Source organism: Mycobacterium sp. SMC-19, assembly GCF_045310815.1.
Taxonomy (GTDB): Bacteria; Actinomycetota; Actinomycetes; order Mycobacteriales; family Mycobacteriaceae; genus Mycobacterium.
Map to the genome: position 1 here is coordinate 393,919 of NZ_JBJIAM010000003.1, position 57,200 is coordinate 451,118.

General features: G+C 68.7%; 50 protein-coding genes and 2 pseudogenes (2 of these 52 only partly in view). 28 read left to right on the forward strand and 24 right to left on the reverse strand.

The window, feature by feature from the left end; genetic code table 11:
- A protein-coding gene (gene sppA / locus ACJH5R_RS09455) for a signal peptide peptidase SppA (protein WP_406781800.1) crosses the window boundary here: on the forward strand, positions 1 to 1,631 show its 3' portion. The gene continues 142 nt to the left of window position 1, outside the view; only the last 1,631 of its 1,773 coding nucleotides appear in the window; its start codon lies off the left edge, out of view; it ends in the stop codon at positions 1,629 to 1,631.
- Positions 1,632 to 1,718: 87 nt separating this feature from the next.
- On the forward strand, positions 1,719 to 2,024 hold the full coding sequence (locus ACJH5R_RS09460) for a DUF732 domain-containing protein (protein WP_308484241.1): 306 nt from the start codon (positions 1,719 to 1,721) through the stop codon (positions 2,022 to 2,024).
- 10 nt (positions 2,025 to 2,034) lie between these two features.
- Here ACJH5R_RS09460 and ACJH5R_RS09465 read toward each other — a convergent pair whose 3' ends face one another.
- Positions 2,035 to 3,267: a serine hydrolase domain-containing protein gene (locus tag ACJH5R_RS09465; RefSeq protein WP_406757747.1), complete on the reverse strand. Its 1,233-nt coding sequence runs from the start codon at positions 3,265 to 3,267 to the stop codon at positions 2,035 to 2,037.
- Between the two features lie 598 nt (positions 3,268 to 3,865).
- On the opposite strand from ACJH5R_RS09465, the gene ACJH5R_RS09470 reads away from it, so the two are divergent.
- A complete protein-coding gene (locus ACJH5R_RS09470; protein WP_406781801.1) occupies positions 3,866 to 8,740 on the forward strand; it encodes a PE family protein in 4,875 nt (1,624 codons plus the stop codon).
- A gap of 83 nt (positions 8,741 to 8,823) precedes the next feature.
- Here ACJH5R_RS09470 and ACJH5R_RS09475 read toward each other — a convergent pair whose 3' ends face one another.
- Entirely contained in the window at positions 8,824 to 9,744 is a 921-nt protein-coding gene (locus ACJH5R_RS09475; RefSeq protein WP_406781802.1) for a class I SAM-dependent methyltransferase, read from the reverse strand.
- 5 nt (positions 9,745 to 9,749) lie between these two features.
- The gene (locus ACJH5R_RS09480; RefSeq protein ID WP_406757744.1) at positions 9,750 to 10,682 is read right to left on the reverse strand and encodes a class I SAM-dependent methyltransferase; all 933 of its coding nucleotides are present in this window, start codon (positions 10,680 to 10,682) and stop codon (positions 9,750 to 9,752) included.
- A gap of 316 nt (positions 10,683 to 10,998) precedes the next feature.
- Here ACJH5R_RS09480 and secY point away from each other — a divergent pair, with 316 nt between their 5' ends.
- The 7 genes from secY to ACJH5R_RS09515 all read left to right on the forward strand — a co-directional run bounded on the left by secY (position 10,999) and on the right by ACJH5R_RS09515 (position 16,805).
- Positions 10,999 to 12,327, forward strand: a complete 1,329-nt coding sequence (gene secY, locus ACJH5R_RS09485; RefSeq protein ID WP_406757743.1) for a preprotein translocase subunit SecY — start codon at positions 10,999 to 11,001, stop codon at positions 12,325 to 12,327.
- Positions 12,324 to 12,875: an adenylate kinase gene (locus ACJH5R_RS09490; protein WP_406757742.1), complete on the forward strand. Its 552-nt coding sequence runs from the start codon at positions 12,324 to 12,326 to the stop codon at positions 12,873 to 12,875. The genes secY and ACJH5R_RS09490 overlap by 4 nt, the downstream gene beginning before the upstream one ends.
- Positions 12,875 to 13,678 (forward strand): type I methionyl aminopeptidase, encoded by an 804-nt coding sequence (map, locus tag ACJH5R_RS09495; protein WP_406757741.1) that lies wholly within the window; start codon positions 12,875 to 12,877, stop codon positions 13,676 to 13,678. The genes ACJH5R_RS09490 and map overlap by 1 nt, the downstream gene beginning before the upstream one ends.
- 61 nt (positions 13,679 to 13,739) lie before the next feature.
- A complete protein-coding gene (locus ACJH5R_RS09500; protein WP_406781803.1) occupies positions 13,740 to 14,972 on the forward strand; it encodes an FAD-dependent oxidoreductase in 1,233 nt (410 codons plus the stop codon).
- An 82-nt stretch (positions 14,973 to 15,054) separates the two neighbouring features.
- Positions 15,055 to 15,645: a DUF4389 domain-containing protein gene (locus ACJH5R_RS09505; RefSeq protein WP_406781852.1), complete on the forward strand. Its 591-nt coding sequence runs from the start codon at positions 15,055 to 15,057 to the stop codon at positions 15,643 to 15,645.
- Positions 15,632 to 16,318: a class I SAM-dependent methyltransferase gene (locus tag ACJH5R_RS09510; RefSeq protein WP_406781804.1), complete on the forward strand. Its 687-nt coding sequence runs from the start codon at positions 15,632 to 15,634 to the stop codon at positions 16,316 to 16,318. The genes ACJH5R_RS09505 and ACJH5R_RS09510 overlap by 14 nt, the downstream gene beginning before the upstream one ends.
- Positions 16,311 to 16,805 carry a hypothetical protein gene (locus ACJH5R_RS09515; protein ID WP_406757738.1) on the forward strand — a complete coding sequence of 165 codons (495 nt, stop codon included), beginning with the start codon at positions 16,311 to 16,313 and terminating at the stop codon, positions 16,803 to 16,805. The genes ACJH5R_RS09510 and ACJH5R_RS09515 overlap by 8 nt, the downstream gene beginning before the upstream one ends.
- A gap of 9 nt (positions 16,806 to 16,814) precedes the next feature.
- On the opposite strand, the gene ACJH5R_RS09520 is transcribed toward ACJH5R_RS09515, so the two are convergent.
- The 3 genes and pseudogenes from ACJH5R_RS09520 to ACJH5R_RS09530 all read right to left on the reverse strand — a co-directional run bounded on the left by ACJH5R_RS09520 (position 16,815) and on the right by ACJH5R_RS09530 (position 20,875).
- On the reverse strand, positions 16,815 to 19,313 hold the full coding sequence (locus ACJH5R_RS09520; protein WP_406781805.1) for an ABC transporter permease: 2,499 nt from the start codon (positions 19,311 to 19,313) through the stop codon (positions 16,815 to 16,817).
- A gap of 125 nt (positions 19,314 to 19,438) precedes the next feature.
- Positions 19,439 to 20,113 (reverse strand): annotated as a pseudogene (locus tag ACJH5R_RS09525) (ABC transporter ATP-binding protein); the annotation flags it as partial.
- A 153-nt stretch (positions 20,114 to 20,266) separates the two neighbouring features.
- Complete coding sequence (locus tag ACJH5R_RS09530) at positions 20,267 to 20,875, reverse strand: TetR family transcriptional regulator (RefSeq protein WP_406757736.1); 609 nt, start codon at positions 20,873 to 20,875, stop codon at positions 20,267 to 20,269.
- 146 nt (positions 20,876 to 21,021) lie between these two features.
- Between ACJH5R_RS09530 and ACJH5R_RS09535 the strand changes: the two are divergent.
- Positions 21,022 to 21,222: pseudogene (locus ACJH5R_RS09535) on the forward strand (sigma factor-like helix-turn-helix DNA-binding protein); the annotation flags it as partial.
- A gap of 16 nt (positions 21,223 to 21,238) precedes the next feature.
- Here ACJH5R_RS09535 and ACJH5R_RS09540 read toward each other — a convergent pair.
- Together ACJH5R_RS09540 and ACJH5R_RS09545 are read right to left on the reverse strand one after the other, a co-directional pair.
- The gene (locus tag ACJH5R_RS09540; protein ID WP_406757735.1) at positions 21,239 to 21,739 is read right to left on the reverse strand and encodes an isoprenylcysteine carboxyl methyltransferase family protein; all 501 of its coding nucleotides are present in this window, start codon (positions 21,737 to 21,739) and stop codon (positions 21,239 to 21,241) included.
- Between the two features lie 3 nt (positions 21,740 to 21,742).
- Entirely contained in the window at positions 21,743 to 22,795 is a 1,053-nt protein-coding gene (locus ACJH5R_RS09545) for a type III polyketide synthase (protein WP_406757734.1), read from the reverse strand.
- A 160-nt stretch (positions 22,796 to 22,955) separates the two neighbouring features.
- Between ACJH5R_RS09545 and ACJH5R_RS09550 the strand changes: the two genes are divergently transcribed.
- On the forward strand, positions 22,956 to 23,465 hold the full coding sequence (locus ACJH5R_RS09550) for a MarR family winged helix-turn-helix transcriptional regulator (protein WP_406757733.1): 510 nt from the start codon (positions 22,956 to 22,958) through the stop codon (positions 23,463 to 23,465).
- A 4-nt stretch (positions 23,466 to 23,469) separates the two neighbouring features.
- On the opposite strand, the gene ACJH5R_RS09555 is transcribed toward ACJH5R_RS09550, so the two are convergent.
- Together ACJH5R_RS09555 and ACJH5R_RS09560 are read right to left on the reverse strand one after the other, a co-directional pair.
- Entirely contained in the window at positions 23,470 to 24,720 is a 1,251-nt protein-coding gene (locus ACJH5R_RS09555; RefSeq protein WP_406781806.1) for a GAF domain-containing protein, read from the reverse strand.
- On the reverse strand, positions 24,717 to 25,367 hold the full coding sequence (locus ACJH5R_RS09560) for a response regulator (protein ID WP_406757731.1): 651 nt from the start codon (positions 25,365 to 25,367) through the stop codon (positions 24,717 to 24,719). The genes ACJH5R_RS09555 and ACJH5R_RS09560 overlap by 4 nt, the downstream gene beginning before the upstream one ends.
- 118 nt (positions 25,368 to 25,485) lie before the next feature.
- Between ACJH5R_RS09560 and ACJH5R_RS09565 the strand changes: the two genes are divergently transcribed.
- From ACJH5R_RS09565 to ACJH5R_RS09575, 3 genes are all read left to right on the forward strand, one after another.
- Complete coding sequence (locus ACJH5R_RS09565) at positions 25,486 to 26,019, forward strand: HAD family hydrolase (RefSeq protein WP_406757730.1); 534 nt, start codon at positions 25,486 to 25,488, stop codon at positions 26,017 to 26,019.
- 72 nt (positions 26,020 to 26,091) lie between these two features.
- Positions 26,092 to 26,748 (forward strand): L,D-transpeptidase, encoded by a 657-nt coding sequence (locus ACJH5R_RS09570; protein WP_406757729.1) that lies wholly within the window; start codon positions 26,092 to 26,094, stop codon positions 26,746 to 26,748.
- Positions 26,749 to 27,070: 322 nt separating this feature from the next.
- Positions 27,071 to 29,797 (forward strand): DUF4236 domain-containing protein, encoded by a 2,727-nt coding sequence (locus ACJH5R_RS09575; RefSeq protein ID WP_406757728.1) that lies wholly within the window; start codon positions 27,071 to 27,073, stop codon positions 29,795 to 29,797.
- A gap of 95 nt (positions 29,798 to 29,892) precedes the next feature.
- Here the strand turns inward: ACJH5R_RS09575 and ACJH5R_RS09580 are convergent, their stop codons facing one another.
- The 9 genes from ACJH5R_RS09580 to ACJH5R_RS09620 all read right to left on the reverse strand — a co-directional run bounded on the left by ACJH5R_RS09580 (position 29,893) and on the right by ACJH5R_RS09620 (position 39,512).
- Positions 29,893 to 31,143: an HNH endonuclease signature motif containing protein gene (locus ACJH5R_RS09580; RefSeq protein ID WP_406757727.1), complete on the reverse strand. Its 1,251-nt coding sequence runs from the start codon at positions 31,141 to 31,143 to the stop codon at positions 29,893 to 29,895.
- A 71-nt stretch (positions 31,144 to 31,214) separates the two neighbouring features.
- A complete protein-coding gene (gene mmsB, locus ACJH5R_RS09585; protein ID WP_406781807.1) occupies positions 31,215 to 32,090 on the reverse strand; it encodes a 3-hydroxyisobutyrate dehydrogenase in 876 nt (291 codons plus the stop codon).
- Positions 32,091 to 32,128: 38 nt separating this feature from the next.
- Positions 32,129 to 33,292: an isobutyryl-CoA dehydrogenase gene (locus ACJH5R_RS09590; protein ID WP_406781808.1), complete on the reverse strand. Its 1,164-nt coding sequence runs from the start codon at positions 33,290 to 33,292 to the stop codon at positions 32,129 to 32,131.
- Between the two features lie 9 nt (positions 33,293 to 33,301).
- Complete coding sequence (locus tag ACJH5R_RS09595) at positions 33,302 to 34,822, reverse strand: CoA-acylating methylmalonate-semialdehyde dehydrogenase (protein WP_406781809.1); 1,521 nt, start codon at positions 34,820 to 34,822, stop codon at positions 33,302 to 33,304.
- A 122-nt stretch (positions 34,823 to 34,944) separates the two neighbouring features.
- On the reverse strand, positions 34,945 to 35,517 hold the full coding sequence (gene rfbC / locus ACJH5R_RS09600) for a dTDP-4-dehydrorhamnose 3,5-epimerase (protein ID WP_406781810.1): 573 nt from the start codon (positions 35,515 to 35,517) through the stop codon (positions 34,945 to 34,947).
- A 1-nt stretch (position 35,518) separates the two neighbouring features.
- Positions 35,519 to 36,526, reverse strand: coding sequence for a dTDP-glucose 4,6-dehydratase (gene rfbB, locus ACJH5R_RS09605; RefSeq protein WP_406757722.1), 1,008 nt, complete (start codon positions 36,524 to 36,526; stop codon positions 35,519 to 35,521).
- Positions 36,527 to 36,624: 98 nt separating this feature from the next.
- Positions 36,625 to 37,482, reverse strand: a complete 858-nt coding sequence (locus ACJH5R_RS09610; protein WP_406757721.1) for an LLM class F420-dependent oxidoreductase — start codon at positions 37,480 to 37,482, stop codon at positions 36,625 to 36,627.
- 22 nt (positions 37,483 to 37,504) lie between these two features.
- Positions 37,505 to 38,995, reverse strand: coding sequence for a flotillin family protein (locus ACJH5R_RS09615; RefSeq protein WP_406757720.1), 1,491 nt, complete (start codon positions 38,993 to 38,995; stop codon positions 37,505 to 37,507).
- A 22-nt stretch (positions 38,996 to 39,017) separates the two neighbouring features.
- The gene (locus ACJH5R_RS09620) at positions 39,018 to 39,512 is read right to left on the reverse strand and encodes a hypothetical protein (RefSeq protein WP_406757719.1); all 495 of its coding nucleotides are present in this window, start codon (positions 39,510 to 39,512) and stop codon (positions 39,018 to 39,020) included.
- Between the two features lie 404 nt (positions 39,513 to 39,916).
- On the opposite strand from ACJH5R_RS09620, the gene infA reads away from it, so the two are divergent.
- From infA to truA, 8 genes are all read left to right on the forward strand, one after another.
- Entirely contained in the window at positions 39,917 to 40,138 is a 222-nt protein-coding gene (gene infA / locus ACJH5R_RS09625; protein WP_003418601.1) for a translation initiation factor IF-1, read from the forward strand.
- 54 nt (positions 40,139 to 40,192) lie between these two features.
- Entirely contained in the window at positions 40,193 to 40,306 is a 114-nt protein-coding gene (gene rpmJ, locus ACJH5R_RS09630) for a 50S ribosomal protein L36 (RefSeq protein WP_003879483.1), read from the forward strand.
- 171 nt (positions 40,307 to 40,477) lie between these two features.
- The gene (gene rpsM / locus ACJH5R_RS09635; RefSeq protein ID WP_024443769.1) at positions 40,478 to 40,852 is read left to right on the forward strand and encodes a 30S ribosomal protein S13; all 375 of its coding nucleotides are present in this window, start codon (positions 40,478 to 40,480) and stop codon (positions 40,850 to 40,852) included.
- A gap of 5 nt (positions 40,853 to 40,857) precedes the next feature.
- A complete protein-coding gene (gene rpsK, locus ACJH5R_RS09640; RefSeq protein WP_046189661.1) occupies positions 40,858 to 41,268 on the forward strand; it encodes a 30S ribosomal protein S11 in 411 nt (136 codons plus the stop codon).
- Between the two features lie 15 nt (positions 41,269 to 41,283).
- Complete coding sequence (gene rpsD, locus ACJH5R_RS09645; RefSeq protein ID WP_406757718.1) at positions 41,284 to 41,889, forward strand: 30S ribosomal protein S4; 606 nt, start codon at positions 41,284 to 41,286, stop codon at positions 41,887 to 41,889.
- Positions 41,890 to 42,017: 128 nt separating this feature from the next.
- The gene (locus tag ACJH5R_RS09650; RefSeq protein ID WP_019738182.1) at positions 42,018 to 43,061 is read left to right on the forward strand and encodes a DNA-directed RNA polymerase subunit alpha; all 1,044 of its coding nucleotides are present in this window, start codon (positions 42,018 to 42,020) and stop codon (positions 43,059 to 43,061) included.
- A gap of 75 nt (positions 43,062 to 43,136) precedes the next feature.
- Positions 43,137 to 43,667, forward strand: a complete 531-nt coding sequence (gene rplQ, locus ACJH5R_RS09655; RefSeq protein ID WP_406757717.1) for a 50S ribosomal protein L17 — start codon at positions 43,137 to 43,139, stop codon at positions 43,665 to 43,667.
- Positions 43,627 to 44,514: a tRNA pseudouridine(38-40) synthase TruA gene (gene truA, locus ACJH5R_RS09660; RefSeq protein ID WP_406757923.1), complete on the forward strand. Its 888-nt coding sequence runs from the start codon at positions 43,627 to 43,629 to the stop codon at positions 44,512 to 44,514. The genes rplQ and truA overlap by 41 nt, the downstream gene beginning before the upstream one ends.
- A gap of 82 nt (positions 44,515 to 44,596) precedes the next feature.
- Here the strand turns inward: truA and ACJH5R_RS09665 are convergent, their stop codons facing one another.
- Together ACJH5R_RS09665 and ACJH5R_RS09670 are read right to left on the reverse strand one after the other, a co-directional pair.
- On the reverse strand, positions 44,597 to 45,232 hold the full coding sequence (locus ACJH5R_RS09665; RefSeq protein ID WP_406757716.1) for a cutinase family protein: 636 nt from the start codon (positions 45,230 to 45,232) through the stop codon (positions 44,597 to 44,599).
- Between the two features lie 59 nt (positions 45,233 to 45,291).
- Entirely contained in the window at positions 45,292 to 45,987 is a 696-nt protein-coding gene (locus ACJH5R_RS09670) for a cutinase family protein (protein ID WP_406757715.1), read from the reverse strand.
- Between the two features lie 120 nt (positions 45,988 to 46,107).
- Here ACJH5R_RS09670 and eccB point away from each other — a divergent pair, with 120 nt between their 5' ends.
- Complete coding sequence (eccB, locus tag ACJH5R_RS09675) at positions 46,108 to 47,199, forward strand: type VII secretion protein EccB (protein ID WP_406757714.1); 1,092 nt, start codon at positions 46,108 to 46,110, stop codon at positions 47,197 to 47,199.
- On the opposite strand, the gene mycP is transcribed toward eccB, so the two are convergent.
- Together mycP and ACJH5R_RS09685 are read right to left on the reverse strand one after the other, a co-directional pair.
- Positions 47,150 to 48,457 (reverse strand): type VII secretion-associated serine protease mycosin, encoded by a 1,308-nt coding sequence (mycP, locus tag ACJH5R_RS09680; protein WP_406757713.1) that lies wholly within the window; start codon positions 48,455 to 48,457, stop codon positions 47,150 to 47,152. The genes eccB and mycP overlap by 50 nt on opposite strands.
- Before the next feature lie 3 nt (positions 48,458 to 48,460).
- Complete coding sequence (locus tag ACJH5R_RS09685; protein WP_406781811.1) at positions 48,461 to 49,612, reverse strand: EsaB/YukD family protein; 1,152 nt, start codon at positions 49,610 to 49,612, stop codon at positions 48,461 to 48,463.
- 114 nt (positions 49,613 to 49,726) lie between these two features.
- Here ACJH5R_RS09685 and eccCb point away from each other — a divergent pair, with 114 nt between their 5' ends.
- Entirely contained in the window at positions 49,727 to 53,299 is a 3,573-nt protein-coding gene (eccCb, locus tag ACJH5R_RS09690) for a type VII secretion protein EccCb (RefSeq protein WP_406757711.1), read from the forward strand.
- On the forward strand, positions 53,296 to 54,456 hold the full coding sequence (locus tag ACJH5R_RS09695) for a type VII secretion-associated protein (protein WP_406757710.1): 1,161 nt from the start codon (positions 53,296 to 53,298) through the stop codon (positions 54,454 to 54,456). Before eccCb ends, ACJH5R_RS09695 begins: the two co-directional genes overlap by 4 nt.
- A gap of 16 nt (positions 54,457 to 54,472) precedes the next feature.
- On the opposite strand, the gene ACJH5R_RS09700 is transcribed toward ACJH5R_RS09695, so the two are convergent.
- Positions 54,473 to 55,333 (reverse strand): helix-turn-helix transcriptional regulator, encoded by an 861-nt coding sequence (locus tag ACJH5R_RS09700; RefSeq protein WP_406757709.1) that lies wholly within the window; start codon positions 55,331 to 55,333, stop codon positions 54,473 to 54,475.
- Between the two features lie 246 nt (positions 55,334 to 55,579).
- Here ACJH5R_RS09700 and gjpA point away from each other — a divergent pair, with 246 nt between their 5' ends.
- Positions 55,580 to 56,692 carry an outer membrane porin GjpA gene (gene gjpA / locus ACJH5R_RS09705; RefSeq protein ID WP_406757708.1) on the forward strand — a complete coding sequence of 371 codons (1,113 nt, stop codon included), beginning with the start codon at positions 55,580 to 55,582 and terminating at the stop codon, positions 56,690 to 56,692.
- A gap of 68 nt (positions 56,693 to 56,760) precedes the next feature.
- Positions 56,761 to 57,200, forward strand: partial view of a PGRS repeat-containing protein gene (locus ACJH5R_RS09710; protein WP_406757707.1) — the beginning only. The gene runs 2,128 nt beyond the window's last position; 440 of the gene's 2,568 nt are visible here — the first part of the coding sequence; the start codon lies at positions 56,761 to 56,763; its stop codon lies off the right edge, out of view.

The following is a 57,200-nucleotide window of genomic DNA, read 5'->3' on the forward strand; positions in this document are numbered from 1 at the left end:
CTTTCGACCCGCTGGCCCTGATCCGTTCCGGTGGTCGCCCCCCGGTGTTGCGTGATGTGGTGGCCGCCATCCACCGGGCCGCCGAAGACCCGCGGGTCGCGGGACTGATTGCGCGCGTGCAGCTGTCGTCGGCGGCCGCCGGGCCGGTGCAGGAGCTGCGGGCTGCCATCGCCGAGTTCGCCGCCGTCAAGCCGTCGCTGGCGTGGGCCGAAACCTACCCAGGCACGCTGTCCTACTACCTGGCCTCGGCATTCGGTGAGGTCTGGATGCAGCCGTCGGGGACGGTCGGGCTGATCGGATTCGCCACCAATGCGACCTTCCTGCGCAGTGCGCTGGGCAAGGCCGGCATCGAGGCGCAGTTCGTGGCCCGGGGCGAGTACAAGTCGGCGGCCAACCTGTTCACCCAGGACTCCTACACCGATGCGCACCGCGAGGCCGACACCGCCCTGGTGGAGAGCCTGCACGCTCAGGTGCGCGCGGCCGTGGCCGAGTCCCGCAAGCTCGACGCCGGCGTCATCGACACCCTGGCCGACAAGGCGCCGCTGCTGCGCGATGACGCTCTGCAGTCGGGTCTGATCGACCGGATCGGATTCCGTGACGAGGCCTACAACCGGATCGCCGAATTGGCCGGCGCCGAGGGCACCGCCGGCGCCGACGACGACGGCGCGCCACCGCGCCTGTACCTGGGGCGCTATGCCCACGCCACGGCCGGCGGATCGGGACCCACCCTGCCGGGGCGCAAGCCCAAGCCGGCGATCGCGGTGGTGACGGTGTCCGGGGCGATCGTCAGTGGCTCGGGCGGGCCGCAGCTGTCGCCGCTGGGCAACCGCAATGTCGGTGGCGACACGATCGCCGCGGCGCTGCGCGAGGCCGCCGCCGATGACGAGGTCGCCGCGATCGTGCTGCGGGTGGACAGCCCCGGTGGCTCGGTCACCGGGTCGGAAACCATCTGGCGGGCGGTGCAGCAGGCCCGCGATGCGGGCAAGCCGGTGGTGGCCTCGATGGGCGCTGTCGCGGCCTCCGGTGGCTACTACATCTCCGCGGGCACCGACACCATCGTGGCCAACCCCGGCACCATCACCGGATCCATCGGGGTGGTGACCGGCAAACTGGTCGCCCGTCAGCTCAAGGACCGCCTGGGCGTCGGCACCGACTCGGTGCGCACCGGGGCCAACGCCGACGCCTGGTCGATCAACGCCCCGTTCACCGCCGAGCAGCAAGGACAGGTCGAGACCGAAGCCGATCTGTTCTACAACGACTTCGTGGCGCGGGTGGCCCAAGGCCGCAACCTGTCCACCGACGCGGTCGACGCGGTGGCGCGCGGGCGGGTGTGGACCGGCGCAGACGCGGCCGAACGCGGGCTGGTCGACGAGCTGGGCGGGCTGCGCGCGGCGGTGCGCCGCGCCAAGGAGCTGGCCGGACTCGACGCGGACGCGCAGGTCCGCACCGTGTCCTACCCCGGCTCGTCGTTGTGGGAGTTCGTCCGGCCGCGCCAGTCGTCACAGCCGGCAGCCGCGCTGTCCGATGCGGTCGGCAACCTGCTGGTGCGGTCCCTGACCGGGGTCGTCGACCAGGTCGAACGCTCGGTCAACGGGGCGCACGTGCTGTGGATGGGGGAGCCGCGCTGGTAAAGCGCGTAACCCAGAATCAACAATTCTCTTCGCGACAGTAAAAGCTCGGTAACACGTTTTTAACGGGTCCCGGCCATCCTTAGAGCCATGAAACGGTTACTGCTGCTGGCAGGTCTGAGCGCGATGGTCGGCCTGGCCGCTCCCGCCAACGCCGCGCCGACCGGTATCGATGGGCAGTTCCTGGCCACCTTGAACGGTGCCGGACTCAGTCACCGGGCCAACGACGATGCCACCGTCTCGGCCGGCCACGCCGTCTGCCAGCTGATGGACGCGGGACTGTCGCCGATGGACACCGTCGTGGCAGTGCAGACCACCAACCCGGGCTTCACCATTCAGACGGCCGGCCAGTTCGCCGCGATCTCCACGGCGCACTACTGCCCGCAGTACATGTAGTCCCGTTTCGCTAGGACTGCAGCCGGGCACCCAGCACGTCGCGGAACAACGCCTGGCGCAGTGCGAGTTCGCGAGGATCGCTGTAGAGGTGAAAACCCAGGCGGTTCATCACATACGAGTAGCCGATGCCGGTGTCGGGGTCGGCAAACCCGAAAGAGCCGCCGAAACCCGGTGTGCCATAAGCCTTGTCCGAGGAACCGAAGGCGGAGGCGAACGCCGGCTTGGACAGCCCCAGCGAGAACACCACGTCAACACCCAATACCTTGTCGCGTTCCCCGCGAGACGGCGGTGCCGGCATCGCGGTGAGTTCATCGTGTACGCCTGGGCTCAGGGGCAAGGTGGGATCCGCGGTGGCGGCGGCGCCATAGAGCCGGGCGATGGCGGAGGCGGTGCCGATTCCGTTGGACGAGGGCATCTCCACGGCTCGCACGTCATCGCGGTTGTAGTCGCCGTCCCACGGTTTGATATCCCTGGGCAGGTCGCTTGCCCGTGCCAGCAGCCCGAACGGGTTGAAGGACGCGGCCACCAGGGCCGCCGGCATCACGTTGAGGTGCAGTAGGGACTCGGCGCGCTTCCACTGGTGCAGCAACGCGACCTGATCGCGGGTCACCGAGGTCGGCAGGCCGATGTGCATGTTCAGCCCGAGAGGCCGGGCGATTTCCTCGGCGAGGAACCGTCCCAGGGTGCGGCCAGCCGGATCGGTTCGCCGGATGAGCTCGGATTCGTACCAGCCCAACGTGATCGCGTGATACCCGTGCCGGGTGCCCGGCGCCCAGAGCGGCTTCTGCGCGGCAAGCATGGGCGCCAGCCGGTTCGGGTCGGCGACATCGGCCAGGGCGGGTGCGGGTTTGAGTGCGCACAGGCCGGCCTGGTGGCCCAGCAGTTGGCGGACCGTGACCTCACCCTTGCCTGCCTGGGCGAACTCCGGCCAATGGGTTGCCACCTTGTCGTCGTAGCCGAACAGGCCCCGCGAGACCGCCAGCGCCACCGCCAGGGCCGCCACGCCCTTGGTGCTGGAGAAGACGTTGACCATGGTGTCCTGCTGCCATGGCTCGCGCGTAACCCCGTCGCGGTAGCCGCCCCACAGGTCCACGACTTTGACACCGTCGCGGTACACCGAGACCGCGGCGCCGACCTCACGGCCCGCAGCGAAGTTGGCCCGGAACGCATCGGCGACCTTGCCGTAGCCCACATCAACGTCGCCGCTGATCAGGTCGTGCGGAACCTTGACTTTGAGCACCATGGGGTGGTTATACCGCCGCCGGTCGCCTGGTTATCGCTGAATGGCGAAGTCAGGGCGCCGCGCCCGCACCGTCGCCACACCCCGGTAACCATCCCTGCACCACCGTGTCCGGGCGGTGCTCCGGGATCGGTATTTCGGTCGGTCAGTGCACGAGATTGTCCGATAGGGCCGTTAGTCATTTTTTTGGAGGGTCTTGCTATTTCAAATAGTGGAGTCCATACCTAAGCAATATTACCTAATCTGTGGTGGCAGTCACAAATGTACGCAATCCATGATGTCGCCCATATGACCCGCCTCTCAATTTCGGCTAATTCTCAGGTCAGTCATGGTTTATCGCGACACGAGCCTATGTGGAACCCTAAATTTCAATTCGTCGGGCCCGTCAAATTCAGCTAACTTGCAGCACGAGTGGTCGCGTTACGGTTCGCGTTTTTCATGCTGAACCGGCGATTAATTAGGCAATGAATTCAGAAATTGAGAGGTCGGCATGAAACAGAGTCGTGACCGTCGGCAAAGTGGCCGTCCGGGTGGTGTAGGTCGGCGGGTAGCCGGCGCGGGTAGCGCAGTCGGTGCATTCCTGGCCTTCGGGGTGGGCCCGGTGGCAGGTGCTCCGTCAGCCAGTGCTGACTTCGACGACCTGTTCTCGCAGCCGATCCTGGAGATGTTCGACTCGTGGTCCGCGGGCTCAGACCTGTGGCTCGCCGGGTCGTCGGCCGACTTCCTGGACGGCCTCGAAGCGGGTGCCGCGTTCGACTCGAGCATCTTCGCCTTCGACCCGACCCAACCGTTGGGGCCATGGCTGGCGGAGATGGATCACCTGCTGTACACGGGATTCCAGAACTACGTCTACCTGCCGTTGTACGCCGTCAGCCAAGACCTGATGGGCTACGCCGAGCCGTTGCTCAACATCGTCAACCAGCCCTTCGTCGACCTGTTCGGTCGGGTGCTGATCGGTAACGGCATCGACGGCTTCGACGGCGTCAACGACTCGCTGCTGGGCAGCTCGGGACTCTTCGGCAACCTCGGCGACGGTGGGTTCTTGTTCGGCGACGGCGGCGCCGGGGTGGCCGGTGACGCCATCAATGCCGACGGTGGGTTCGGTGGAGCGGCCGGCCTGATCGGTAACGGTGGCGCCGGTGGCGCGGGACTCGACGGCATTGCCGGTGGCGACGCCGGTAACGGCGGCGACGGCGGTGCGGGCGGCTGGCTGCTGGGCAACGGCGGCTTCGGTGGCGCCGGCGGCGTCGGTGGAATCGGCGGCGGCGCAGGTGGTTTGGGTGGCGCCGGCGGTGCAGCCATCTTCATCGGCAACGGTGGTGCCGGTGGCGCTGGTGGTGCCGGAGGTTTCGGGGGCGACGGAGCCGACGGGGCCACTTTCGGCGCGAGCGGTGACAACGGCGGCTTCGGCGGTATCGGCGGCAGTGGCGGTACCGGCGGCCGGGCGGGCTTGCTGTTCGGTGCCGCGGGCAATGGCGGCAATGGTGGGATCGGCGGCGACGGCGGTGCCGGCGGTGACGGTCAGAACGGTCTGCACGGCACCAATGCCGGCGGTGCCGGCGTCAGCAGTGGCCTGCCCGGTCAAGACGGCATGAACGCCGGCAACGGCGGCAACGGTGGCAACGGCGGCGCCGGTGGTAACGCCGGTAAGGGCGGCGCGGGCGGATTCCTCGGCATTCACCCGGCTGGTGCGTCCGGTGTGGCCGGGGCCGGCGGCAGCGCCGGTGACGCCGGCAATGCCGGTAACGGCGGCAATGGTGGCAACGGCGGCAACGACGGGACCGGCCTGTCCGCCGGCGACGGCGGTAACGGCGGTGCGGGCGGTGACCGTGGCATCGTCGGTGTCGCGGGCCTGGGCGGTCTGAACAGCGACGGCACCCGGGCCGCGTCCGGCGCGGACGGGGCGGTCGCCATCAGTGGTGGCAACGGTGGTCACGGCGGCAATGGCGGCCACGGCGGCGTGCTGGCCGACGGCCAGGGCCAAAACGGTGGTGCCGCCGGAAACGGTGGCGCCGCGGGCCGGATCGGCGACGGCGGTAACGGCGGTAACGGCGGCCATGGCGGCGACAGCGCCGCCGGGGCCGACGGGGCCAATTCCGGCGACGCCGGGGTGGACGGCAAGGTCGGCGGTTACGGCGGCAACGGTGGACACGGCGGTGCCGGCGGTCGCGATGCCGGGAACTCCGGCAACGGCGGCAACGGCGGCAACGGCGCGGATGGCGGCGACGGCGGCGCCGGTGCCAACGGTGCGGACGGGATCCTCCCCGGCCAAGACGGTCAGGACGGCGGCCGAGGCGGCAGCGGCGGTGACGGTGGCGCCGGCGGTAACGGTGGCAACGCGGGCGTCGTCTACAACGGCGTGGTCGGACTCAACGGCAACGGCGGCGACGCCGGTAACGGCGGCAACGCCAACACCCCCGGCAACGGCGGCAACGGCGCGGCCGGCAATGCCGAGAACCCCAACGGCGGCAAGGGCGGCAACGGTGGCGACCCCGGCACGGCGGGCAACGCCGGCGTCGCCGGCGTGCACGGCACCGGCGGCAACCCGGCCAGCGGCGTCGACGGGCTTGGTGGTGTGGCCGGGACCGGAGTGACCGGCATTCACGGCAACGGCGGTAACGGCGGCGCCGGCTATGACGCCTCGAGTGACCCGGACGCGGTTCCCGGTGCCGACGGCGGCGCCGGCGGGGCCGGCGGCCACGGTGGCCTGATCGGCAACGGCGGCAACGGCGCGGCCGGTGGTAGCGGTGCACTGGGCGCAATCGGTGCCGACGGTGACGTGCCCGGCGCATCCGGTGGTACCGGCGGTGCCGGTGGCGCTGGCGGCGCTGGCGGCGCCGGTGGTAACGGCGGCGCGAACGCCGGTAACGCCGGTAACGGCGGCAACGGCGGCGATGGCGCAACGGGTGGCAGCGGCGGTACCGGCCAGGACGGAGCAACCGGGGTGGCCGGCGTCGACGACGGCGCGGGCGGCGACGCCGGCGACGGCGGTAACGGCGGCGTGGGCGGAAATGGCGGTGTGGGCGGCAATGCCGGTACCGCGGCCAACGGCAACGGCGGCAGCAACGGTGACGGCGGGAACGCCGGTGACGGCGGGAACGCCGGGAACGCCGGCAACGGCGGAACCGGTGCCGCCGGTGACGCCGACAACCCCGACGGCGGCAAGGGCGGCGACGGCGGCAATCGCGGTGAGGCCGGTCTGGGCGGCACCGGTGCCGGACCCGGCACCGGTGGCGACGGCGGTACCGCCGGAAGCGACGGCGTTGCCGGCGCGGACGCCACCGCAGGCGGCAATGGCGGTACCGGCGGTCGCGGCTTCGACGCCACCGCCCCGGGAACCAACGGCGGCAACGGCGGTGCCGGCGGTAACGCCGGGGCCATCGGCACCGGTGGCGACGGCGGCGCGGGTGGTACCGGCGCCAACGGCCTGGCCGGTGTGACCGACGGCAACGGCAACGGCACCCTCGGCGGCGATGGCGGTCAGGGCGGCAATGGTGGCGCCGGCGGCGCGGGCGGCACCACCTCCGGTGACGCCGGAAACGGCGGTGTCGGCGGGGCCGGTGGCGTCGGCGGCATCGGCGGAAGCGGCGCCAACGGCACCGCTGGTATCGACGCCACCCTGCCCGGCGGCAACGGTACGGACGGCGGCGACGCCGGCAACGGCGGTGTCGGCGGCACGGGTGGCAGCGGCGGCAACGGTGGCGTCGGCGGCACTGCCACCGACGGTAAAGACGGGCATGCCGGCGATGGCGGTGTCGGTGGTGCGGGCGGTAACGCCGGTAACGCCGGCAACGGCGGTGTCGGTGGCGCCGGCCTAGGCGGCGGTGCCGGTGCGGAAGCCGGCAACGGTGGCGACGGTGGGGACGGCGGCGTGCGCGGCACGGCCGGGGCCGGCGGCCAGGGCGGCACCAGCGGCGACGGAACCACCCAGGCGGCCAACGGCTCCACGGGTGCCAATGCCACCGGCGGCGACGGCGGCGCCGGCGGCAAGGGTGGTGCGGCAACCAACGCGAACCAGACCGGCGGCGACGGCGGCAAGGGCGGCAACGCCGGCCCCGATGGCCGCGGCGGCAACGGCGGCGCTGGCGGCACTGGCTTCAACGGCGCCAACGGCACCAACTCCACGGACCCGAGCGTCGACGGCACCAACGGTGGCAACGGCACCGCCGGCGGCAACGGTGGCGCGGGCGGTCTCGGCGGCACCAACTCCGGCGTCGGCGGCAACGGTGGCGCCGGCGGTGCCGGCGGTAACGGCGGCCACGGCGGCCACGGCAGCAATGGCACCACCGGCGGCAACGGCACCAGCGCGAACCCGGACGGCGCGGCCGGCGGCGACGCCAGCAGCGGCGGTAACGGTGGCAACGGTGCTGCCGGCGGCAACGGCGGCGTGGCCGGTACCGGGGCCAATGGCAGCGGCACCGCTGGTGCCGGGGGCAAGGGCGGCAATGCCGGTAACGCCGGCAATGCCGGCAACGGTGGTAACGGCGGCGACGGGATCGCCACCAACACCACCGGGTCCGGTGCGCATGGCGGTCACGGCGGCAACGGCGGCGACGGTGGTGACCGTGGCACCGCAGGTACCGCGGGCACGGGCGGCACCGGCGGTAACGGGAGCCAAGCCGCGGACGGCAAAGCCGGGTCGACCGGCACCGGCGGTAACGGTGGGAACGGCGGCAAGGGCGCCGACGCGACCAGCACCGGCCAGTACGGCGGCAACGGCGGCAAGGGCGGCAACGCCGGCGCTGACGGAAACGGCGGTAACGGTGGAGACGCCGGTAAGGGCGCCAATGCCCCCACCGGCCCCGGCACGACCGGAGGAACCGGGGAGACCGGCACCGACGGCGATCAGTCCGGCAACCCCAACGGCGGCACCGGCGGTACCGGTGGCAACGGCACCGGGATCGGCGGCAAGGGCGGAAACGGTGGCACCGGTGGTACCGGCGCCGACGCCGGCAGTGCACCTGGCGAGTCGGCAGGTGCCGGTGGCACCGGTGGTACCGGCGGCAACGGCTCCAACGGCGCCGATGGTGGCTACGGCGGTAAGGGCGGCGACGGCGGCCTCGGCGGTAGCAACTCCGGCAACGGTGGTGACGGCGGCAAGGGTGGCGCCGGCGGCAACGGCAGCAGGGGCGGCGACGGTGGCGCCGGTGGTGCCGGTGCCAGCGGTGGTGACGGCAGTGAGTCGAACCCCAACGGTGGCGCCGGCGGTAACGGCGGCAGCGGCGGTAACGGCGGCAGCGGCGGAAACGCGGCCGGCGGCAACCTCGGTGGCAAGGGCGGTGCGGCGAACAACCCCAACGGCACCGGCGGCCAAGACGGTGGCAACGGCGCCGACGGCACTCCCGGCGGACCTGGAGCCGCCGGGCCGGGTGGCCCGGCCGGTGGCGGCGGCGCGGCTGCCGGCGGCGGCACCGCCGGTCCGCCTGGACTGCCCGGCGAGGGTGGCAAGGGCGGCGGGGTCATCCCCCCGAGCTGATAGCGGGGCCACCGCGCAACACGACTATGGCCGCCGGTCCTTCGGGCCCGGCGGCCATAGTCGTTGTGGTGGCGAAGAGCTGTTTAGAGCCGAATCGCCTCGACCGCAACCGAATTGCGCAGCCGCGCCACGATGTCACCGTCGGGGAAGGTGCGACCGTAGTCGGCGAACACGGTCTCTCGGCCACGCTCGCGTACCTGCCACCCACGCTCGCTCAGGTACGCACCCACCGGGTTCCGCTCGCCGGAGTACACCAGGCTGGTGATGTCGAGATCCAGCCCCTGGTCGGCGAAGCGCTGACCCAGCGACTGGTTCGAGCCGCTCAGCGCGGCCGCGCCGTCGGGGTGGTACTCGGTGGCCAACCGGCTGCCCGGAGCGCTGAGCGCGGTGATGTGGTCGAACAGCCGGTCCTGAGCCTCCGGAGGCAGGTAGATGAGCAGGCCCTCTGCGCTCCACGCGGTGGGCTTCGTTGCGTCAAAACCGCTGTCGCGCAACGCGGCCGGCCAGTCGTCACGCAGATCGACTGCGACGGCGCGGCGATCGGCGGTCGGCTGGGCTCCCAGGTCGCCCAGCGTGCGGGATTTGAACTCGATCACGTCCGGCTGGTCGATCTCGTAGACGATGCTGCCTTGCGGCCAATCCAGCCGGTAGGCCCTCGAATCCAGTCCGGCGGCCAGGATGACCGACTGCCGGACTCCGGCGTCAGCGGCCTGGCCGAAGAAGTCGTCGAAGAACCGGGTGCGTACCGCCATCACGGCGGTCATCGGTTCGGCGGCGGACTTGGCCTCCGCGGCCACCGCGGGGTCCAGCGTGCCGTCGACCATCTTGGTGAAGAAGTCGATACCCACCGCACGCACCAGCGGCGCCGCGAACGGGTCGGAGATGATCGGCTGGGCTTCCGTGGTGGCCAGCGCGCGAGCGGCGGCGACCATGGTGGCGGTGGTACCCACGCTGGAGGCCAGGTACCAGCGGTCCCCGGAAAAACGTGCGCCGGTGCGTTCCATATCCACTACCCCCGGACCGCGCTGATGTAGGCCAGCTTGCCGAAGCCGGGCTCTTGGTCGACATCCAGCGGTGGTAGCCCGTACTCGGCGAACAATGCGCCGACGTCGTGGCTGTCGACCCGCCAGTCGTGGCCGGCCAGATAGGTGCCGGCCTCGTTGCGGTCCCCGAAGTAGAGCAATTCGGCCATGTCGATGTCGACGCCGTGGCTGCGCATCCGTTCCGCGGACTCCTGCATGCGCCGGCGGGCCTGTTGTTCGGTGTCGGCGTCGAGGCCCGGGGTGCTCTCGGTGGCAATCCGGCTGCCTGGTGCGCTCAGCGCGGTGACGGTGTCCAGCAGCCGGTCCTGTGCGTCCGGTGGCAGGTAACCCAGCAGTCCCTCCGCGCTCCAGGCGGTCGGCAGGGCGGGGTCGAACCCCGCGGCGCGCAGCGCCACCGGCCAGTCATCGCGCAGGTCGATCGCGACGGTTCGCCGGTCGGCGGTGGGCTGGGCGCCCTGCTCGGCCAGCACCCGGGTCTTGAACTCGATCACTTCGGGCTGGTCGACCTCGTAGACAACGGTGCCGGCCGGCCAGTCCAGTCGGTAGGCGCGCGAGTCCAGTCCAGAGGCCAGGATGACCGCCTGGCGGATGCCGGCCGTACCTGCGTCGGTGAAGAAGTCATCGAAGAAGCGGGTGCGGGCCGCCATGTTGTCGGCCATCCGGGCCATATCCATCGGCGCCTGGTCGCCAAAGTCTTCCGGGGCGATCTCGCCACTGGCCAACCGGGTGAAAAGGTCCAGGCCGACGGCGCGCACCAACGGTTCGGCGAACGGGTCGTTGATCAGGGGATGGTCGGCGCGGCTGGCGATCGCACGGCCTACGGCCACTCCGGTGGCGGTGATGCCCACGCTGGAGGCCAGGTCCCAGGTGTCTCCAGGAAATCGGCCGGTACTTGCCATGGTGCACACTCCTATCTATCTAGCTCTGCCGGCTGAACGGCGCCGGGAAGTTAGTTAGCGTATTTAACGAGCCATCGCTGACTGTACGCCGCTACGCTGATCGCACGCTGGCAGTGCCGCCAACGCCCGCCCGGCCCGCAGTGCGCAGCTGTTACTCTCGTAGACTGCTGACGCGCCTAGGACACGCGTGGCCCCGTCATGATTCGGCCGGCACGTGGACGCGAAAACGCAGGACTAACCCAGGACTAACCGGGGCTGGGACAGAACAGCCCATTGGAACGCCGCGACCGGACCTCGGCTGCGCAGGAGGAGAAGAGTGTTCTCGGCTTTCATCTCATCACTGCGGACGGTCGACCTGAGGCGCAAGATCTTGTTCGCGCTGGGCATCATCGTGGTGTACCGCCTGGGAGCCGCGATCCCGTCGCCCGGCGTCGACTACCAGAACGTGCAGCAGTGCATCAAGGAAGTCAGCGGTGGCGATGCCGCGCAGGTCTACTCGCTGATCAACCTGTTCTCCGGCGGCGCGCTGCTGCAGCTGACGGTGTTCGCCATCGGCGTGATGCCCTACATCACCGCCAGCATCATCGTGCAGCTGCTCACCGTGGTGATCCCGCGTTTCGAGGAGCTGCGTAAAGAAGGCCAGTCCGGCCAGAACAAGATGACGCAGTACACCCGTTATCTCACGGTCGCGCTGGCCGTTCTGCAGGCCACCAGCATCGTGGCGCTGGCCGCCAACGGTGGACTGTTGCAGACCTGCAGCTTGCGGCACGACATCATCTCCGACCACAGCATCTTCACCCTGATGGTCATCGTTCTGGTGATGACCTCCGGCGCGGTGCTGGTGATGTGGCTCGGTGAGCTCATCACCGAACGCGGCATCGGCAACGGCATGTCGCTGCTGATCTTCGTGGGTATCGCCGCCCGCATCCCGATCGAGGGCAAGACCATCCTCGACTCCCGCGGCGCCATGGTGTTCACCATGGTCTGCCTGGCGGCACTGGCCATCGTCGTCGGTGTGGTCTTCGTGGAGCAGGGCCAGCGCCGTATCCCGGTTCAGTACGCCAAGCGCATGGTGGGCCGGCGCATGTACGGCGGCACCTCGACCTACCTGCCGCTGAAGGTCAACCAGGCCGGTGTTATCCCGGTCATCTTCGCCTCGTCGCTGATCTACATTCCGCAGCTGATCACCCAGTTGGTCCACAGCGGCGGCGGCGCCGGCAACGGCTGGTGGGACAAGTTCGTCAGCACCTACCTGTCGGACCCGTCCAACTTCGTCTACATCGCCTTGTACTTCGGCCTGATCATCTTCTTCACGTACTTCTACGTGTCGATCACGTTCAACCCCGACGAGCGGGCTGACGAGATGAAGAAGTTCGGTGGCTTCATTCCAGGCATCCGGCCGGGACGCCCGACCGCGGACTATCTGCGCTACGTGCTCAGCCGGATCACCCTGCCTGGCTCGATCTACCTCGGCGTCATCTCGGTGCTGCCCAACCTGTTCCTGCACATGGGCAGCTCGGGCACCGTTCAGAACCTGCCCTTCGGCGGCACCGCGGTGCTGATCATGATCGGCGTCGGTCTGGACACGGTGAAGCAGATCGAGAGCCAGCTCATGCAGCGCAACTACGAAGGGTTCCTCAAGTGAGAGTCGTACTGCTGGGACCGCCGGGGGCAGGCAAGGGCACCCAGGCGGTGAAGCTCTCGGAGAAGCTGGGGGTCCCGCAGATCTCCACCGGTGACCTGTTCCGGCACAACATCGCCGAGGGCACCGAGCTGGGCAAGCAGGCCAAGCAGTACCTCGATGCGGGCGACTTGGTGCCGCCCGAGCTGACCAACGCGCTGGTCGAAGACCGGCTGGACCAGCCCGATGCCGCAGGCGGGTTCATCCTGGACGGCTACCCCCGCTCGGTAGAGCAGGCCGAGGCGCTGCACGCCATGCTGGAAAGCCGCCAGGCCAAACTGGACGCGGTGCTGGAGTTCCGGGTCACCGAGAGCGAACTGCTCAAGCGGCTCAAGGAACGTGGCCGCGCGGACGACACCGCCGAGGTCATCCACAACCGCATGATGGTCTACCGCGAGGAGACCACGCCGCTGCTGGACTACTACCAGGACGAGCACGACTTGCACGTCGTGGACGCGCTCGGCACGCTCGATGAGGTGTTCACCCGCGCCCTGAACGCCCTGGGAAAGTAGTGATCGGACTGCCGAAGCGGCGCAAAGCGGTGCCGCATCGCAGCCCGGGCGAGCTCGACGCGATGGCTGCGGCCGGCGCCGTCGTCGCCGCCGCACTGGCCGCGGTCCGCGAAGCGGCGGCCGTCGGCGTCTCGACCCTGCAACTGGACGAGATCGCCGAATCGGTGATCCGGGACGCCGGCGCCACGCCGTCGTTCCTGGGCTACCACGGATTCCCGGCGTCGATCTGCAGCTCGGTCAACGACCGGGTGGTGCACGGCATCCCGACGGCGGCCGAGGTGCTGGTGGCGGGCGATCTGGTGTCCATCGACTGCGGAGCGATCCTGGACGGCTGGCACGGCGACGCCGCGGTCACCTTCGGGATCGGGACGCTGAGCGCGGCCGACGAGAACCTCTCCGCGGCCACCCGGCAGGCGATGGAGGCCGGAATCGCCGCGATGGTGGTGGGCAACCGGCTCAGCGACGTTTCGCACGCCATCGAAATGGGTGCCCGGGCGGCGTCGACGGAGTTCAAGCGCTCGTTCGGCATCGTTGCCGGCTACGGCGGCCACGGCATCGGCCGTCAGATGCACATGGACCCCTTCCTGCCCAACGAGGGATCGCCGGGTCGCGGACCGCTGCTGGTGGCGGGCTCGGTGCTGGCCATCGAGCCGATGCTGACCCTGGGCACCGACCAGACCGTGATCCTCGAAGACGAGTGGACCGTCGTCACCGCCGACGGGTCACGCGCCGCGCACTGGGAGCACAGCGTCGCGGTGACCGAGGACGGGCCCAGAATTCTGACCAGCCCGGCCGCCGGCTGACCCGTAGGGAAATGAACCAAACTCCCCGCTGAACCGTGTCACCACGGTGAAGGTGCGAGCCTTGAACGCGCCATCAGCCTTGCGCATCCTCGTGGTCGGTGCGGGCGTGGCGGGGATTTCGCTTGCTCGCGGGCTGCTGCGTGACGGTCACGACGTCACCGTTTTCGAGCAGCGGCCACACCTTCAACCCGGCGGCGGTGCCGTGACCATCTGGTCCAACGGCGCGACGGTGTTGGGGCAGCTGGGCGTGGACATGGTGGGATCCGGGCAGCCGTTGTCGGCGGTGCAGGTGATGACGTCCACGGGCCGCTCGCTCGCCACGCTCGACATGACCGCGATGGCGCGCGGGCTGGGCGCACCGGTTCGGATGGTTCCGCGCCGGGTTCTGCTGGAACGCCTGCTGGAGGACTTTCCGGCCGAACGCATCCGGTGCAATGCCCGCGTGGTGGGCGTGAGCGCTACCGAGGGCGAATCGCGAGTCGACTTCGACGACGGCAGCTCGATCAGTGGCGACCTGTTGATTGGTGCCGACGGGCTGCATTCGATGGTGCGGGACCTCACCGACGCGCCACCGGCCCAGCCGACCGGCTGGAGCAGCTGGCAGGGCCTGCTCGACCTCCCCGATGTTGTGGCGGACAAGCGGGTGGCACTGATGATTGTCGGCAAGCGCGGAAACCTCGGCCTGTGGCCGGCCGGCGGATCCGAGCTGCAGTGGTGGTTCGACCTGCCGTGGTCACCGGACTTCGTTCGCCCGGCATCCCCGATCGACATGATCCGGCAACAGTTCGCCGGCTGGTCCGAACCCGTCGATCGGGTGCTCAGTGCCCTGACCGACGACGACCTGACGGGCTCGCCCTACCCGCATTATCGCCATCCGGTTCCCGGGGCAGGCCGGGGCGCGCTCACCCTGATCGGCGACGCGTCGCACACCATGCCGCCCACCATGGCGCAGGGGACCAACCAGGCGCTGCTCGACACCATGGTGCTGTGCAAGGCGCTGGCGGATCTCCGGCCGGAACCCTCGCACGGCGATCTGGCGCGCGCGCTGCGCTGGTACGAGAACACCCGACGCCGCAAAGTGGCCGCGGTGTCCCGGGTGACGGCGCTGCAGCTGTCCCACAGCGAGCTGGTGCTGCGGCCGGCGGCGTTCATCCCGGACCGATTGCACACCTGGGGGATGACCATGTTCCTGCGCTCGGTCAGTCATCGCCGGATGTCGGCCGAGATCAGCCGCGGACTCGGCCCAGCCGATATCAGCCACATCGCCGGCCGGACAACAGATCGCAGTCATTGAGGAGAGTGGGCCGATGTCACTTCCCGCGCGTGAAGACGTGGCCGCCCGCCCCGTCGCGCCGGCACCGGCCGGTCCGGTACGGGTGCGCGGTGAATACGACAGTCCCTCGCGCTGGCTCTGGCTGATCAAATGGTGCGTGCTGGCCACCCCGCACTACCCGATCCTGATCGCCCTGTATCTGGCCTACGTTCCGATGACTCTCGTTGCCGGAGTGGCGATTGTGATCACCGGGCGATACCCGCGACCGATCTTCGACTTCAATGTGGGCGTGCTGCGCTGGTCATGGCGCGTCATGAATTACCGGTTCCCGATGAACAGCACCGACAGATTCCCACCGTTCACGCTGGCGTCTCGACCCGACTATCCGGCCGATCTGCAGGTCGACTATCCCGAACGGCTCGACCGCCGGGCGGTGCTGATCAAATGGTGGCTGTTGGGGTTGCCGCAGATCCTGATGTGCTGGGCACTGGAGCCTGCGCTGCAGTTGCTGTGCCTGATCACGGCGGTGACGCTGTTGATCACCGGGACGATCCCGACCGGCATGTCGGACCTGCTGTTGGGCATCGTTCGGTGGCGTTACCGGGTGGCCGTCTACGTCTCTTTGATGAGTGACGTGTATCCGCCTTTCCGGCTGGATCAGGGCGAGCTGTGGGGGACCGATGGCGCGCCGTAATCCGCTGTTCCCGTACGTGTATCGACTAGGAATGCCGTTCTTCGACCGGCTGTTCTATCGCCGGTACCGACGGACGGCCATGAGCTACGCGATGGGCCGGTTGTTGATGATCGGCCTCGGTCCCGGAGCGGACCTGATGTTTCTGCCCGCGGCGGTCACGTCGGTCGCGGCCATCGAGCCGGAGCCCGCGATGCGTCGGATGGCCGCCGCCGTCGCCCGCCGCCACGGCATCACGGTGGATATCGTCGATGGGGTCGGGGAGTCGATTCCCTTCCCGGACAACAGTTTCGATTCGGTACATGTCGGCCTCGTGCTGTGCTCGGTCGACGACGTCGATGCCACTCTCGGCGAGATTCGCCGGGTGCTGGCCCCGGGGGGTCGGCTGGTGGTGCTCGAGCATGTCCGCGGCGATGGCGCGATGGGTCGATTCCAGGACCTGATCGCGAAGCCGTGGGCGTGGCTGGCATCCGGCTGCCGCCCGAACCGCCGGACCATCGACGCCATCGCCGCAGCAGGATTCGACACCACCGCTCTGTCGAGCATTCGACGTACACCGGTACCGCCGCCGTGCACACCGCAGCTGCAGGGGTTCGCCACTGTGCTGCGTCGTGAACCGGGTGGCAACAGCGTGGGCCTAGGTAATGTCGAGAGATTGGAGTCCCACCATGAGTAATACCGTTGCGAATCGGCGCCGGGCAGTGATAGCCGTCGGCGCGGCCGTGGCCACCGGGCTGGTCCCGTTGGCGTTCAGTGCCCCGGCCTATGCCGACGGGGGTTCTCGTGGCGCGAGTCCCGACCCTTGGTTCATCGGTGATCCCGGCGACCTGAGCGCTGTGCTGTTCGGGTCGGCCGATGATCCGGACTTCATCAGTAACACCACCGATTTCGGGTTATTCACCCTCACCTCGGCTGGCGACCCATCGGACGACAACTACGTTGCGGTCGTCCTGCAAACCTCGCTGTTCACCAACATCCTTACGTCCGGAACCGACCCGGAGGACAATCTGGGGTTCGGGGCCGCGAGCATCGGGGTGGCCGGGGAGACGGTCAACACGTTCATCGTTCCGGACAATCCGGACCTGGATTTCACGTTCTCCCTGCCGTTCACCGATCCCTTCGCCGCGCTGTTCATTGACCTCATCGAGCTCGGCCTCGTCTGAGCCAGAACACTATTCGGAGGCGACCGCGTCGATGATGTTGAGTCGGGCGGCTCGTCGTGCGGGCGGCACCGAGCCGAGCAGGCTGATCGCCACCGCCCCGAGGGCATAGGCCGGTGCCACCGCGCTCGGCCGGAACGTGACGGTGAAATTCATGATCTCAGCACTGACCAGGCTGTAGAGCCACTGATCTGTCAGGCCGATCGCCAGCCCGATCAGGCCGCCGATCACCCCGATACCCACCGCTTCGGCCAGCACCATCTGCACGGTGAAGCGGCGGTTGGCGCCGATCGCCCGCAGCACGCCGATCTCGCGGCGCCGTTCGAGCACCGAGAGCGTCAACGTGGTGAACAACGCCACCGCGGCCACGAACACCACGATCAGCCACACCGCGTTGGCGATCACCATGCTCTGATGCAGTGGCGCCTCCAGGCCCGCCAGGGCGGCGCGTCCGTCGTAGACGTAGTTCGGCTCGGGGACCACTCGGCGGATGTCGGTGAGCAGCCGCGCCGGGTCCACATCGTCGCCGGCGATCACCTGCAGCGTGGTCACCGCCGGGCGATCGAACCAGGTGCGCAGTTGGGCGAGCCCGATCCCGACGGTCCCGATGACCGTCGAGAAGTAGGGAACCAGCGCCAGCACTGCGGCCTGCCGGGGACCGCGGGGTGTCTGCAGGTGCAGTTCGTCGCCGACCCGCACACCCAGGGTTGTGCCCAGGTTCTGTGACAGCACCACCCCCCGGCCGTCGAGCACGTCGCGGCGCGTCTGGTCGCCGAGCGCGCTAAACAGCGGATCGGCCGATCCGGGGGAGAATCCATCGAGCATCACTCGGGTGCCGCCGATCACCGCAAACCCGTAGGCGCCCGGGCAGACCCGGGCTACCCCCGGTAGCGCGGCCACCCGATCCTCCAGGCCCTGCGGCAGCGCGTCGGTGGGGAAGCTGTCCGGAGCGTTCGCGCTGACCCACACGTCGACTCCCGCGACGGGGGCGAAGATGGCGCGCGCCGAGGAGATCATGTCGTTGTCGGTCCCGGTGATCACCACGGTGGTCACCACGGCGATCAGTACGGTCATCACGGTCGCCCACACCCGCCGCGGTGCGCGCTCGATCGTTGCCGCCCCGACCGCGCCGACCGTTCCGAAGAGGCGGGCGGCTGTGGCAGCGGCGGCGACCAGGGATGCGGTCAATGCGAAACCGAGGGTGATCTCGGCGCAGAACACCGCGATCATCGCCGCCAGGGAGGTGGTGCCGCGGTGGCCGATGATGATCAGCAGTGACACCGCGATCACCGCGACGGCCGCGATCCCGCTCACCGTCCGCAGCCGACTGGGCACGGTGTCGGCGGCGGAAGCGCCGACGGGAGCCAATGCCTCGATCGGCGACACCTTGTAGACCTGTCGTGCGGCCATGGCCGCCGCGGTCACGCTGCTGAGTACTGTCGCCGCTATCGCCACCGGCAGGGCGTAGCCGGGCAGCCAGTACTCGACCCGGGCTTCGAGTCCCTGCGTGATGGCCGGCGGTAGCCTCCGGATCGCCAAACGTCCCAGGAGGATTCCCAACACCGATCCGGCGGCACCGCCCAGCACGCCCAGGGCGGCGGCTTCACCGATCAAGTCGGCCACGATGGTGGAGCGTCGGCCCCCGATCGCTCGCAGTGTCGAGATGGCCGGACGGCGCTGGGCGATCGCCATGGTCATCGTGGTGTAGACCAGGAACGCTCCGACCACCAACGCAACCGCCGCGCCCATCAGCGCCATGTAGTTCATCAGCCGGACGCCGTCGCCGGCGCGGGTCGCCCGCATCCGTGGCTCGGCGACGATGGCTCGCCCGTTGACGGCGGAGGTCACCGCGGTGCGCACCGCGGCCGGGTCCGTTCCCGGCTTGGTGGTGATCAGAATCGAATCGAGCTGGCCGAGCCGCCCAGTGATGTGCTGCGCCAAGGCAAGCGGAGCCAGCACGTAGTTGCCGCCGTTGAGGTCGGCGAGATGTTTGCCGGTCAGTACCTGGGTCACGGTGACCCAGGTCGTGCCCAGCCGGAACCCGTCGCCGCGGCTATGGCCGACGCCCGGCCCGACCTGCACGCCGCCCGGTGTCCTCGATGGCCCCGGCGGCGGATGAGCCAGAGCGTCGGCCAACGCGCCGGCCAGGGCGACGCTGCTCGCATCCGCGCCGAACAACAGCATCGTCCCGGTGGCTGTGGGGGCAGCGGCCCGGATCAGCGGTGCCGCGGTGGCGACGCCGGGAACCCGGGCCACGTCGGCCGCCAGCGAGTCGGGAAATCCGGCGTCGGTGACACCGGACACCTCGAGTGCGGCGATCCCGGCGATCCCGTCGGAGAGCCGGTTCACCGAGCCGGTGATCGATCCGAAGATGCCCAGCACCGCAACCAAATACATGGCCGACACGGCCATCACAGTGATCGAGGCGACGGTGCGCCGCCGGTGCACGGCCAGTTCGCGCAGACTGAACAGTCGAAGCCGGCTGGCAGTGGCGGCTATTGCCGACGTCATCGCCGGACCGCGGCCCGCTCGTGGCGCGGCGACCCGTTGTGCCCGGCCTCGCCGCGCCCGCGATCGCCGGAGTCGTTGGGCGGCGACCCGCTGCGCCCGGCTTCGCCGCGCTGGCGATCGCCGCGGTCGGACCCGACCCGGCCGTCCTGCAGGCCGATCACTCGGTCGGTGGCCGCCGCGGCATCGCGGTCATGGGTCACCATCACCACCAGCCGGGCTCGGCCACCCTCGTGCGCCACCTCGGCAAGCAACCGCAAAATCGAAGCACCCGTGGCGGAATCGAGGTTGCCGGTTGGTTCGTCGGCGAGAATCAGGGACGGATTCATCATCAGGGCCCGCGCGATCGCGACGCGCTGCAACTGCCCGCCGGACAGCTCGGCCGGGCGGTGCTCGATCCGGTTACCGAGCCCGACCCGCTCCAGCAAGCCGATCGCGTCGTTCTTGACCCGGTCCAGTCGGCTGCCGTCGAGCAGCTTGGGCACGGCCACGTTCTCCCACGCCGACAGGGTCGGCAGCAGATTGAAGAACTGAAAGACGAAGCCCACCCGGTGCCGGCGAAACGCCGAAGCCTGCTCGTCCCCGAGTCGGCCGATCTCGGCGCCGTCGAAGATGATCGAACCGCTGTCGGGCGAGTCCAGTGCCCCGAGCAGGTGCAGCAGCGTGCTCTTCCCGGCGCCCGACGGACCGACGACCGACACGAACTGTCCGCCGGTGAGGTGCAGGTTGATCCGGTCGAGTGCTCGCACCCGTTGGCCGCCGATCCGGTACTCGCGCACGACGTCGCGCAGTTCGATGGTCAGCTCGCGCGGGCGCGACTGATCCGCGTGAAGACGAAGATCGGTGTGCAAGGGCGTCACTCCCTATCCGCGGGTTCTGACCCTTGACACGGTTGGCGAGGCTGCGCGGTTCACAGTGAGGAGGACTCCGGCGCCGGGGAATGCGCCGACGGGCGCCTAGGGCGTCGCGGCGTCGAACAGTGCGCGCAAGGTGGTATGGATCTGGCGGACGGCATCGTCGATGCTGCCCATCGGCTGCAACAGATGGCTCAGCGTCAACCGGACGTCCACCTCGACGATCGAGTTGAGCTGCCGGTCGATCGCGTCCGACAGGTCGTAGGAGGACCGGACCGCAGCTGCCATGGCCTCGATTGCACCGGCCAGGATCGGTCTCGGCCCCACCGTCAGTAGCGGAGTCAGGCCCGCTTCGGCGTCGTTCTCGCGGGTCAGCGTTGCGGTGACCAGGGGATCGTCGGTGGCGGCGCGCAGGGTGAAGGCGGCGCCGGCCGCCAGACCTGCGGCGACGTCGTCGGGGTGCGATTGGATGGCCGCGATGACCCCGGCGATGAAACGGCTCGTCTCGCGCTGAACCAGGGCCTCGCCCAGCGCCTGCTTCGCGCCGATCTCCTTGTAGAGCACCTGTCGACTGATGCCGACGGTGGCGGCGATGCGGGACATGTTCACCGCTTGCCAGCCCTGTTCGCAGACCAGCGCATGGGCCGCATCGAGGATCCGGTTGTGCAGCATCTGCCGGACCTCGGCCTGAAAATTCGGCACGGCGGGCATGCCTCACAGGGTAGACGACAAAAAGATAGAAATGTCTCGCCGGGTACATCTAAGGTGTATCTGTATCGTTGCCGTACAAGTACTGGGAAGTTGCACCGGGTCGGAGGCGGATCGGGATGGTGCCGTCGTCGGGGAGCGCGGACCAGGTCAAAGGTGCGCTGGCCGGGTTGTCGGGCCGGTATCGCGCGGTGATCTACCGGTCCTACTACCTCGGTTGGACGACTGCGCAGATCGCCGTGGATCTCGGGATCGATGACGACACGGTCAAGGGCGAACTGCACGACGCGCTGTGCGCATTGTGGGCAGGGCTGCGGTCCGTGGACGGCCGGCCGCTGCGGTCGTCCTGACGAGCGCGGGGGCGATTCAGGCGTAGCCCAGAGCCGTGTTCTCCAACCGGATCCGGACCCACAACAGTGCGGCATTGGCCAGCGTGAAGGTGACGGCGGTCAGCCACGCCGTGTGTATCAACGGCAATGCCAAACCCTCGAGGGAAACCGCCACATAGTTGGGATGACGCAGCCATCGATACGGCCCCCGCTGCACCAACGGAACATCGGCCAGCACGATCACCCGGGTGTTCCAGCGTCGGCCCAACGTTCGCACGCACCACCAGCGCAACGCCTGGCTCAACGCGGCCAAGGCCAGCATCGGCCAGCCCAGCCACCCGATGAACGGGCGGTGCAACAGCCACACCTCGGCCACGCAGGCGATCAGAAAGCCGGAGTGGAGGATGACCATGGCGGGATAGTGGCCGCGGCCGAATTCCTTGGCTCCCCGGCTGAAAGCCCAGTCGGCGTTCGAGGTGGACACGGCCAGCTCTGCCAGCCGTTCAAGCCCGACGGCCAGGATCAACAGGTAGTACATCGGCTACCAGCCGAGCAGCACAAGCTCGGAGCAGAATCCCGGACCCATCGCGACCATCAGGCCGAACGAGCCCGGCGGCGGCGGATCGGCCATGGTGGCGCGCAGTACGTCGAGTACTGAGGCCGATGACAGATTCCCGTTCTCGCGCAACGACGTTCGGGTTCGATCCAGCGCGTCGGCAGGCAGGTCCAGCACGTTCTGGACCGCCTCGATGACCTTGGGCCCGCCGGGATGGCAGACATAGGTCGACACGTCATCGGCGGACAGTCCGCAGTCGGCCAGGAAGTTGCGGACATCTTCGGCCAGATACTTCTCGACGACGGTGGCGACCTCGACGGACAGCTTGATCCGGAACCCACTGGTGCCGATATCCCAACCCATGACGTCCTGGGTGTCGGGATAGAGCCGGCTGCGGGTTGCCAGAATTCTCGGCAACCTCGGTCCCGCCGCGCGCCGGTTCGCCCCCGTGGCGATCACCGCGGCCGCGCCGTCACCGAAGAGGCTGGCCGCCACGAAATTGGCCATCGAACGGTCATCGCGCTGGATGGTCAGCGAACACAGTTCGACCGCGACCAACGCCGCCACGTGGTCGGGGTAGGAGCGCAGATAGTCGTACATCCGGGCCACCCCGGCGGCGCCCGCGACGCAGCCCAAGCCGAACAGGGGCACCCGTTTGACGTCGGGCCGCAGTCCGACTCTGGCCGCCAGCCTGGCCTCCAGTGTCGGTACGGCAAGCCCGGTCACCGTCGTGGACACCACCACGTCGACGTCGGCCGGTTTGACCTTGGCGGCGTCCAGGGCTGCCAGCAGCGCCTGCTCCCCAAGATCCAAGGCGACCTCGATGAAGGTGTCGTTCGCCTCGGTGAAACCGCTCAGCTCGGCGTAGCGCGGCAGCGGCAACGCCAGGTGGCGGGATGAAACCCCGCTGGCCTCGAAGAACCGCCGAAATTCTGGGCCGGCGAAATCGCCCAGGGCCTGGGCCGCTTCCTCTTGGCTGTATCGGTTTGGTGGGAATTCAACGGCTACCGCGGCAAGCGAAGGCGAAGAGGGGGTCATGCCGGTGTCACGTTGCCGAGCGCCCAACGGTTCAATTCCGCTACCGCGCTGAACCTTCCGGCCTGTGCCTTCGCGGCCTGCGACCGCCGCGCCGGCGCGCTGAACTTGGCAATTGACGCACACCGACGTGGGCGCGCCGCGCGGTGCGGTAAGAAAGGGCGTGGCAGCTTCCAGTTCCTCCGGCGACGCCGACCCGATCGCGCTGGCCCGCGCCAACTGGGAGCGGGCCGGCTGGGGTGAGGTCGCCGATGGGATGGTGGCGGTGACATCGGTGATGCGCGCCCACCAGATCCTGCTGGCCCGGGTGGAAGCGACCCTGCGGCCCTACGACTTGAGCTTCTCCCGATTCGAGCTGCTGCGGCTGCTGGCGTTCAGCCGTTCGGGCGCCCTGCCGATCACCAAGGCGTCCGACCGGCTGCAGGTCCACGTCACCAGCGTCACGCACGCGATCCGGCGGTTGGAGGCGGCCGGCCTGGTCGAGCGGCTGCCGCACCCCACCGACGGCCGCACCACGCTGGTGTCCATCACCGATTTGGGCCGCACCACAGTCGCGGACGCGACGGTCAGCCTCAACCGTGAGGTGTTCGCCGATGTCGGTATGTCGGTGCAGGAATCGCGGACGCTGTCGTCGGCGATCGAGACGTTGCGGCGTAACGCCGGAGACTTCTAGGGATTCACGCCCGCGCTGCGGGGGACGGGATGGGGATGGTGGCGGTGACGGCGGTGCCCGCCCCCGGCCGCGACCGGATGTTGAGCCGGCCACCGACCAGCTCGGCGCGTTCGGACATCGACAGCACCCCGTAGCCGCCCATCTCGTCGCCGCCCACCGGGTGCTCGAAGGTGTCGAAACCCACGCCGTCGTCGATGATCTCCAACCGCGCGGTATCGGGATCGGCGGTGATCGCGAACCCCAGCCGCACCGTCGTCGCGGCCGCGTGTTTGACCACGTTCTGCAGGCCCTCCTGCGCGATCCGGTACAGCGCCAGCTCGATGTGTTCGGGCAGCCGGGTCTCGGCCAGGTCCAGCTCAATCGTGAGTTGCGGGATGGACTGGGCGAGGCTGGCCAGACCACCGGACAGGCCCAGATCGTCGAGCACCGGTGGCCGCAGCCCGCTGATCGCCACGCGGGTCTCCTGCAGGGTCAGTCCGGCGAGTTCACGAGCGGCCTCCAGTTGCGCCGACGCCTCGTGCGGATCGTTGCCCACCGCGCGGGCAGCGGCATCCAACCGGTAGGACAGTGTCACCAGCCGCTGCGAGATGCCGTCGTGGATATCGCCGGCCAACCGGCGCCGCTCGATCTCCTGGGCTTCGATCACCTGCTCGACGAAGAGCTCGTGGGCACGTTCGCGCGCCACCAGCTGCCGGTGCAGCCGGGCCTGGTGCATGGCGCCGGCAATGAGCCGGCCGATCACCCGCAGCAGCTCGACGTCGCCGGGGGTGAACTCGCGGCGCGTCACGGTGTGCACGTTGAGCACACCCACCAGCCCGCCCGGATCGGTCTCCATCGGCACCGACACCATCGAGGTGAAGTCACGCCCGCGCAGCGACTCGATCGGCAGGTAGCGCGGGTCGGACTCCTTGTTGTCGCTGATCACCACCGGCTCTCGGTGCCGCGCCACCCAGCCCGACACCCCCGATCCCAGCGGCAGCCGGATCTTGCCCACCTCGGTGTCGAACGGCGGGGTCGCGCCGGTCAGGGTCAGCGAGCGCTCGGTGTCGTCGAGGACGTGCACGAAGCAGACGTCGGTGCCGGTGGCTGCGGTGATCATCCGGGCGGCCGCGGCGGCCAGCGGTTCCACTCCGGGCCCGCTGGAGGCGGCCTGGATGAGCTCCCGCAACAGCGCCAGCTCATGGTTGGCGTCGACGAAGTCCCGTACCGCATTGGGTTTGCGGGGGCGGGAGCGCGGGCCGCCTGCGGAACTCACCGGTAGATGCCTTCGCGCAGTGCGGTGGCCACCGCACCGGTCCGGTCGGAGACCCCGAGCTTGCGGTAGATCGAGCGGAGATGGGATTTGACCGTCTCGTCGCCGATCACCAGCTTGGTGGCGATCCCGCGGTTGGACAGCCCGCTGACCATGTAGGCCAGGATCTCACTTTCCCGCTGGGTGAGCCCCTGGCGGGCGCCGGGCCAGAACTCATCGCGCTGCAGGCGGGCGGCGGTGCCGGCCGCCCGTGCCGCCAGACCCGGGTCGATCACCGTCTCACCGCGGTGCGCCAACTCGATCTGGTGCACCAGATCATCGCTGCTGATGCTCTTGAGCAGGTAGCCGCTCGCGCCGACGCGCAGCGCCTCGAACAGGTACTGCTCGTCGTCGTAGACCGAGAGCATCACGACCTTGCGCTCCGGGTCGCGTTCCCGCAGCGCCAGGCACAGGTCCAGGCCGCTCTCACCGCGCATCCGCACGTCGCACAGCACGACGTCCGGGTCGGTCTCGCCGATCACGGCGATGGCCTGCTCGGCGTTGATCGCCTGCCCGACCACTTCGATCCGGTCGGTGAACGCGGTGAGCATGGCCCGTAGGCCCTCGATCACCATTTCGTGGTCGTCGACGAGGACCAGGCGCACGGGCATAGCAAGACAATAAAGCCTCCCGCGGCGGCCCCCGGAACGGTTCCATCGGGCGATTTCCCCGCCCAGATCCCCCCAATGGGGGAGGACACCCGCGCTCGTTTCCGGCACGGTGTCTGTTATGCAGATCACAACTGAACTCGCGACATGGACCGGTCCGGGCCGCCCGTTCTGGTGGGACCAGATGCACCCGGATGCCGAGGTTTACCCCCTACAAGCGGTGATCTTTGATCTCGACGCGCTCGCCGACGCTGACGGTGAACCCCGGTCGGGCCTGGTGGACCTGGTGTTGAGCCTGTTCGCCACCGGTCTGTGGATCGCAGTGGTCGGCGCCGGCCCGCGTGCCTGGGTGCAGGAGCGGGTGCGCGAACTGATCGGCGACGGCATGGCCGAGACCGTGGTCAGCGCGGACGACCTGACCGGTCCGGCCGGTGATGCCGAGCTCTACCGGCTGGCGCTGTGGGAGCTGGGCATTGTGGCCGGAGAGGCGCTGGTGATCGCCGGATACGAGTCCGGGGCCCGTACCGCAGCCGCGATCGGCCTTCCGGCGATCTACGCGGGTTCCAGTCGTTATGACGGGTTGCTGGCCAACGGATGCCGGGAGTTGCAGTCGCAGCGGGTGGTCGCCCGATTCAGCTCCCGCGAAGCGGGTTGATCTCGGCGCCGGTTGCCGCCGCGCCGCAGTCATTGTTTGACGCTGACGCCTCCGGTCGCTGACCATGATGTGGTGCGTCGACTGGTGGTTCTTTGGTGCGTAGCGCTGTGTGCGATGGGAGTGACATCGGTGACCGCGCCGCTGGCCGCGGCGGTCGTCGAACCGTGGTTCGGAAATGCGGTCGGCAACGCCACCCAAGTCGTTTCGGTTGTCGGAGTGGGTCATTCGACCGCAAAGATCGACGTCTACCAACGGACGCCCGCAGGCTGGGAACCGGTCGCGGCCGGGATCCCGGCGCATGTCGGCTCGGCGGGCATCACGCGAGAGACCAAGGAAGGCGAGCCGTCGACCCCGATGGGCATTTACACCCTGGATTCGGCGTTCGGCACCGCGGGAAATCCCGGCGGTGGCCTGCCGTACGTGCAAGTCGGGTCCGACCACTGGTGGGACAGCGACTCGGGCAGCCCGACCTACAACACCATGCAGGTCTGCAAAAAGGCTCAGTGCCCGTTCGACACGGCGGTCAGCGAGAACCTCAACATCCCGCAGTACCGGCACGCGGTGGTCATCGGCGTCAACAAAGCCCGCATACCCGGTGCCAGCTCTGCCTACTTCTTTCACACCACCGACGGCGGGCCGACGGCGGGCTGCGTGGCGATCGATGACGCCACACTGGTGAAGATCATCGGCTGGCTACGGCCCGGCGCGGTGATGGCAATCGCGAAGTAGCCGGCAGGCCGCAGATCAGCGCCAGAACCCGGACGGCAATGGGCAGAATGCGAATCTGGAGTTCCTGGCCGCCAAAAACCGGAGAAGTCGCAAGCGTTTCAATGTTGCTATGAAGGGGCCGGCCCCGACCCCTCGCGTCGAGATGCCGCCCCTCATACCGAAGGCGCCGCCGCCAATACCGAGTCGCGTGGCGTGACGGTACCCGTGCGCCCACCGCGCCGTAGCAAAATGAGGAGCGGTCAAGATGTAGAACTGAGGCCGCCGATTCTGTCGTCGCTCGCCACCGATGGCGCCCGCCTGTTCCTGCCGCCAGAGCTACCCAATGATGGCCGGCTGTTCTGGCCCCCGCAAACATGATGTGTGGCACGATGCCGTCGACAGGGACGAAAGACGAGGCATCGAAGTGAGCTTCTATCTGCGCAAAAGCATCAAGGCGGGCCCGTTTCGGTTCAATCTGAGCAAATCCGGCATCGGTGTCAGTGCCGGTATTCCGGGGTTCCGTGTCGGCACCGGCCCGCGCGGACATTACGTGCACATGGGCCGTGGCGGCGTGTACTACCGGGCAACGCTCGGCCCTAGGTCGCAGCTACATGCCCCGCCACCCACCAAACCGACGCAGGGCGTTTCTGGTCAGCCTTTTCGGCCCAGCGGCGTGGTCATGGAGGACGTCACCGGCAGCACGGCCTTCGAGTTGGAGCCGACCAGTAGTGACGACGTGGTTGAGCAACTCAACGGCGCGTCGAGCCGGGTGGCATGGGGCTGGTGGGCGATCGGCGCGGTGTTTTTGCTCGGCTTGTCGACGCTGCCGTTCGGACTGATCGTCTGGGTATTGGCGGCTCCCGGGTGCGCATGGCTGGTGCTCAACGACCGCGCGCACAAGACGGTGGTGCTGTTCTACGACGTCCACGACGAGCAAGCGTCCTGGTTCGACTCCCTGGTGACGCAATGGGATTGGCTGACAGACTCGCAGCGGGTCTGGCGGGTGCTGCAATCGGGTGCGGTGACTACCACCTATCAGTTCAAGACGAACTCCGGTGCCGGAAGGCTGCTGTCGCGGGTGACGGGCTCGGCGACGACGGCGGGCCCCAAGGAATTGGCCACCAACATCGCCGTCCCGTCAATCCGGGCAGGCAAAGCTGCCCTGTACTTCCTGCCCGACCGCGCCCTGATACAGGAGGGCAAGCACTTCAGCGACGTCGGCTACGCGCATCTGCACGCGTCTGCTGGCCGCACCCGATTCATTGAGGACGCTGCTCCGCCCGGCGACGCCGTCCAGGTGGATTACACGTGGCAGTACGTGAACGTCAAGGGCGGACCTGACCGGCGCTACAAGGACAACCGCCAGCTACCGGTGATGCGCTACAGCACCCTCGACATCACCTCCCCGCAAGGGCTGCAATGGCAACTTCAAGTGTCCCGCGATGGTTCTACCGACGCGGTGGCGAAGGCACTGTCGGCGAGTCGCGGCCCGCAAATCCGTACCGCCATCGAGCCGATAGCCCAGCAAATTCCGCAGCTCAATACCGTGACCAAACCGCGCAATCCTGCTTCCGCCCCCGACCCGGCGCCACCTGCGTCACGATCCGACTCCGTCGGCACCGGCGGTCCAAACCCCGCACCCACCGCAACGGCATCGGATATTCCCTGCGCTCTGCTCACCCGCACGCCTACAAAGCACACCGTCGACGGCGTTACATTCACGGCGATCGACATCGAGACCACCGGCTTGGACCCCAGCGCCGATCAGATCGTGGAGATCGGCTTGGTCAAGTTCACCGCGGACGGCACGGTCCTCGACGAGTTCGCCACGTTAGTCGACAGCCCTGGTTCAAGTCTTGGCGCCCGGGAGGTCCACGGCATTCTCGACGACGATCTCACCGGGGCGCCGCGCCTGGACCAAGTGCTGCCGGAGGCGTTCGCGTTCATGGCGGGAACTGCCCTCGTCGCCCACAATTTGGACTTCGAGGGTGGATTCCTTGCTGCCGCCGCGGCTCACACCCGGCTGACTCTGCCGCCGGTGCTCGGCCTGTGCACGTTGCAGACCTCCCGGCGACAACTCGAAGGGCGGGCATTCAGCCTGACGTCGATGTACAAAACAGCCACCGGAGGCTGGAACGATCAGCGGCATACAGCGCTCGGCGATGCGCGCGCCGTCCGTGAGGTGCTGCTCTGGTTGCTGCGTACGTCACCTCACCGGCTCTACTTGACGCAGGCGCCGCCCGCCGCAATACCGGTGCCCATGCGGCAGTGCGCCATCAGCTGTCGACCCGTCGGGCTTTCCCGCGCCTCGGTGGCGGAGCTTCTGGATGCATTCCCGCAGTCACCGGTGATACGAGTCGGTGACCCACTGGCGATCTCGCAGTATCAGGCTGTTCTCGCCGATGCCGTGGAAGACGGCCGGTTGACTTACGAGGAAGCAGCTGCGCTCATCGACCAGGCCCGCCTGACCCGACTAACCGGTACCCAGCTTCGACAGCTTCACCAGAAGGCCTGGGAAGCAGCGTTTCCCGAGCATCGCTCCGACTGGGCCACTTTGTCCGCCACCCACCGCAAGGAGATGTATCTGCTCGCCGACGCCCTCGGTTTGACCGTCCTGGCCGAGGAACTTCGTCACGTCATCGAAGCCAGCGCCGAGCCCCCACCGTCTGCCGAGGCCCGTTACCTTCGGGGTCTGCGCATCGCGATCCTCGGTGATCACAGCGAAATCATCGAGCTGCGTAAAGAGGCCGAATCGTACGGCGCCAAACTCGCTGTCAACATCACCAAGACCGTCCGGTGGCTGGCCACCTCAACCCCGGAGGCCACAGACTCGCGGCATATCACCGCCCGCGCACTCGGCATCCCGATCATTAGCCCAGCCGAGGCCCGCGCGCGGCTTTTGGAAGCCGTTCGGGAGGCCGAACTGAAAGCGTTTGAACGACAACGCCAGATCGACGAACAGCTCGCGCAGCGCCGACAACGAGAAGCCGAGGCCGACCTGTACTGGCGGCCCACTTGGCGATCGTGGGAACTTGACTATGATCCGCCGCGTCAGTCGTGGGGCGACTGATTCCGCTCAGCGGGCTTGCGGTGACACCGACCGCGACAGCAGCTCCCCCGCACATGCCCTGCAATCGGGCCTGGGCTGCAGATTGATACGGCCAATCAGTTGGTGCTCGGCGGTGCTTGGGGTTGGAAGGGTTGGTACCACCACCAGTCGGCTCGTTCGCCGGTCGGCCCGGGGCAGGGTGCGACTACCGGTGGCGGGTTGCGCGGTGGGCGGGCCAGGGATCCGGGGTGCAGTTGTCGGCCGTCTGTGTCGGCGACGAGGAGATGACCGGCCGGCCCGGCGATGGTGATGATGCCTCGGTGATGCAGCCGGTGGTGGTAGGGGCAGACCAGGACCAGGTTGTTCAGTTCGGTGGGGCCGCCGTCTTCCCAATGTCGGATGTGGTGGGCGTGCAGGCCGCGGGTGGCGCTACACCCGGGCACGGCGCAGGTGGCGTGGCGGTGTTCGAGGGCGCGGCGCAGTCGACGGCTGATTGTGCGGGTCGATCGACCGCACCCGATCACTTCGCCGGCGCGCTGGAACCACACTTCGCAGGTGGCGTCACAGGTCAGGTATTGCCGCTCGGAATCGGGCAGTAGCGGGCCCAGGTGCAGGTTGCCGATGTGCTGTTCGACATCGAGATGCACCACCACGGTGGTGCGTTGACCGTGCGGTCGTCGTTGTACTTCGGTGTCCCAGCCGGTCTCGACCAGCGCTAGGAACGCATCGATCTGGGTCGGCATCGGGGGATCGTTGTCGGGCTTTGCGCTGCTGCTGTCGCGGTCGCGGCTCCACTCGGCGACCAGGGCATCAAGATGTGACTGCAGTGCAGCGTCGAGCATCGCTGATTCGGTGTGCGGCAAGGCGATGCGCCAGATGTCGAGCTCGGCGTTGGAAGTCTTGGTGATTGCCGGTTGCAGGTCGGACCGTGGAGCGGGGTCGGGGCGTGGCTCCAGTTTGACGGCGGTGCGTAGCTGGCTGACGGTGGCTACACCGGCGAGCTGGGCGTAGTGCTCATCGGATCCGTCGGCGGCTCGTTGGGCGATGACGCCGACCTGGTCTAGCGAGAAGCGGCCCTCCCGCATCCCCTGGGTGCAGCGGGGAAACGCTTCGAGTCGGTGTGCCACGGTCGCGATGGTGTGCGCGTTGCCCGGCGACGTCCCGGTCTTCCAGGCCACCAGCGCGGCGACCGAGCGTGCCCCGGTAGCGCCCCACAGTTCGTCGTGGTCGATTTCGGCGATGATGTCCACGATGCGGCCGTCGATCGCGTTGCGCTGGCCGGTCAACTCCGACAGCTCCTCGAAGAGCACCTCAAGACGTTCGCCGGGACGCGCTTCGGCCCCGGCTGAGGTCGCGGTCGCGGACATGGCATCAGCATGGCAGCAGGGTCTGACAAGTTTGAGCGGCCCGATCGTGAACGATCAGGCCGGCGGGGCACTCAGCTCTCGCGCAGCAGGTTGATCACCGCGCTGAAATCCTGCGCGCCGTGTTCGGCGGCGAAGTCGCGGTAGATCGCCGCGGCGTGGCTGCCGAGCGGGGCGGCCGACCCGGTGGAGGCGACCGCGTCCATCGCCAGGCCCAGGTCCTTGTTCATCAGCGCAGTGGCGAAACCCGGCTCGAAATTGCGGTTCGCCGGCGACGTGGGCACCGGCCCCGGGACCGGGCAGTTGGTGTGCAGCGCCCAGCAGTTCCCGGTGGCGCCGGTCATCACGTCGAACAGCGCCTGGTCGGCCAGGCCCAGCTTTTCGGCCAGCACGAACGCCTCGGCGACCGCCACCTGCTGCACGGCCAGCACCATGTTGTTGCAGACCTTGGCGGCCTGGCCGGCGCCCGCCGCACCGCAGTGGATGATCTTGGCGGCCATCGGTTCCAGCACCGGGGTGGCTCGCGCCACTGCGGCGTCCTCGCCGCCGACCATGAACGCCAGTCGCCCGGCAACCGCACCGGTCACGCCACCGGAGACCGGCGCATCGAGCTGGGCGAACCCGTGCGAGCCGGCCAGGGCGTGCACCTCGCGGGCGTCGGCCACCGAGATGGTCGAGCTGTCGATGAACAGGGTGTCGGGAGAGGCCGCGGGCAGGATCTCGGCGTAGCAGCCCTTCACCGCGTCCCCGTGCGGAAGCATGGTCACCACCGTGTCGGCGCCGGCCACCGTCTCCGCGGCGCTGGCATGGATGCTCACGCCGTGTTGCTCGGCGGCCGCGGTGGCGGCCGGCGCCGGGTCGAAGCCGCGCACGGTGTGCCCGGCGGCGACCAGGTTCGCCGACATCGGCCCACCCATGTGGCCCAGACCGAGAAACGCGACGATTGCCATATGTGCTCCTAAGTGGCCCGGGGGCCCGGGTGGCGGGGTTACTGGCCGGAGCGGACGCGGGCCGCCTCGGCCCGGCCGATCACCAGCCGCATGATCTCGTTGGTGCCCTCCAGAATGCGGTGCACCCGAAGATCGCGGACGATTTTCTCCAGACCGTATTCGCGCAGATATCCATACCCGCCGTGCAGCTGCAGCGCCTTGTCGGCGACGTCGAAGCATGCGTCGGTGACGTAGCGCTTGGCCATCGCGCACAGCTCCACCTTGTCGGGGGAGTTGTTGTCGAGCGCGGTCGCCGCGCGCCACAACAGCAGCCGTGAGGTCTGAAGCGCGGTGGCCATGTCGGCGAGGGTGAACCGGATCGTCGGCTCGTCCAGCAGCGACTTGCCGAATGCCGTCCGGTCAGCCAGGTAGCTGCCGGTCTTGTCGAACGCTGCCTGGCCGCCGCCCATCGAGCAGGCGGCGATATTGATCCGGCCGCCGTTGAGGCCGTTCATCGCGATGGCGAAACCGTTGCCCTCCCCGTCGGGACCGCCGAGCATCGCCTCGGCCGGCACCCGCACGCCATCGAAGATCACCTGCGCGGTCGGCTGGGAGTTCCAGCCCATCTTCTGCTCGGCGGCACCGAAACTCAGCCCCGGCGTGTCCTTTTCGACGATGAACGTGGAGATTCCCCGGGGGCCGTCACTGCCGGTTCGGGCCATCACCACGTAGACGTCCGAGACGCCGGCGCCGGAGATGAACTGCTTGACGCCGTCGAGCACGTAGTCGTCCCCCGAGCGCACCGCACGCGTGCTCAATGCACTGGCATCCGAGCCCGCCCCGGGCTCGGTGAGGCAGTAGCTGGCCACAACCTCCATCGACGCCAGTCGTGGCACCCAGCTCTTGCGCTGGTCTTCGGTGCCATAGCTGTCGATCATCCAGGCACACATGTTGTGGATCGACAGATAGGCGGCGATCACCGGGTCGGCGATCGAGAGCTGCTCGAAGATCCGCACCCCGTCCAGGCGGCGCAGCCCGGAGCCGCCGACGTCGTCGCGGCAGTAGATCGCCGCCATCCCCAGCTGGGCCGCCTCCTGCATCACGTCGACCGGAAAGTGGTGGGTGGCATCCCATTCCAGGGCAAAGGGGGCCAGTCGCTTGTCGGCGAACGCTGCCGCGGTGTCGACGATCACCCGTTCTTCGTCATCCAAGATCGTGTTCATAAAGCGGCCCTATTGCATTGTGGGGATGTGGAATTCAGCGCCGTCCTTGATGCCCGAGGGCCAGCGCTGGGTGACGGTCTTGACCTTCGTGTAGAAGGTGATCGACGCCGTCCCGTGCTGGTTGAGGTCGCCGAAGCCGGACCGCTTCCAGCCGCCGAAGGTGTGATAGGCCACCGGCACCGGGATCGGCACGTTCACCCCGACCATGCCGACCTGCACCCGGGAGGTGAAGTCGCGGGCGGTGTCGCCGTCGCGGGTGAAGATCGCCACCCCGTTGCCATACTCGTGCTCGCTCGGCAGCCGCAGGGCCTCTTCGTAGTCGTGGGCCCGGACGATGCACAGCACCGGGCCGAAGATCTCCTCGGTGTAGATCGACATGCCGGTGCCGACGCGGTCGAACAACGTGGGGCCGGCGAAGAAGCCGCCGGTCAAGTCGGCGTCCCCGAACACGGTGTCGTCGCTGGCCCGTTCGCGACCGTCGATCACCAGCTCGGCGCCGGCGGCGACGCCTTGGCCGATGTAGTCGTTGACCCGGTCCAGAGCGGCCCGGGTGACCAGCGGGCCGTAGTCGGCCTTGGGGTCCAGGCTGTGGCCGACCCGCAGGTTGTTGATCCGCTCCACGAGTCGCGACCGCAGCCGCTCGGCGGTCTGCTCGCCGACCGGCACCGCCACCGAGATCGCCATGCAGCGCTCGCCGGCACTGCCGTAGCCGGCGCCGATCAGCGCGTCGACGGCCTGGTCCAGGTCGGCGTCAGGCATCACGATCATGTGGTTCTTGGCCCCGCCGAAGCACTGAGCGCGTTTGCCGTTGGCCGTGGCCGTCGAGTAGATGTACTGCGCGATGTCGGAGCTGCCGACGAAGCCGATGGCGGCGACTCCCGGGTGGTGCAGCAGCGCGTCGACGGCCTCCTTGTCGCCGTGCACCACCTGCAGTACGCCCGGCGGCAGCCCGGCCTCGAGGAACAGCTCGGCGAGCCGCACCGGCACCGACGGGTCACGTTCGGACGGCTTGAGGATGAACGCGTTTCCGCATGCCAGGGCCGGTCCGGCCTGCCACAGCGGGATCATCGCCGGGAAGTTGAATGGGGTGATCCCGGCGACCACGCCCAGCGGCTGGCGCAGCGAGAACACGTCGATGCCGGGGCCGGCACCCTCGGTGTGCTCGCCCTTGAGCAGGTGCGGAATGCCGACGCAGAACTCGATCACCTCGATGCCGCGCTGGATGTCGCCGCGGGCGTCTTCGAGGGTCTTGCCGTGCTCGCGGGAGAGCAGTTCGGCCAGCTCGTCGACATGGGTGTTGACCAGGTCGATGAAGCGCATCATCACTCGGGCCCGGCGCTGCGGGTTGTAGGCGGCCCAACCGCGCTGGGCCGCTGCCGCGGAGGTGACCGCGGCGTCGACGTCGGCGGTGTTGGCCAGCGGCAGGGTGGCTTGCACCTCGCCGGTGTTGGGGTCGAAGACGTCCGTGCTGCGCTGCGAGGTGCCGGCGTTGCGGCGGCCATCGATGAAGTGCGGAATCTGGCGGGTCATGATCGCCAGATTACTAGGACATCCTAGTAAATGCGAGGGGGTGTGATCCTCGAGTGTGCGGATTTGTGGGGTTTGTCGCCGTTGGGCCCACCAATCCGCACAGTCGGCGGGGTGGAGGGGTTCTAGCTCGGCTCCCAGTCGGGGAGAAGCCCGGCGGCGCGGACCTGCGCCAGCGTCGGGGCATCCGCATCGCGGTGCGAGAGCACCAACGGGTGATCGTCGGGCCAGTCGATCCCGATCGCGGGGTCGGTGGCACAGATGGTGTGCTCGCGCTGGGGATCGTATTCAGCGGAGCACAGATACATCGCGGTCGAATTATCTTGTAGCGCAACGAATCCATGCGCCAGTCCGGCGGCGAGATACACCGACCGGCGGTCCCGGGCGTCCAGCAGCACCGCATCCCAGCGGCCGTAGGTGGGGGAGCCGACCCGGATGTCGACGACGACGTCGAAGACCGAGCCCGACACGCAGGTGACGTATTTGGCCTGCCCAGGCGGCAGCTGGGCGAAGTGCAGGCCGCGCAGCACCCCGGCGCTCGATACCGAGCAGTTGGCCTGGCGCAGGTCGAAACGGTGCCCGGCGAACGCGGTGAACTCGCGGTCGGTGAACCATTCGAAGAACGTGCCGCGGGTATCGGTGTGCTGGGTCGGAGTGAGCTCCCACGCACCCGGGATGGTCAGTTCGCGCGCGTCCACGTCAGCGTCCCAGCGCCGCGTAGCGGGCCTCGGAGGACTCTTTGAGCGGGGCCCACCAGGATTCGTTGGCGCGGTACCAGGCGATGGTCTCGCGCAGGCCGGCATCGAAGTCGGTGTGCTCGGGCTTCCAGTCCAGTTCGTCACGCAACGCCGACGGGTCGATCGCGTAGCGCAGGTCGTGACCGGGCCGGTCGGAGACGTGGTCGAAGTCGTCGGGGTCGTGGTCCATCAGCCGCAGGATGGTCTGCAGCACGCTGCGGTTGTCGCGCTCCCCATCGGCGCCGATCAGGTAGGTGCGGCCGATATGGCCGCCGGTCATGATCTGCCAGACGGCGCTGTTGTGGTCGTCGACGTGAATCCAGTCGCGGACGTTGGCGCCGCTGCCGTAGAGCTTGGCCCGGCGCCCGGTGAGCAGGTTGGTGATCTGGCGTGGGATGAACTTCTCCACGTGCTGGTACGGCCCATAGTTGTTGGAGCAGTTCGAGATGGTCGCCCGCACCCCATAGGAGCGCACCCAGGAGTGCACCAGGAGATCGGCGGCGGCCTTGGTCGACGAATACGGGCTGGACGGGCGATAGGGCGTCGTCTCGGTGAACCGGCGCGGATCGTCGAGGGCCAAGTCCCCATAGACCTCATCAGTGGAGATGTGGTGCAGCCGTACCCCCTGGGCGCGCACCGCTTCCAGCACGGCGAAGGTGCCGATCACGTTGGATCGCAGGAACGGCTCGGGGTCGGCCAGCGCGTTGTCCACGTGGGTTTCGGCGGCGAAGTGCACCACCGCGTCGGTTGCGGGATCCAGCTCGGCGACCAGCTCGGTGACCAGCGCGGCATCGGTGATGTCGCCCTGCACCAGCCGGATCCGATCAGCGACGTGGTCGAGGGACTCGCGGCTGCCGGCGTAGGTCAACGCGTCCAGCACGGTGATCGTGGTGCCGGGGCGCTGCGCGAGCGTGCTGTGCACGAAGTTGGCGCCGATGAACCCGGCGCCACCGGTGACCAGCAGATGCATGGGGCAACCCTAACGGTGGGGCGAGTGGTGTCGTGGCTGCCAGCGGGAAAACCACGACGCCGCGTCTGCGTGTCGCGTCGTGAGGTTCCCGCTCGCGTTCAGTCCCGCGGCGTCAACCCGAGCGGCCCGGCCAGCTCCGTCAGTGTCGGCAGCAGGTTCTGCCATCCGCCCAGCACCTGGATGGTCACCTGATCCGCGCCGGCCTCCAAATGCTCGCCCAGCCGGGCGGCGATCTGGCCGGCGGTGCCGTGGGCCACCACCGCATCGATCAACCGGTCGCTGCCCGGCGCGCGCACATCGCGGTCGGAAAAGCCCAGCCGGCGCCAATTGTTGACGTAGTTGGACAGCCGCAGGTAGAAGCCGACCGCCTCGCGTCCGGCCTCGCGGGCGGCGGCGGCATCTGTGGACAGCACGACTTTGTGCTCGGGGGCCAGAAACACCGACGGGCCGACCAGCTCGCGTGCGCTGGCGGTGTGCTCGGGAGTGGTCAGGTAGGGGTGCGCCCCGGCGCTTCGCTGCGCCGCCAACTGCAGCACCTTGGGGCCCAGCGCTGCCAGCACCCGGCGGCTGGTGGGCACCCCGGCCTCATCGAGGGCATCCAGATAGTCGGTCAGGGCGGCATACGGGCTGCGGTACTCGGCGGTGGCCTCGGAGTGACCGACACCGATGCCGAGCAGGAACCGATCCGGGTAGGCCGATTCGATGCGGTGGTAGGACTCGGCGACCTGCTCGGCCGGCGCCGACCAGATGTTGACGATCCCGGTGGCCACCTGAAGGGTCGATGTCGCGGCCAGCAGCGGCTCGACGAACGCCAGGTCGGCGGCCGGCGAGCCGCCCACCCAGATCGCGCCGTAGCCCAGGCGTTCGATCTCGGCGGCCTGCTCAGGGGTGGGGGATCCGAAGGTCCACACCGCGTAGCGGCCCAGGTCGGGCTTGAGTGCGAACGTGTCCGACATCGTGACTCCTCGCTCGTCGCGGTTACTCGGTGGGCAGCGGATACGAGTTGTCGACCGGTGGGGGTTCGGCGGCCTTTGGGCGCAGCATCGCCGCCACGTCCACCCCGGACGCCTTCAGCGTCTCCAGCACCTTGGCAATGCCCAACGGACTGATACCCAGCAGACCGCCGATCGCATCATGCGCATCGCCGGCGCCGCCGACGATCGACAGTCGCTCGATGTCCGACAGCGGCGCGGCCGCAGCCTGGGTGGCGGCCACCACCGAGGCCAACACGTCGGGGAGCATCAGCATTCGGGCCGCCTCCGCGCTGTAGCTGTTGAGGGCGTTGGCGATCTCCTTCTTGCCCTCGGCTTCGGCAAGCAGCTTGGCCTTGGTGCCCTCGGCCTCGGCGACCAGGCTCGCCTTGGCGCCGTCGGCCTCGGCCTGGCGTTCCACCCGCAGCGCGTCGGCGGCCGCCTTGCGAGCGTCGGCTTGGGCCTCGCCGGCTTGTCGGGCCGCCTCCGCCTGGGCCTGCGCGGCCAGGATCGCGGCCTGGCGCTGCCCCTCGGCACGGGCCACATCGGCCTGCCGCTGCGCCTCGGCGGGGGCGATCACATCGGCCTGCAGCGCGGCCTGGGCCTGCTCGGCGCGACGCTGCTCCACCTCAATGCGGGCCTGCACCCGGGCGGCCTCGGCCTGCTCGACGGCGATTCCGACGTCCTTCTCGGCGCGGGCGTGCGCCAGCGGACCGGCTTGGTCGGCTTGGGCGTTCTCGGCCTCGGTCTGGGCACGCAGCCGGGCCAGCTCGACGTCGCGCTTCTGATTGGCGGTGGCGATCGCCGTGTCGGCTTCGGCCTGGGCGACCGCCCCCGCCTGACGGGCCTTGGCGGACTGGATCTGGGCGTCCCGCTCGGCCTCGGCGGTCCCGACCGTGGCGTCCCGTTTCACCTCGGCGATGCGGCGTTGACCCAGCGATTCGAGATAGCCGTTGCGGTCGGAGATGCCGGCGATCTTGAGCACGTCGACTTCCATGCCGATGCGGGACAGGTCGGTGCCGGCTTCCTCGACCACGCTGCGGGCCAGCGTGTCGCGGTTGGAGTTGAGGTCCTCGACGGTCATCGTCGCGGTGATGCCACGCAGGCTCCCGGCGAGGATGTCATTGATCTGGCGCTGCAGATCGTCGAGGTCCGAGGTCAGGAAGCGCTGTACCGCGGTCTGCACGGCATCGTCGGCCGAGCCGATCCGGACCAGGCCGACGGCTTCCACGTTGACCGGCACCCCGTTGTTGGACAGCGCGTTCTGCAGGTTGATGCTGACGTTGAACGGCTCCAACGACATGATGTCGACCCGCTCGATGCCCGGCATCCGGAACCTGGCCCCGCCGCGCACCACCTTCGGCTGACCGCGCCCGGTGAACACCGCGACCTCGTTCGGCGGGACCTTGATGTAGTTCTGGACGTAGATCATCGGCAACACGACCAGCAACAGCAGTGCGGCGACGGTGCTGATGACCACGATCAAGACAAGCGACACGATTACTGCCTCTCCAGCTGGGTTACTGAGCGGGTACTGCGACGACGTGCAGGTAATCGGCGTCGACATCGGCGATGTAGACGCGGGTGGCTTTGGCGAGAGTCTGCGGCTCCGGGCTGATCGCCCGGGACCGGACCCGGTTGCCGTCGGGGTCGACGAAGGCGATCTCACCCCACCCGCCGGGCGGCACGTCGATCGTCACTGTGCCCAACAGGCCGACGTAGGCCGACCGTCCGTGCTGGGAATTGGATTCCTGTCGCCGCAGGTAGGGCAGCACCACGCCGTGCAGGATGAGCGCCAGCGTGACTCCCGTGCCGAGTCCCAACGCACCCGCGGGCAGGGCACTGAACCCGGCCCACGTCCCCACCAGTCCGCCGGCACCCGTTCCGACCAGGGCGGCGGACATTCCGGTCAAGCTCAGGAACGGCATCCCGTCGTGCCCGATATCGGTCAGTAGCAAGGCGGTGAGCAGGGCGATCGCGCCGACGGCGAATGCCGCCAGGTAAACAGCCGTCACCACGCCTCCTGCAGATCGAGCGCCGCCACTTCACCGCTTGTCAGGGTCATCCTCGCATGTCGCGGGCGTGCGTGAACCCGGCGGTTTAGCGAGGCTCGACGCAGGAGAGGTGAAGCTGGGGCCGCCGCATGAACCCCGCGGTTTAGCGAGGCTCGACGCAGGAGAGGTGAGGCTGGGGCCGCCGCATGAACCCGGCGCTTTTGGCGTGGGAGGCGGATGCGGGTATCGTAGGTCGACGGTGCGGCGTCCGCGTCGACTCTTGCGTGTCCAGTCTGAGATTCTTGGGGTTCTACCTGGAATTTCCTGTCACCGGCCCACGTTTTGAAGTCGTAGTCGATGCTGCGCCGTGGCGGGCGCATGCATACGCGACAAGTAAGTCAGACACGGAGGATCGCCGGAGAGTAATGGCCAAAAAAGACGGTGCAATCGAGGTCGAGGGTCGAGTGGTCGAGCCCCTGCCCAATGCGATGTTTCGCATTGAGCTGGAGAACGGTCACAAGGTGCTCGCCCACATCAGCGGCAAGATGCGGCAGCACTACATCCGTATCCTGCCGGAAGACCGGGTGGTCGTGGAGTTGTCTCCCTATGACCTGTCCCGGGGACGCATCGTCTACCGGTACAAGTAGCTCCCGACCGCCCGAAGTACGTCAACCAGCGATTAGAACAGGACCACAGCAGCCGTGAAGGTGAACCCCAGCGTCAAGCCGATCTGCGACAAGTGCAGGGTGATCCGTCGGCACGGCCGGGTCATGGTGATCTGCTCGGACCCGCGCCACAAGCAGCGCCAGGGCTAGCAGTCGCCGGCCCGGCGTAGCCGGGCACCAGCCACAACTGAATGCAGACCTCCCAGTACCAGTGAGCGGATAGGCCGCTCACACACGCCCGGATCGGAGGCCGGGCCCCGGAGCTTTTAGCCGGGAACGGGCTGGGACCATAACCTCCGCTACGAAAGAGGAATGCCACACATGGCTCGACTTGTGGGCGTCGACCTGCCGCGCGATAAGCGCATGGAGATCGCGCTGACCTACATTTACGGCATCGGCCGTACTCGCTCCAACGAAATCCTGGCTGCGACCGGTATCGACAAGGACCAGCGCAGCAAGGACCTGACCGACGACCAGCTCACCCAGTTGCGTGACTACATCGAGCGCAACCTGAAGGTTGAGGGCGATCTGCGCCGCGAGGTGCAGGCGGACATCCGTCGCAAGATTGAGATCGGCTGCTACCAGGGTCTGCGGCACCGTCGCGGTCTGCCGGTGCGCGGCCAGCGGACCAAGACCAACGCGCGCACCCGTAAGGGTCCGAAGCGCACCATCGCCGGTAAGAAGAAGGCCAGGTAATCGTCATGCCACCGAAGAAAGCGACCGGCCCGAAGAAGGGTCAGAAGACCCGCCGGCGGGAAAAGAAGAACATCCCGCATGGTGCCGCTCACATCAAGAGCACCTTCAACAACACGATCGTGACGATCACCGACCCGCAGGGCAACGTGATCGCATGGGCGTCGTCGGGCCACGTGGGCTTCAAGGGCTCGCGTAAGTCCACCCCGTTCGCCGCGCAGCTGGCCGCCGAGAACGCTGCCCGCAAGGCGCAGGAGCACGGCGTGAAGAAGGTCGACGTGTTCGTGAAGGGTCCGGGTTCGGGCCGCGAGACCGCGATCCGCTCGCTGCAGGCCGCCGGCCTCGAGGTCGGCGCGATTTCCGATGTCACCCCGCAGCCGCACAACGGCTGCCGTCCGCCCAAGCGGCGTCGGGTCTAGGAGGACTGAAACAACATGGCTCGTTACACCGGACCCGCCACCCGCAAGTCCCGCCGTCTGGGCGTCGACCTCATCGGCGGCGACCAGGCATTCGAGAAGCGGCCCTACCCGCCCGGCCAGCACGGCCGCGCCCGGGTCAAGGAAAGCGAATACCGACTGCAGCTGCAGGAGAAGCAGAAGGCTCGCTTCACCTACGGCGTGATGGAGAAGCAGTTCCGTCGCTACTACGAGGAAGCCGTCCGTCGCGGCGGCAAGACCGGCGAGGAACTGCTGCGCATCCTGGAGAGCCGGCTGGACAACGTGGTTTACCGCGCCGGCCTGGCCCGCACTCGTCGGATGGCCCGCCAGCTGGTCAGCCACGGCCACTTCACCGTCAACGGTGTGAAGGTCGATGTGCCCAGCTACCAGGTGTCGCAGTACGACATCATCGACGTCAAGGACAAGTCGATCAACACGGTGCCGTTCCAGATCTCGCGTGAGGTCGCGGGCGACCGCCCGATCCCGGGTTGGCTGCAGGTGGTCGGGGAGCGTCAGCGCATCCTGGTCCACCAGTTGCCCGAGCGCGCGCAGATCGTCGTTCCGCTCACCGAGCAGCTGATCGTCGAGTTCTACTCGAAGTAAGACAACTCGGGGTTCCGACCCCGAGTCCCCCGCGGGGATCGCGAGCGCGGCGTAGCCGGGCGAAGCGGATCGCCGCGAGACAACCGAGCGGCATCAAATAGCGGGTGCCAGAAGGAGAAAAGAACACCATGCTGATCTCACAGCGTCCGACCCTGTCCGAAGAGGTCGTGGCCGACAACCGGTCGCAGTTCGTCATCGAACCGCTGGAGCCGGGATTCGGCTACACCCTGGGCAACTCGCTTCGTCGCACCCTGCTGTCGTCGATCCCCGGCGCGGCGGTCACCAGCATCCGCATCGACGGTGTGCTGCACGAGTTCACCACGGTCCCGGGCGTCAAGGAGGATGTCACCGACATCATCCTGAACCTCAAGGGCCTGGTGGTCTCGTCCGAGGAGGACGAGCCGGTCACCATGTACCTGCGCAAGCAGGGACCCGGTGCGGTCACCGCCGGTGACATCGTCCCGCCGGCGGGCGTGACGGTGCACAACCCCGACATGCACATCGCCACCCTGAACGACAAGGGCAAGCTCGAGGTCGAGCTGATCGTCGAGCGCGGCCGCGGTTACGTTCCGGCCGTGCAGAACAAGGTGTCGGGCGCCGAGATCGGCCGCATCCCGGTGGACTCGATCTACTCGCCGGTGCTCAAGGTGACCTACAAGGTCGAGGCCACCCGTGTCGAGCAGCGCACCGACTTCGACAAGCTGGTGCTGGACGTGGAGACCAAGAACTCCATCAGCCCCCGGGACGCGCTGGCCTCGGCCGGTAAGACCCTGGTTGAACTGTTCGGTCTGGCACGCGAGCTCAACGTGGAGGCCGAGGGCATCGAGATCGGTCCGTCGCCGGCCGAAGCGGACCACATCGCGTCGTTCGCCCTGCCGATCGACGACCTGGACCTGACCGTGCGGTCCTACAACTGCCTCAAGCGCGAGGGAGTGCACACGGTCGGGGAGTTGGTCGCTCGCACGGAGTCCGACCTGCTCGACATCCGTAACTTCGGTCAGAAGTCCATCGACGAGGTCAAGGTCAAGCTGCACCAGCTCGGCCTGTCGCTCAAGGACAGCCCGGCCAGCTTCGACCCGTCGCAGGTGGCGGGTTACGACGTTGCCACCGGCACCTGGTCGGCCGACGCCGGATATGACGAGCAGGACTACGCCGAAACCGAACAGCTGTAACGCCCAACCTCTCGAAAAGAGAGCCGTCCCGGCCCTACCTGATACGGGGGCCGGCCCCATTTAGGAGAAGTCGCAATGCCCAAGCCCACCAAGGGCCCCCGCCTCGGCGGATCGTCCTCGCACCAGAAGGCGCTGCTGGCCAACCTGGCCACGTCGCTGTTCACTCACGGCCGGATCAAGACGACCGAGCCGAAGGCGCGGGCACTGCGGCCGTACGCCGAGAAGCTGATCACGCACGCCAAGAAGGGCACGCTGCACAACCGGCGTGAGGTGCTCAAGAAGATCCGTGACAAGGACGTGGTGCACTCGCTGTTCGCCGAGATCGCCCCGCACTTCGCGGACCGCAACGGTGGCTACACCCGCATCATCAAGGTCGAGCCGCGTCAGGGTGACAACGCCCCGATGGCCGTGATCGAGCTGGTTCGGGAGAAGACCGTGACCTCGGAGGCCGACCGCGCTCGTCGCGCCGCGGCCAAGGCAGAGAAGGCTGCTAAGGCCGAGAAGCCCGCCAAGGTCGAGGCCGAGGAGAAGGTCGAAGAGCCGGCCGCCGAGGAGACCGAGGCCGCTGAAGCCACCGAGGCCGTTGAGGGTACCGACGAGTCCTGACGGCGTGGCCGAAGCCGTCCGGCTTCGGCTCGACATCGCCTACGACGGCACGGAATTCGCCGGCTGGGCGGTTCAGGCGGGCCAGCGCACGGTCGCCGGAGTCCTCGACGAGGCTCTGACGACCGTGTTCCGCACTCCGGTGCGGTTGTTCGCGGCGGGGCGCACCGACACCGGCGTGCACGCCACCGGACAGGTGGCCCACATCGATGTTCCGAATTCGGCGCTCCAACATGCCTATTCGCGGACTCGGCGTGACGGTGAGCCGGAATTCTTAGCACTGACACGGCGATTGGCGCGTTTCCTGCCGATCGACGTGCGGGTGTTGCGGGTGCAGCGCACGGTCGCCGAATTCGACGCCCGGTTCTCGGCGCTGCGGCGCCATTACGCCTACCGATTGTCGACCGCGCCCTACGGTGTGGTGCCCCAGGAGGCCCGCTACATCACCGCGTGGTCTCGCCCGCTGGACGTCGACGCGATGGCCGAGGCCTCCCGACACCTGGTGGGGCTGCATGACTTCGCGGCTTTCTGCCGGCATCGCGAGGGTGCCACCACCATTCGCGACCTGCAGCGCCTGGACTGGGTCCGGGACGGTGATCTGGTCACCGCCCACGTCAGCGCCGACGCGTTCTGCTGGTCGATGGTGCGCTCGCTGGTCGGGGCGGTGCTGGCGGTTGGTGAGCACCGGCGCGATGCCGCGTGGTGCGCCGATCTGCTGAACGCGCAGCGCCGATCCAGTGACTTCACCGCCGCGCCCGCCCGTGGGCTGACGCTGGTCGGCGTCGACTACCCGCCGGACGATCAGCTGGGGGCGCGCACCCTCATCACCAGGGATCTGCGCACGCGCTAGGTCTTCCCGGGCGCGAGCGTGCACGGTTGTACAGCTTTGGCGGCGTGTCGGCGTACAAACACGCTCCCTCGCGGGAGATGGGCTACAGCAGGCCGGCGACGAACGAGGCGGCCTGATTGGTCATGCCGGGTGTGTAGCCGGAGTGCGCGGAGAAGATGCGCCCGGGGGAGCAGATCGGGTCGCCATCGGTGCACAAGTCGATGGTCTTGAAGCCGTAGGCCGGACTGTTGGTCAGCGGCTGCCCGATCTTGGTCGACGGGTTGCCGAACACCGCGATCGCCGCAACGTGATCGGCGGCCTCGGGCGGCAGCGGGGCGGTGAAACCGAAGCCGGGCACCGGTGCCGCCGCCACGATGTCGATGATCGCCGCGCCCTGCGAGTAGCCACCGAGGACCAGGCGGGTTCCGGGGCAGTTCTCCACCATCCACATGATGTGCCCGCTGGCGTCGTTGGCGCCGTCGGCTGCCCGGCCGAAGTCGTAGCTGGCCGGGTAGTTGACCGCGTAGGCGCCGACCGATCGGGACGTCTGGTTCCGCAGGGCGTTGACCAGGCCGTCGCCGACCCGGCCCAGGCCCGGTGGCTCGCTGGTGCCGCGGGCGAACACCACCTCGACGTCGGGGCAACCGTCAGCCGAGGCTGTCGGCATCGATGACGCGCTGGGGTCCATCAGCAGCGCTGCGGCAGCGGCCCCTGCCGCCAGGATCCGGAATGCCTTCATGGTGAACGATAGTAGCGAAAATAAGCCTTGATCAGCTAACTAAACCGGGGTGGGCCGCATCACGGCGCCAGCGTCGGTGCCGGACCCGCGGCTCGCAGCCGGCCGGCCACGAAGTTGGCGGCCTGGCTGGTCAGGGCCGGGATGTAGCCGTCGGTGTGATCGCTCCACTCGTTCCCGGGGCCTTCATGGCAGATCGGGTCACCCGGGTTGCACAGGTCGATGGCCTTGGAACCGAACAGGACGCTCTGCTGGCTGATCGGCCCGCCCGTGCGGTCGGCGGGGTTGCCGAACGTGGCGACGGCCACCACCTGGTCGGCAAGGTCCGCGGGCAACTGGTTGCCCCAGGTGATACCGCCGACCTGAGTACCGGTGACGATGTCGATGACCGAGGCGCCCTGCGAGTAGCCGCCCAGCACCAGATCGGTGTTCGGGCAGACGTCGGCGGCCGCCTTGACCCGCTTGATCACGTCGTTGGCGCCGTCGCCGCCGCCCAGCTGTAGGCGGCCGGCGGGGTAGTCGACCCCGTACTCGTCGACCTTCTTGGAGGTCTGCTGGCGCAGCGAGTCGATGAATGCCCGCCCCACCCGGCCCACGCCGCGCGGTTCGCTGGTGCCGCGGGCGAAGATGACCTCGACGTCCGGGCAGTCGTAGGCGGACGCCACCGGGGCGACGCTCGGCGCGACCGCCGGGAGCGCCAGCAGTGCGCCGGCCATCAATGTTGCGGAGAAAATGCTGCTCAGCTGAACAAAACGCATACCCGAGATGGTACCGAAACCGAAATTCGATACCGACGGGCCTGTGGACGGCCGGACACCGGTGCGTCGGTCTCGCGGTTAGCGTCGCCAGAACACCGATGACGGGAGTGGGTGGCCGAGATGGCCGAGCGATCGACGACGCAGCTGCAGCTCAGCGCGCACCGCTTTGTGGCCCGCCGGATGGAACGGGCGCTGCGGTGTGGGCAGGTGACGGGCGGCCGCGTCCCGGGCCGGGCCGCCTTGGGCCTGGGGTGGCTGCTCAGCATGGTCATCGCCGCGGGCGCGATGGTGCTGGCCGTCCTATGGCCGCAGCCGGTCCTGGGTGACGCGCCCATCGTGCTGGATCGCGCGACCGGGGCCCTGTATGTCCGGATCGGCGACACGGTGCATCCGGTCTACAACCTCGCGTCGGCTCGGCTGATCACCGGTGCAGCCGACCCGCGACCGGTAGACGGCAGCGCGGTCGGCCGGGCCCGGCGCGGGCCGCTGGTGGGCATCCCGGGTGCGCCCGGCGTACTCGGATCGGCACTGCCGGACTCCCAGACCTGGTCGCTGTGCGAGGACTCGGCCGGCACCACCCTCATCGTCGGGGCCGACCCGCCGTCATCCGACCGCCTCGACCCGCAGCAGGCGATTGCGGTCCGCTCCGAGTCCGGGGCACCGTATCTGCTGCGCGACGGACGTCGGCTTGCGGTCGATCCTGCCGACCCGGTGTTGGAGTCCGCCGTATCGAGACGTGTCTCGGCGTTGCTGCTGAACGCGATCCCCGAAGCGCCGTCGGACCCGGCAGACCACCGCGGGATGGGCTTCAGGGTGGGCTTGGCCCCGGTGGCGCTGTGCGTGCACTGGCGCGCGGATGATCCGGGCGGGGTCACCCTGTCGGGTGGGGTGGGCCTGCCGGCGGGGGCGGCGCCGAGCGTGCTGGCTCAAGCGGACGGGCCGGGCCCTGCCCTGGACGGCGTCTACCTTCCGCCGGGACACAGTGCCTACGTGCGCGCGGTCGACAGTTCCGGCCACGCCGGGGGCGCGGGATATCTCATCGCCGACGGCGGGGTGCGGTTCACCATCGACGACGACGATGCCGCGCGCAGGCTGGGGCTGCCCGCGACGGCCGCCGGGGTGCCGTGGGCGATGCTGGCCGGTTTACCGGCCGGCCCCCGGCTCAGCCGGGATCAAGCGCTGCTGGGCCGCGACGTGGTTTCCGGCCCGTGACCGCCCGGGCGGTGACGGCTGCCAGGAGCAGCGCCAGGAGGACAGCCGTGCCGAAGATCGCGGTGTGCAGCCCGGCGGGCGCGGCTTCGGCAGCGGGTTCTGAGGCCGAGGCGGGATGGGGCACAGGTGCGGCAGGCCGGGGCTGTTCGCGGGAGGTGGGCACGTCAAAGGTGAGCGCCGCCAACGGGTCCACCACGCCGGCACCGACGGCGTCATCACGCCCGCCCGGTGGGTGGTGTGCGGTGTCCCTGATCCGGTCCATCACCTGCCGCGGCGTCCACTGTGGGAACCGCGAGCGGATCAGCGCGGCCAGACCGCTGACCACCGGCGCGGCGAAACTGGTGCCGCGCAGCGCCGATCCATTGGCGGTGTCGGCCATCGCATCGCCGATGTTGCTCAACGACAGCACCGCCTCGCCGGGAGCGGCCACGTCGACCCATGGGCCGGGCAGGGTGAACGCCGAGGCAGTGCCGCGGGCATCCACCGACCCGACGGTCAGCACATAGTCGTCGTACCAGGCCGGGCTGACGATCATGGGTCGCTCGGCGGCGCAGCCTTCGTCGGTGTTGCCCGCCGCCGCGACGACGACGCTGTTCTTGATCTCGACCGCATACGCCAGGGCGGCGCCCAGCGCGCGGTCGTCGAGGCCGGAGCTCGCGGGTCGGCAGGCCACCGCGGAGATGTTGATCACCGACGCGCCCAGGTCGGCCGCGGTGCGCACCGCCTTGGCCAGGGTGTCGACATCGCCGATTCCGGGGCCATCACCGTGGACGGCGAACTTGGCGCTGGATGCGCGAATGCCGATCACGGTGGCCAACGGTGCCACCCCGCTGAACCGGTCGGCCGCGGGATCCGGTGCAGCCGCGATGATTCCGGCGACCACGGTGCCATGCCCATCGCAGTCGCGGGTGCCGTCGCCGGTGGACACGTAGTCGCCGCCGCCAATCAGGCCCGGCAGTCGCCGGTGCGCCGCAACGCCGGTGTCGATCACCGCAACCCGCTGGCCGGCCCCGCGGGTGAGCGCCCACGCCGCGGCCAGGTCCAGCCCGTCGAGCTGGGTCGGCGCGCCACCCGGGCCCAGCGAGCCCACCGTGCATACCCTGCGCTGGACGCTGCGGTGTGCCGGAGCGGCGGGCGCCGGTGCGGGCAATCGGGTGTGGTCGACCGGGGGCGGCGCGACCGCGTTCGCAGGCGGTGCGCACGGTGTCGCTGCGATCACGGCGACCGCCGCCAACCGGGAGATCCGGGTCCACCGCATGGGTCAGCCCAGACTCAGTCCGCGGGCGACGCTGTACAACCCGCACAGCCAGCAGGTCAGTGGCGCCAGCGACCCGAGAGCCAGGCCCTCGATGACTTCAGCGCCACGCCCGATCAGCGGGGACACGCCGGGCGCGGCGAAGCCGAGGCCGAGCACCACCGCGACCAGCAGCACGGCTGCCGCCACCGGCCATTGCGCCGCCGTGTTGCGCGCCGCCCCGAGTAGGGCGATTCCCAGCGTGGCGGTACCGCCGGCAATCAGCGCCGCGATCTGCACGCCATCGGTGTGCGAGCGGGCCCGCAGCGTCAGCGCCACACCGGCCGTCGCCGCGAACACCGCGCCGACCAGCCGGGGCGCCCCGGAAGCCGGTGTCCCGGCGACCACCGCGGCGGCGCCCAGGGTCACCAGCGCCGCGGCACCCGCCACCAACCCCGTCAGCAGATCGTGCGCCGCGCCCACCTGCGCTTCCCGGCGAGCGAGCCCGGTGGCCGCGGACACCATCCGGCCGGCAATGCGGATCATGCCGACTCCGGCGGCAGCCGCCACGGCACCCACCGGCGTCGGCGCAATCCCGGTCACCGCGGCGGCCATTCCCGCGACCGCGGCCAGTACCGCCAGCCCGGCCAGGCAGCACAACGTCGTGCGTACCGGCGCGCTGCAGCCGCTCGGCGGGACGCTCATCAGGGCGACCGTCCCTGCCGCCGCGGCCGCCAGCAGCGCGTTCGGGGATCCGGGACCGCCGGGAATCGCCACGAAGCCGGCAACACCGGCCAGCGCGGACGCCGCCAGCGCGGCACTGAGCCGGCGCGCCGGCGGATCCCAGGGCCGCTCCTTCGTCCGCACCGCGGCCGCCACCTGTTCTGCCGGATCGTCGAACAGCACCCGCGGAGCCCGGTATTCGGCGTGGGTCAGCAGCAGGATCGATCCATCTCGGATACCTTGTTGAGAAAGGGTTTTCGTCCCATCGAGGGCAGCCCTGCCCGGCTCGGCCAGCCGATAGGGGCGCAGTGATTCCGGGCCGGCCCGGTGCGGTATCAGATCTGCGACAGCCGCGATCAGGGCCGCCACCGGGACCCCGGAGGGGAGCGTCAGATCGGCGCGCGCGGTGTCGGCGTGTATGGCGACCCGGTACATGCCGGAATCCGAAGTCGACACGTCGTGTTCTCCTTTCGGCGTCGTTGGCCGCACGCTACTGTCCCGGCAGGGGAGAGGTTTTCGGCTATCCACAGCTGACTTGCCGGTGTAATTGGTGCTGTCTACGGTGTGCCGATGACCGGTCCCGTGTTGACCGCGATCTCGCCCGCGCCGCCGTCGCGGGGTGAAATCGCTGTCGCCGCACCGCCATCGGTGCCCGACCCCGAGTCTCGGATGATGCTGACCCGGTTGCTACCGGCCGTCGTGGCGGTGGGGATGCTTGTCGTGACCGCCGCCGCCTACCGCTCGGGAACTCCGGCCGCACGTAGCCCGCTGTTCGCCCTGTTCCCGCTGATGATGCTCATATCGGCGGTGGCAGCCGTACTCGCCGGACGAAACCGGGGACGTGGCAGCGGCATTGACGACATCCGCGACAGCTACCTGGCCTATCTCGGCGGGTTGCGTGAGTTTGTGGCCGGCCGTGCTGCGGCCCAGTACGCGTTTGCGGTGTGGTCGCATCCGGAACCGGACGCATTGTGGGCGCTGGCCGGTGGGCCCCGAATGTGGGAGCGCGGACCCGGCGACCCCGCGTTCGGTTCGGTGCGGTGGGGGATCGGGTCGGCCATCCCGGCCACTCGCCTGGTGGCACCGTCGCGGGATCCGGCGCGGCAGGTCGATCCGGTCACCGATACCGCGCTGCGCCGTTTCCTCGAGGCCCACGCAGCCATAGCCGAGGTGCCGGTCGAGCTGACGGTGCTGGGCCCGGCGCCGCTGCTGCTCGACGGCGACATGGAGCGGGCGCGGGGTCTGGTGCGTGCGCTGATCTGCCAGCTCGCGGTCCTGCACGGCCCCGACGCGGTGCTGATCGCGGCCGTCGCAGGTCGGCATCACTGGGATTGGCTGAAATGGCTACCGCACCACCAGCATCCATCGGCTTTCGACGCCGGCGGTCCGCTGCGGCTGACCTACCCCGACCTGATGACCGCCGAAACCAGCCTGGCCGGCCGGCGGGCGGTGGTGATCATCGACGATGCCAGCGGTCTGCGGGTGGCCGAGGCAGGTGCGCGAGGCGATGCTCGCCGGTTGCACGTGACCGCGACGGCGCTAAGCGACTCCGATCGTCACGTCGGACGGCCGGACTTTCTGGCCCTCGCCGACGCGACGGTGTGCGCGCGGCGCCTGGCCGCACACCGGCCCGTCGGCTCCGGCAGTGGCCAGGGGTGGGCGCACCTGCTGGGCATCGGCGACATCGACCGCTTCGACCCGCCGACCCAATGGGCAGGCGCCGCGGCACAGCAATTGTGCGTCCCGATCGGCACCGACGCGAGCGGAGACCCGGTGTGGCTGGACATCAAAGAGGCCGCCGAGCGGGGCAGCGGGCCGCACGGACTGTGTGTCGGTGCCACCGGCTCGGGCAAATCGGAGTTCTTGCGCACCCTGGTGCTGGGCCTGACGGCCCGGCATTCGCCCGAGGACCTGAATCTGGTGCTGGTGGACTTCAAAGGTGGCGCAACATTTCTCGGCTTCGAGCAGCCCAACCATGTTTGTGCGGTGATCACAAATCTGGCCGACGAGGCACCGCTGGTGGGGCGGATGCGCGATGCGCTGGCCGGCGAGATGCACCGGCGTCAGCAACTCCTTCGCACCGTCGGGGCCTTCGGCATCGCCGCATATCGGCAGGCGCGGACCGCGCAGCCGCAGCTACCGCCCCTGCCGACACTGCTGATCATCGTCGACGAGTTCTCCGAACTGCTGCACCAGCATCCCGATCTCCTCGACACTTTCGTCGCCATCGGCCGGCTGGGCCGATCACTGGGAATGCATCTGCTATTGGCCAGCCAGCGCCTAGAGGAGGGCCGGCTTCGCGGCCTGGAATCGCATCTGTCCTACCGGGTGTGCCTTAAGACGATGTCGGCCGCCGAATCCCGGCTCGTGCTGGGAACCAGCGACGCCTACGAATTACCCAACACCCCCGGAGTCGGGTTCTTGCGGACCGCCGACGGCGCGGTACGGCGATTCCAGACGGCCTACGTCTCCGGGATGTACCCGCGTGCCCGATCGGCTTCCGTCGCGGTACGCCCGTTCACCGCAGCGCCGCTGGGCCCCGCCTTGGAAGGGGGTGATCCGGCCGGGCGCACCGTGCTGCAGACAATGCTGGCGCGATTGGGTGGGCGCGGTCCGGCGGCACGGCAGATATGGCTGGCGCCGCTGGGAGATTCCCCAGCTCTGGGATCCCTGCTCGACGCCGACCACGGCGATCTGACGGTCCCGGCCGGCGTCGTCGATCGGCCCTTCGACCAGCGTCGCACCACCTTGTCGATCCGGTTGGATGGCGCCGCCGGACACGTCGCGGTGGTGGGCGCCCCGCAATCGGGCAAGTCGACCGGGCTGCACACCCTGATCGCCGCCCTGTGTGCCACCCACGACGCGACGCGAATCGCGTTCTACTGCTTGGACTTCGGTGGTGGGGCGCTCTCGGCGATTCGAAGCCTGCCGCACGTCGGGACGGTCGCCGGCGTTGGGGAACCGGACCTGGTTCGGCGGGTGGTCGCCGAGATGGAGGCAATCCTGGCGCGGCGCGAAGCCCAGCGGGCCGGCCGTATTGCGGACGTCGAAGGCCCGGTCCCGGACATCTTCCTGGTGATCGACGGATGGGCCGCCCTGTGCCGCGAATTCGAACTGGAGGCCAGGATCGTCGCGCTGGCCGCCCGCGGCCTGTCCTTTCGGGTGCACGTGATGCTGGCTGCATCGCGGTGGGCCGAGGTGCGGCCCGCGTTGCGTGACCTGATCGGCACCCGCATCGAGCTGAGGTTGGGGGATCCGGCCGAATCCGAAGTGGACCGACGGCAGGCTCAGCGGGTGCCGCAGGGCCGGCCCGGACGCGGCCTGACCCATGACGGCATGCACATGCTGCTGGCCCGCCCGCAGGGCTGGGCACCGATGCGGCACCCCGACGGTGCCGTCGCGCCACCGATCCGGCTGCTGCCGACCGTCGTCGACCGGGCCGAGCTAGCCGCCGCCGCTGGCCCGCCTGTTCTGGGGATCGATGAACGCGGACTTGAGGTTGTGGCAATCGATTTCGGCCGCCAACCGCACCTGCTCATCCTGGGCGACAGCGAATGCGGCAAGACCTCCGTGCTGCGAACGCTCTGCCGCGAGCTGGTGCGGGCACAGCCCGCCGGGCAGGCTCAGCTATGGGTGGTCGACTATCGGCGGGGCCTGCTGGACGTTGTACCGACCGGACATCTGGCCGGCTACGCGATGTCTCGGCCCGCGCTGACAGCGCTGCTGCCGAGCCTGATCGACCAGCTGGCCGAGCGGATGCCGGGCGCCGACGTCGGCGCGCAGCAACTGCGCGCCGGGTCTTGGTGGTCCGGGCCGCAGCTGTATGTGGTGGTTGATGACCACGACCTGGTGGCCGCCGCCAGTGGCAATCCGCTGACACCGCTGCTGGAATACCTGCCACATGCCGCCGATCTCGGGCTGCACCTGATGGTGGCCTGCCGCAGCGGGGGAGCGGCCCGGTCGATGTACGAGCCGATGCTGACCGCGCTGGCCGATCTGGGCGCGATGAGGCTGATGATGAGCGGGGCCGCCCCGGACGGCCCGCTGAGTTCGGTTCGACCGGCAACCCTCCCGCCCGGGCGCGGCACCCTGATCACCCGCGCCGACGGCGAGCGCCTCATCCAGGTGGCTTGGGAACCGTGAGCCTCGGGCATCGGGCGGTGATCGAGGCCGGCCCCGCAATCATTCGCCGACTGTGTTGCGGCGGTGCTGAATCGGCCGACGCCGCAGCGGCGCTGGATTGGATCGATGACCCGGTCGGTCTGGTCGATGGGCAACCGGTCGCGGTGCCCGAGCTCTTGCGCCAGGCGCTGACCTGCTCGTTGCCCGTTGAATCGGTCGAGCTCATCCATCCGTCGTGGTGGCCGGTCCGCAGGGTGCAGCTGCTCGCCGCGGCGGCGCGAGTGCTGACCGGCGAGGTGGTCACCCGATCGCGAGCGACGGTGCTGGGTGCCGCGGTGGTTGTGGAGATCGCCGCTGGCCTGGTGGCCGTCGCGGGCGCCGATAGCGCTGACATGTTCGCCGAGCCACGTATCGGTTCCCCCGACGAGGTCGCCGACGCGGTGGCGCGCCGGATACGTGCGGCGGTGTGGGAACGTCCCGGCGCTGTCGTGATCGACGTACCGGTCGGGGTCGGTGGGGCCCCGGAGCTCTCGACGATGATCGAGGAGCGGCTGCGGCCCGGGGTGCGGGCGACGGTGATCGATCAGCTGCCGCCGCTCCGCCGCACGGTCGATACGTCGGTCGCCGATCCGGCGCCCGTCGGTCGCCGGCTGCGGCTGGCCCCGGCCGGCGTGGTCGGCGGGGTGCTCGCGCTGGCCCTGGTGGTGCGCCCCGATATCGCTCCGAACCCCGAACATCCTGGGACGACGTACCTCGTGGAAAGCCGTGTAGCGGTGCAGGTTCCGCAGGGGTGGGCGACCAGGCGGGTGACTGCCGGGCCGGGATCGGCTCGGGTGGAGGTGGTTTCGCCCACCGACCCGCAGCTGGTGCTGCATGTGACTCAGGCACCTGCCGCCGGCGATACCCAGACCGCTGTCGCAGAGCCGCTGCGGCAGGCCCTGCAACGCGCTGACGCCGAAACGCCTGGGGTATTCATCGATTTCAACCCGGTCGGCACCCGCGCGGGACGGCCCGCCGTGACCTATCGGGAGATTCGCAACGGCCATCAGGTGGACTGGGCGGTGCTGGTCGACCGTGCGGTGCGCATCGGCATCGGGTGCCAGAGCGAGCCAGGAGGCGAGGACGCGCTGCGCGCGGTGTGCGAGCAGGCGGTGCGCTCCGCCCACACCGTCAGCTGAGTGACGTCACCAACCGTCAGAGAGGCGGTGGGGGCGATTTTCGCCATTGGCTGGGTGAAATGCCGTGTGTTTGGCGGAACTGCCGGGTGAAGTAGGCCGCGTCGGGAAGTCCGACCCGCTGGCCGATTTCGGTGATCGGCAGTCGGGTGTCGGTCAGCAGGCGGCGGGCTTCGCCCATGCGGCGTTGGGTGATCCACTCCAGTACGGTGCGTCCGGTGCGGCGGCGCACGACGGTGGTCAGATGCCCGGCCGATACGGAGACCTCGCGTGCGACCTCGCGTAGCGAAAGCGGTTCGGTGAAGCGCCGGTCGATGGTTGCGAACACCTCAGCCAGCAGCGGTTCGTCTTCGTGGCGCAGGCCGTCGATGGTCTTGGTGGCGAGTCGGGTGAGCTTGACCAGCAGCAGGGTCAGCAGCGCCGACACCGCTTCGCGGTCACCGTCCTGGCGTTGCGCGAGTTCGGTTTTCATCGCGTCGAGGATTTTGAAGATCGCCGGATGATCAGCAACTGGCAGTTCGATGCGCAGCAGGCCGTCCTCGTGCTCATGCAGGAAAAGGCGCAGCAGGGGATGTGATCGCCAGGAAAGCCAGGGCGACGTGCCGTCGTCGCCGACCGCGACCGGGTCGAAGAACACCGCGATGCCATCATCGGCGCATTCCACCGCCTCCGGACCGACGGTGGCGCCCATCGCGACCACGTAGACCACCCCGGTCGCCCGGTCGCACCACAGCGCCGGGAAGTTATGGATCTGGCCGTGTTGGGACAGCCGTTCCTGGCCAACCCGGGCCACCACCACCGGCGGCAGATGTGGGTCGGTCGGATACTCGTAGACCTGTACCCCGGCGCGTTGCCGCACCAAGCGGGCTGTGGGAACCATGGCGCCGACGATAATCCAAACCTGCGGAAGAACGTCCTAACTTCACAGAAAAATGACGGTTAGCTTTAAGGCGTGCCGACCGAGATGTCCTGTTATTGCGTTGCATTCGCATCTCGTCGTGCGGCCGGCGTTAAGAAAACCGTGCGCTGCCTGAGAGATGTCTATGGTTAGCCTCACCTCCCTATCGCGTGCCAAGCAGTACCAAATCCACCCCTGACAGTCGCCACAACCTTGAGGAGATATCCCTTGCGCGCAACAATCCGTCCCTACGCCACCATTGGTGTCGCGATCGCGGGTGCTGGTCTGATCGCGGCCACGCCGGTGGTTACGCCGTTGCCGCAGATCGGTGCAGTGCGTGATGTGGCGTTGACCGCCAGTAGCGCGTGGGATGAGGTGTTCAACGCGGCCTCGCAGAACCTGACGCAGATGTTGAACAACTACTATTTGGCGCCGGGGATTGCGTTTCAGCAGTTCGTTGCCAATCAGAGTGGTTACTTGCAGCAGTTGCTGGATGACCCGGCGAACATCACGGCGGTGACCGAGCAGCTCCGGCATAACCTTGACGGACTGCTGACCGGGTACACCTTGAGTAACCCCAGTCAGGAAACCCTCGAGATCGTCATGAGCCACACTCTGGCGGCCGGTGACTCCTCGACCTTTGCGTTGGGCTGGTATGACCTGTTCGCCGGTCCGTTGTCGTCGCTGATGGGGGGGATGTTCCCCGCGGAGATGGTCCCGATCATCCACTTCCTGTCCTCGCCGTTGAGTGGACTGATCATGGGTTCGTTGGGGCCGTGGATCGCGCCGTGGGTGGGCTTGCTCAACAGCATCACGGAAGGCGACAACTTCGGTGACACCCTGGCTAACGTGTTCGGGGCTTCGCTCAATGGTGCGACCCTCAACTTGGACAGCCTGCTGCCGATGATCAACGAGGCCGCCGGCGACTTCCTGCCGGACGGTATGGGGATCGGCCATTTGGACATCGCGTTCGGTGGGTGGCTGACGGCCGGTCATGTGGCTATCGACCCCTATCAGGTGCTCGGCGCCAATGGTGAGGTGGTGGCCGAGACGCCCGCGGTGGGTGGCTCGATCCTCAACAGTGTCGGCATCGAGCTCACCGGTGCCCCGGTGATCGGCGCCCTGAACATCGGCAGCAATGCGGTCGGCCCGCTCGGGGCGATGCTGGGCCTGGGCCAGACCGTTGGTGCGTTGTTGGGTTCGGGTTGGGATGGCAAGGGTGCGGTGCCGGTGACCCCGCCGCTGGCCGGTGTCGACTTGCCGGTGATCAATGACCTCGATGACGGCGGTGCCGGTGGTGCTGCGGCGACCGATTGGTTCGCGGACTTGCTGGGTCTGTAACTGGCGCCTGGCGTAGATCCCCTAAAACCGTTCCCCTATCTGACTTTTCACACGAGAGGTTTTCACACATGAGTTACCGCAATCGGATGATCGGCACCGGTAGCGCCGTGGCGGCGTTTTTGGCGTTCGGTATGACGCCGTTGGCGCCTGCGCCGGCCGCCCAGGCTGATTTCGAGGATCTGTTCAGTTTCGATTGGTTGGTCCCGGCGGCCGCTGATGTCGATGTTCCCGGCTCGGCGGACGCGTTCGATATGTCGGCGATGTTCGGTGATTTCAACGTGGCCACGTTGTTTGACCAGATGTTCTACAGCCCGCTGCACATGTTGACCGAGTTCTGGATCAACAACCCACTCGGCGAGATGGTCAACGGCGCCATCAACACCATTTCCGGGCAGTACTTGATCGGTGACGGTATCGATGGCACCGCGGAAAACCCCGATGGCGGCCATGGTGGCCTGTGGTTCGGCGATGGTGGTGCCGGTTGGAACAGTGATGTGGCCGGGGTTGT

What these genes read in the sequence shown, in the direction of transcription:
- ACJH5R_RS09540 (WP_406757735.1), bottom strand. Translation starts at nt 21,739, where the DNA reads ATGTACTACCTGTTGATCCTGGCCGTCGGGCTTGAACGGCTGGCAGAG.
- eccB (WP_406757714.1), top strand. Translation starts at nt 46,108, where the DNA reads ATGGCCGAGCGATCGACGACGCAGCTGCAGCTCAGCGCGCACCGCTTT.
- rfbB (WP_406757722.1), bottom strand. Translation starts at nt 36,526, where the DNA reads ATGCATCTGCTGGTCACCGGTGGCGCCGGGTTCATCGGCGCCAACTTC.
- ACJH5R_RS09520 (WP_406781805.1), bottom strand. Translation starts at nt 19,313, where the DNA reads ATGACGTCGGCAATAGCCGCCACTGCCAGCCGGCTTCGACTGTTCAGT.
- ACJH5R_RS09480 (WP_406757744.1), bottom strand. Translation starts at nt 10,682, where the DNA reads ATGGCAAGTACCGGCCGATTTCCTGGAGACACCTGGGACCTGGCCTCC.
- rpsM (WP_024443769.1), top strand. Translation starts at nt 40,478, where the DNA reads ATGGCTCGACTTGTGGGCGTCGACCTGCCGCGCGATAAGCGCATGGAG.
- ACJH5R_RS09670 (WP_406757715.1), bottom strand. Translation starts at nt 45,987, where the DNA reads ATGCGTTTTGTTCAGCTGAGCAGCATTTTCTCCGCAACATTGATGGCC.
- ACJH5R_RS09460 (WP_308484241.1), top strand. Translation starts at nt 1,719, where the DNA reads ATGAAACGGTTACTGCTGCTGGCAGGTCTGAGCGCGATGGTCGGCCTG.
- ACJH5R_RS09545 (WP_406757734.1), bottom strand. Translation starts at nt 22,795, where the DNA reads ATGACCCCCTCTTCGCCTTCGCTTGCCGCGGTAGCCGTTGAATTCCCA.
- ACJH5R_RS09560 (WP_406757731.1), bottom strand. Translation starts at nt 25,367, where the DNA reads ATGCCCGTGCGCCTGGTCCTCGTCGACGACCACGAAATGGTGATCGAG.
- ACJH5R_RS09610 (WP_406757721.1), bottom strand. Translation starts at nt 37,482, where the DNA reads ATGTCGGACACGTTCGCACTCAAGCCCGACCTGGGCCGCTACGCGGTG.
- mycP (WP_406757713.1), bottom strand. Translation starts at nt 48,457, where the DNA reads ATGCGGTGGACCCGGATCTCCCGGTTGGCGGCGGTCGCCGTGATCGCA.
- ACJH5R_RS09465 (WP_406757747.1), bottom strand. Translation starts at nt 3,267, where the DNA reads ATGGTGCTCAAAGTCAAGGTTCCGCACGACCTGATCAGCGGCGACGTT.
- ACJH5R_RS09580 (WP_406757727.1), bottom strand. Translation starts at nt 31,143, where the DNA reads ATGTCCGCGACCGCGACCTCAGCCGGGGCCGAAGCGCGTCCCGGCGAA.
- ACJH5R_RS09575 (WP_406757728.1), top strand. Translation starts at nt 27,071, where the DNA reads ATGATGGCCGGCTGTTCTGGCCCCCGCAAACATGATGTGTGGCACGAT.
- infA (WP_003418601.1), top strand. Translation starts at nt 39,917, where the DNA reads ATGGCCAAAAAAGACGGTGCAATCGAGGTCGAGGGTCGAGTGGTCGAG.
- ACJH5R_RS09700 (WP_406757709.1), bottom strand. Translation starts at nt 55,333, where the DNA reads ATGGTTCCCACAGCCCGCTTGGTGCGGCAACGCGCCGGGGTACAGGTC.
- rpsK (WP_046189661.1), top strand. Translation starts at nt 40,858, where the DNA reads ATGCCACCGAAGAAAGCGACCGGCCCGAAGAAGGGTCAGAAGACCCGC.
- ACJH5R_RS09595 (WP_406781809.1), bottom strand. Translation starts at nt 34,822, where the DNA reads ATGACCCGCCAGATTCCGCACTTCATCGATGGCCGCCGCAACGCCGGC.
- ACJH5R_RS09665 (WP_406757716.1), bottom strand. Translation starts at nt 45,232, where the DNA reads ATGAAGGCATTCCGGATCCTGGCGGCAGGGGCCGCTGCCGCAGCGCTG.
- rpsD (WP_406757718.1), top strand. Translation starts at nt 41,284, where the DNA reads ATGGCTCGTTACACCGGACCCGCCACCCGCAAGTCCCGCCGTCTGGGC.
- ACJH5R_RS09530 (WP_406757736.1), bottom strand. Translation starts at nt 20,875, where the DNA reads ATGCCCGCCGTGCCGAATTTTCAGGCCGAGGTCCGGCAGATGCTGCAC.
- ACJH5R_RS09650 (WP_019738182.1), top strand. Translation starts at nt 42,018, where the DNA reads ATGCTGATCTCACAGCGTCCGACCCTGTCCGAAGAGGTCGTGGCCGAC.
- ACJH5R_RS09515 (WP_406757738.1), top strand. Translation starts at nt 16,311, where the DNA reads ATGAGTAATACCGTTGCGAATCGGCGCCGGGCAGTGATAGCCGTCGGC.
- ACJH5R_RS09510 (WP_406781804.1), top strand. Translation starts at nt 15,632, where the DNA reads ATGGCGCGCCGTAATCCGCTGTTCCCGTACGTGTATCGACTAGGAATG.
- eccCb (WP_406757711.1), top strand. Translation starts at nt 49,727, where the DNA reads ATGACCGGTCCCGTGTTGACCGCGATCTCGCCCGCGCCGCCGTCGCGG.
- ACJH5R_RS09590 (WP_406781808.1), bottom strand. Translation starts at nt 33,292, where the DNA reads ATGAACACGATCTTGGATGACGAAGAACGGGTGATCGTCGACACCGCG.
- ACJH5R_RS09475 (WP_406781802.1), bottom strand. Translation starts at nt 9,744, where the DNA reads ATGGAACGCACCGGCGCACGTTTTTCCGGGGACCGCTGGTACCTGGCC.
- mmsB (WP_406781807.1), bottom strand. Translation starts at nt 32,090, where the DNA reads ATGGCAATCGTCGCGTTTCTCGGTCTGGGCCACATGGGTGGGCCGATG.
- ACJH5R_RS09565 (WP_406757730.1), top strand. Translation starts at nt 25,486, where the DNA reads ATGCAGATCACAACTGAACTCGCGACATGGACCGGTCCGGGCCGCCCG.
- rplQ (WP_406757717.1), top strand. Translation starts at nt 43,137, where the DNA reads ATGCCCAAGCCCACCAAGGGCCCCCGCCTCGGCGGATCGTCCTCGCAC.